This window comes from Bacillus sp. 2D03, assembly GCF_003946765.1.
In the GTDB taxonomy this organism is placed as follows: domain Bacteria; phylum Bacillota; class Bacilli; order Bacillales; family Bacillaceae_G; genus Bacillus_A; species Bacillus_A cereus.
This window is the reverse complement of record NZ_RPSJ01000012.1, coordinates 57,672-115,342: the sequence shown is the minus strand read 5'-3', so window position 1 is coordinate 115,342 and position 57,671 is coordinate 57,672. Positions and strand designations below refer to the sequence as shown.

Here is a 57,671-nt window from a genome sequence, read left to right as displayed (position 1 = left end):
ATTACTTTTTATATTATGTACTAGTTGCCTCCTTTCTGGCTGTTGGGATCAAGAACCATTAAGAGAAGCTAGATTAGCTTATAGCATTGGATATGATGTTACGGAAGAGAATAAGCTTCAGCAAACGCTTGAACTCGTAAAGAGTTCAAGTGGAGAGCAATCTTCATTCGAAAATGAAATACATTCAGCAACCGGGCATAACATAAGGGATACAAGCGATGCCCTAAAAAAAAATGTGACTGGGAATATTCGCTATTTTAAATATGGTGTTCAATTACTAGGAACCAAAATTCTAAAAAAAGGTATACTACCTTATTTAGATGTTAGCTTTCGAGATCCAACAAACCCAACTGCTTTAGTAAAACTTATTGCAGTAGATGGTGAAACATCGGAGATACTCGAAAAAAAGAAAATAGGAAATTTACTAATTGGAGATTTTCTACAGAAAAAAGTGAAAAGTTTAGAAGATATGAGTGTATTTCCAAAAGAAACTTTAGAAACAGCCGCTACAAAAATGTTAGATCCCGGTAAAGACTTTACACTCCCTTCTATAAAAATAAAAGGAAAAGAATTAATTACAAATGGGTTAGCTTTATTTAACAATGATAAATTGACTGGACATTTACCTTTGAAACAATCTGTTTTATTCGTATTATTAACCGGAAAAATGGGAACAAGTGCCCGTATAACCCAAAAACTTACTAGTGATGAATCTGAGAAGACATCTGATTATTTAACAATGGAAATTAGCAATCGAAAGTTAAAACGAGATTTAAAAATAACAACGGATAAAAAAGGAAATGTTTATGCTCACATTAAGCTCCAACTAAAAGTAATAGCACTTGAAGCCCCAAGAGATAATATTTATAAAATGGAAGCCAGAAAAAAACTAAATAAGGAATTATCAAAGCAACTTACGAAAGAAGCGAAAAAAATAACAAATAAACTACAAAAAGCAAATTGTGATGCTTTTGGAATTGGTAGACATCTCATCGCTTATCACCCTGATTTATGGAAGAAAAAAAATTGGAATAAAGATTATGCAAAAGTAAAATTCAAACCTGAAGTAGACGTAAATATTTTGTATAGTGGTGTCTTAAAATAAAAAGGTTGTATGCCGCTCGGGCATACAACCTTTTTATTTCGTATATCGATACACAATTGATTCATATGGTCTTAATTTAAGTTTTGTAATATCCTTGCTGGAATCTTTATAATTCGACAGTAGTACCTCTTGTTTCATTCCATCTAATTGAACGTGCGCCGGTACAGAGTACGTTATTTCTTCTCCATAGAAGTTATTTATAACAAGTAGTACTTCACTTTCTGTAGTACGAGTATATGCCCAAATTTTAGGATCATTTTTATCCAAAATAGCATATTCTCCTTCTGTAATTACATCATACGTTTTTCTAAGCTCTATTAACTTTTTATAATGATAAAATACGGACTCTTTATCTGCTAATGCCTTCTCTACGTTTATTTCTTTAAAATTTTCAGCCACTGAAATCCAAGGTGTACTTGTTGTAAAACCACTGTTCACCTCTTCATTCCACTGCATCGGAGTACGAGAGTTGTCACGAGATTTTTGCTTTAAAACCCCTATAATCTCTTCTTGTGATAGCCCTTCTTTTAGCTTTATATCGTATATATTTAACGATTCCACATCACGATATTGCTCGATGGACTTAAATTTAGGATTTGTCATACCGATTTCTTCCCCTTGATAAATATAAGGCGTTCCTTGCAGCATGTGCATAGCTGTCGCTAACATTTTTGCAGATTCGTTTCGGTACTTTCCATCATCACCAAAGCGTGACACGATGCGAGGCTGGTCATGATTACACCAAAATAACGCATTCCATCCTCCGCCCTTTTGCATTTCAATTTGCCAATTAGACATAATTTCTTTTAATTTAATGAAATCAAAATTCGCTTTTGTCCACTTATCTCCATTGGGATAATCTACTTTTAAATGATGAAAACTAAACGTCATACTTAATTCATTACGCTTAGGATTTGAATATTTAATACAATTATCAATTGTCGTAGAAGACATTTCTCCAACTGTAATTACATCTTTTTCTGCAAAAACATTGCGATTCATCTCTTGTAAATATTCATGAACACGCGGGCCATCTGTATAATACTTGCGTCCATCACTTGTCGCAGTATTACCTTCATCATTTAAGAAGCATTGGTCTTTTGAAATTAAATTAATGACATCTAATCGGAATCCCGTTACCCCTTTATCCAGCCAAAAGCGCATCATATCATATACTTCTTCACGAAGTTTTTCATTTTCCCAATTTAAATCAGCTTGTGTTTCATCAAATAGATGTAAATAATATTGCTCCGTCTTCTCATCATATTTCCAAGCAGATCCACCAAACTTAGACTGCCAATTATTTTTTTCATCACGCCAAATATAGTAATTACGATATGGACTATTTTTATCTTCCTTCGCTTCTTTAAACCACTTATGTTCAGTCGAACTATGATTTACAACAATATCAAGCATAATTTCAATGTTACGTACTTTCGCTTCTGCTAAAAGTTCTTCAAACTCTTCCATCGTTCCGTAAGATGGATCAATGCTGTAATAATCACTTACATCATATCCATTATCATTTTGTGGTGATTGGTATATCGGTGTTAACCAAATATAATCCACTCCGAGTTCTTTTAAATAATCTAGTTTCTCTGTAACCCCTTTTATATCACCGGTTTCTCTATTGTAATAACTATTAAAGCTCTTCGGATAAATTTGATAGACTACACTTTTATGCCAATCCTTCATGTTTAACTTCCTCCTACTTCTGTTTGACTCTTTTTGCAAATAACCATGTTAAAGTAAATGGGATTACAACTGCAATAATCATTCCGACAATAAACATTGGAATCGATTTCGGAATGATAGAAATAAATGCTGGCAATCCCCCAATTCCGATAGCAGGTGCTAATATACCGTTTAATGTAATGAATATCGCTGCCACAGCAGACCCTATAATCGCTGCATAGAACGGGAACTTATTTCGTAAATTCACACCAAACATCGCTGGTTCTGTAATACCGAAGTATGCTGAAATGGCTGATGTTGATGCCATACTTTTATCATTTTGATTTTTAGAAATCCAGAACATCGCAAGTGCCGCACTACCTTGCGCAATGTTAGAAAGAGCAATCATCGGCCAAATAAATGTACCGCCATGTTGTGCAATCAATTGTAAATCAATTGCAATAAACATATGATGCATACCTGTAATTACAAGCGGTGCATATAACGCTCCAAATAGTACTGCTCCAACTACTGGTACTGTTTCATATACACCTACCAATCCTACTGTTAATAAATCTCCAATATGACGTGTAACCGGACCGATAATTCCTAATGCTAACACACCTGTCACAACGATTGTTGTAATTGGTACAACTAATAATTGAATTGCATTTGGTACATGTTTCTTTAAGAAAATTTCCACTTTACTTAATACAAATGCTGCTACTAAAACAGGTAAAATTTGTCCTTGATATCCTACCTTCTCAATTTGGAACAGTCCTAAAATATTGAAGTACTCAATCTTTTGTCCGTCTAAACCAGTCGCTGCTTTTCCGTAGTCCCAAGCGTTTAATAAGGCCGGGTGCACAAGCATTAATCCCATAACAATCCCTAGTATTGGACTACCACCAAAACGCTTCGTTGCTGACCAACCGACAAGTGCTGGTAAGAATACGAATGCTGTATTGGCCATCATATTAATTAAATCCCAAAGCCCGCCTAAGTTCGGATAAACATCTAATAAATTTTTCCCATCAAAAAATAAGTCTTTTGCGCCTAATAGATTGTTAATACCCATTAGTAAACCAGCTGTTACGATCGCTGGTAATATCGGCATAAATACATCCGAAAATATTTTTACAAACTTTTGAGCTGGATTTAACTTCTGATTTCCAGAGTCTTTTACGTCCGCTACAGTCGATTCTTTCATACCTGCAAGCGTTATCAATTCAGCGTAAACACGATCTACATCCCCTGGACCAATTACAACTTGAAATATACCAGCGTTATGAAACGCTCCTTTCACTAATGAAACAGACTGTAATTTATCATTATCTATTTTACTTTCATCTTTTAAAGCGATACGGAGCCTCGTCACACAATGTGCAGCTTGTTCAATATTGTCTTTCCCACCAATATACTGCAACACTTCCTCTGCTGTTTTACGATAGTCTTTCCCCATATTCCCGTCCCTCTTTTCTTTTTTTGATACCGTTTACAATTACATATTAACTCGTATATATAAGTTAGTCAACACTCATATATACGAGTTTGTGTTTTTTTATAAAAAAAAGAGATGAAACAATATTTTGTTCCACCTCTTTACTTCCTGCGTGCCACATCCGAAAAGTGAAAAATATCTAAGCGGTGGCGTGATTCTGTATATTCAAACTGACTTCCATCATACAAATGTGTAAAGTTTTTCACAACGACAACATAGTCTGTTCCATTTAAATCTAAATACTTTCTGTCATCCTCTGTACATGGCTGTACTTCAATTACCCTCTGTGAATAACTAATATGTAGCCCAAGCTCTTTCTCAATGTATTTATAAATCGATGTAGCTGCAATTTCTCTCGTTAGCCCTGGAATATATTCCGATACAAAATGGTTTATATCTAAAATTACTTTTTCTCCATCAATATTTCGTACACGTTTAATATGGTCAATCACTGTTTTTTCTTTCACGTTTAATAACTTTGCTACGTCTTTCGTCGCTTCAATTTTCTCCATTTCTACGACATCTGTAATACAATGACGTCCTAAACGTTCATTTTCTTCTTGGAAACTTACAATACCACCAAAATTAAATTCAATATTTTTTCGCTTTAAAACAAAAACACCTTTTCCATGAATTTTTTGCACATATCCACGCTCTTGCAGTAAATCTACAGCTTTTCTTACCGTTCCTCGGCTTGCCTCATACTGCTTCATTAATTCTGTTTCTGATGGGATTTTGCATCCCTCTTTTAATTGTTTATTATCAATAGATTTACTGATTTCTGTATAAATTTGTTCATACTTACTCATCATCTACAATAGCCCCTTGTCACCTTATAATTCTATATATATTATAACATGCTTCACTCTTCTGCCAATCTCTCACTTATTTTCCATTACAAGAAAAATATAGGTAAATATTTAATCTTTAAAACGTATTTTTATAAAAATTTTTATATTTTTCTTTTCATTCAAAAAAACATGTAGTATACTAACTTCAAAATCAGAGGAGAAAGGGAGCAAAGAACTATGCTTACTTATACAACAACTGTAGTTACATTTGCACAAAAACATCATCATCATACGTAACCCTTGAAACCTAGCGGAAAAATTACGCGTAGGTACAAGGGTTATTCCCGTTGTACCTACGCTTTGGCGAAAGAGCCATGTAGGTATTTTTTTATCTACATGGCTCTTTTTTTATTGTCAAAAAGCTAGTAAAAAATGATGTTTAAGCAAAACTTACTACAAAGGAGTTAACAAAAATGGAAACGAAAAAATGGGGATTATGGGTTTTAACAGCATTTGTTATCGGGAATATGGTTGGCGGTGGCGTATTTATGCTTCCAGCAAATTTAGCACAAGTATCAGGTCCAATGGGTTCTACACTCGCATGGAGTATTACAGGCCTTGGCGTATTTATGATTGCACTTGTATTTGGAAATTTAGCGATTCGTAAACCAGAATTAAAAGCTGGACCACAAAGCTATGCTCAAGCGATGTTTCCTTCAAAAAAAGCTGGTAAAGTTGCAGGATATAGTATGGCATGGGGATATTGGGCTGCTAACTGGGCTGCAACAGCATCTGTTATTATTTCCTTTGCTGGATATTTATCAACATTCTTTCCAGTTTTACAAAGTAAGCAAATTCTTTTTTCAATAAACGGATTTTCACTAGAACTCGGAAAAGGGTTAACTTTCCTTGTATGTAGCCTTATGCTATGGGGAATTCAATATATTCTTTCTCAAAATATTGATCGAGCTGGAAATATGAATCTACTTGCTACTATTGCAAAAATTATCGGATTTACAATGTTTATTGTAATTACATTATTCATTTTCAATGCTTCTAATTTCGGAGACGGTCAAACCTTTATGAATGAAGCAGGACAATCTATCTCGTTAGGTGGCCAAATCAATTCAGCTGCTATTGCAACACTTTGGGCGTTTATCGGTATTGAATCAGCGGTTATGCTTTCTAACCGTGCAAAATCACAGCGCGATGTAAAAAAAGCTACGATTTTCGGATTAATTATCGCTCTTCTTATTTACATGTCAATTACTTTACTTACAATGGGAGCTCTTCCGCAAGATGCTTTAAAGGAGTCTCAAAAACCGTTAGTAGATGCATTAAATTTAGCAATTGGAAATAAAGGCGCGTATATAATGGCCTTACTCGCTCTTATATCTTTATTTGGATCTACAGTTGGCTGGATCGTTGTTAGTTCAGAAGTACCTTACCAGGCAGCAAAGAATGGACTTTTTCCTAAGTTTTTCGGGAAAACAAATAAAAAAGGTAGTCCTTCAAAATCATTATTGATTACAAATGTAATGACGCAAATTTTCTTATTTTCAACGATTTCTGGTACTGTTTCAGAAGCATATAGTTTCGCTATCGTCGTAGCAACATTAGCCTATTTAATTCCATACCTTGTTTCTACCTTGTACCAATTAAAATTAGTTATTACAGGAGAAACGTATGATATACTACCAGGATCTCGAGTAAAAGATGGAATTATCACTACATTGGCATTGGTATACTCCATTTGGGTTATCAAAACGGGAACTGCTGATTTAAAAACGTTCTTCTTAGGAATTGGATTGTTTATATTAGGTCTTGTTCTTTATCCAGTACTAATGAAAGACTCACAAAAAACGGATTAAATAAAGAGAAGCTGCTGGCTTCTCTTTTTTATTAAAAATCTGTAATTAACTTTTCTTTTAGCTCTCCTACAGATAAAGGTTTCGCATAATAAAATCCCTGTACATAATCACAGCTCATTGATTGTAACAAACTCTCTTGCTCTACTGTTTCTACTCCTTCAGCAACTACTGCTAAATTTAAACTATGAGCAATTTCAATAACGGATTTTACAATCGTTCGTTCTGGTTGTGCGTGATCATAATGAAATTCACGAATAAAATTACGATCAATTTTTACAATATCCAGTGGTAGTTGTTTTAAATAATATAAGGAAGAATAGCCAGTTCCGAAATCATCCAAAGCAATTAACACACCCATATTTCTTAATTCTTGTAATGTAGCAATAATATAATCAAAATGGCGGACTGCTATGCTTTCCGTTATTTCTAATATTAAACGGTTCGGAGGAAAACCCGTTCTCTTTAAAATGCTACGTACAGAGAAAATAAAACGTTTCTGCATTAATTGTTGTATAGATAAATTCACTGATAACTTTAGTCCTTCTTGATAATTTGGCAATGTTTTAAACAATCGGCACGATTTTTCTAATACCCAGTCTCCTAGCTTTATAATAAGTCCAGACTCTTCAGCTACCGGGATAAATTCGTTTGGTGAAATAGGTCCGTCTTCTGTCATACAGCGTACTAGAGCTTCTATACCAGAATATCTCTTCGTTTTCAAATCAATAATAGGCTGCAATACTACATCTAACTCTTCATCACGAATTGCCTTTTGCAAAGCAAACTCAACTTTCATTCTACGATTTATTTTCGCGCGTAGCTCATCCGTAAAGAAACATGCAGCATTTCTCCCCTGTTCTTTTGCACTATACATAGCTAAGTCGGAGTTTTTCAATAATGTTTCCACGTCTTGTCCGTCTTGTGGATAAGAACAAAGTCCTAGACTAGCTGAAATATATACTTCATGGCCTTCAAGAATAAATGGTGCCTGGAAACATGACAACACAGATGTCGCTAACTGCCTCATATCATCTTGTCTATGATTTTTTGTTAACAGCACAAATTCGTCGCCACCTAGCCTAGCCAGAACATCTTTCTCTCCTAGTACATAATGCAACCTTGAAGCGACTTCGCTTAAAAGTAAGTCCCCTATCATATGACCTAACGTATCATTTACTAATTTAAAACGGTCCAAATCAAAGTAAATCATACCAAATTCTTTTTTATCTGCAATCAATTTATTAACGGTCGTTATTAATTGCAAACGGTTCGGCAAACTCGTTAAAGCATCATGATAGGCAAGTTCCCTATAACGACTTTCACTTAGCCGCAACCTCTGTTCCGCTTCTTTTCTACTACTAATATCATTTCGTATTGCGATAAACTGGTATGGCTCTCCTTTTTCATTTAAAAATGGAACAATTGTTGTTTTGACCCAATAATATGTACCATCTTTCGCTCGATTCCGAATCTCACCTGTCCATACTTTCCCATTCAAAATACGTTTCCATAAGTTTTGAAAAAAGGTTTTCGGATGATGACCTGAATTTAAAATACGGTGATCTTTTCCAATTAATTCTTCCCTTTTGTATTTAGAGATTTCACAAAATTTATCATTTACATATGTAATAAGACCTTCTCGGTCTGTAATTGCAACAATTGAAGACTCATCTAATGCTAACTTTAAATCTCGCAACGAAGAGTCATATAATGCATGACCTCTCTGTTCTAGCATGCGCATCTCTCCTTGCTTCTATCTGACTAAAACACAACCTGTTTCTCTTCATAGAAATAGAGATATTTCATTTTCTAATACTAGCCCTTTACATAAATTATCTTTTTAAATAAACCGATTAAAATAACATAATATTATTTGTAATAAAAAGCAATATTATACCGTTTCAATTATAACTGGTAGCTTCCCATATCTCTAATTACTTCGCGCCTTATTATACCGCAATCCTTTTAAGTAGCTCTATGCAAGCCTTGTTTCCAACTAATACCACTCATATCTGATCTCTTTGTTTTTAATAACGAAATAGAAATTAGATCATACTACATAACTATTCACGAATAATAATATGAAAATCTACATTAATGTGTATGTTTTTGAATTACAATAACAAAATATTAACATATTTCTACCTTAACTTTGGAATTATTTTATAAATAAATACTGTATTAAACTAAAAAAGAGGATAGCCTCTTTTTTTATTTAATACGAATATGGTATTTGCTGATAACCTGGGTATGGCATTGGATACGTTACAGGGTATGGCGATGGATAAGCTACTGGATATGGAGCTGGATAATATCCTCCACTTGTTGCACCTGTTAATGCACCAGCTGTCAGTCCGCCTAACACTCCTCCTGCAAAGCTTCCAGGGAAAAATCCACCTCCCCATGAACTACCACCACCCCAGCCCCATCCGCCTCCGTGATGATGATGGTGATCATAGTGATTGTGTCCTCCATGGTGATGATGTCCACCGTTATGATTGTGCCCACCATGATTGTGTCCTCCATGATGATGATTCCGATAGTACAATCCATTGTTTTCTATATAATTCATGTTTCTCCGCTCCTTTTCGATTTTTTCATTTTCATATGCGTTAAGAGTGAGATAAAAAATGGGATAGTACACTGTATGTAGGACAAATGCGGAAAGTATAGGTGATATGTCTATATTTTGTAAAAAAAGCAAAACACCTTATAATAAAGATGTCATATTACATCTTCTATTTAAGAAGTCTATATTGAAAAAAGATTAGGGGAATTATATAGAAATGAAAAAGCCTATCGTTCAATTACTATTAATATTTACAATCGTATCTATCGTTCTGTTCCTATTAAATACATCGTATATTTCGTTATATACATTTGTCGGTGCTCTATGGTCCATCACAATCGTCGGAATTTCATTCGTTATTTTTATAGAAAATAGATCTCCACAAAGTACGTTAGCATGGTTTTTAGTATTAGCACTTCTTCCTATTATAGGTGTGCTTTTATACGCTATTTTCGGACGCAGCCGCTGGAGAAGAAAAAAACATCTCCATCGTTCAGAAGAACAAAGAAAATTATTCCGTGAAATATTAGAAGGAAGAAGACTAGAGTTATTACTCACAGTCCCACTAAATGAACGTTCCATACATTTAACAGAAGTCATACAAAAATTTGGAGGTGGTCCTGCCGCAGATAAAACAACTACAAAACTTTTAACAAACGGAGATCAAACATTTTCAGAAATTTTGCGAGCTATAGAGCAGGCAAAGCATCATATACATATTCAATACTACATTTATAAATCTGATGAAATTGGTACAAAAGTTCGAGATGCTTTAATACAAAAAGCAAAAGATGGTGTTATTGTACGCTTCCTTTATGATGGCCTTGGAAGTAATACGTTAAGAAGACGATTTTTGCAACCTATGAAAGAAGCTGGGATTGAAATTGTAGAATTTGACCCTATTTTTTCAGCTTGGTTACTTGAAACTGTCAATTATCGTAACCATCGAAAAATCGTTATTGTAGATGGAGAAATTGGTTTTACCGGAGGACTCAACGTCGGTGATGAATATCTTGGCCGTTCAAAGAAATTTCCCGTTTGGCGTGATAGTCATTTAAAAATAGAAGGAAAAGCATTATATAAATTACAAGCAATCTTTCTAGAAGACTGGCTCTATGCCTCTAGTGGTTTAAATACCTATTCCTGGGATCAATTCATGAATAGACAATACTTCCCAGGTAAAGAAATTTCAAATGCAGAAGGTGCTGTTCAAATCGTAGCAAGCGGACCAAGCTCCGATGATAAAAGTATTCGTAATACATTATTAGCTGTTATGGGCTCTGCAAAAAAATCCATTTGGATCGCTACCCCTTACTTTATTCCAGATCAAGAAACTTTAACATTATTACGCTTAAGTGCAATTGCCGGAATAGATGTACGGATTTTATATCCAGGTAAAAGTGATAGCATCATTAGCGATCAAGCATCTCAATCCTATTTCACTCCGCTTTTAAAAGCTGGTGCTTCTATTTACAGTTATAAAGATGGTTTTATGCATGCAAAAATTGTACTCGTTGATGATACAATTGCAACTATCGGAACAGCGAACATGGATGTACGTAGCTTTGAATTGAATTACGAAATTATTAGCGTACTTTATGAATCAAAAACAGTTCACGATATTAAATGTGATTTCGAAGAAGATTTTAAACATTCAACTGAAATTAAATGGAACTCTTTCCAAAAAAGAAGTATAAAAAAACGCATATTGGAGTCTTTCATGAGGCTCATTTCTCCTTTACTGTAGGCAATCAACTTTATCTTGATTGCTTTTTCTTTTCCCTTTATCCTCCTTCCTTTTCTTTGCATACCATATTAAAACAAGTTATCATAAGATGTATTACTTTATGAAAATAATGTTAGGTGGGAAATACATGTTAGAACAATTTCATATACATGCTGATTTAAAACAACAGCTTTCTACGATTCATGAAAAGAATAAACAAGAAGCTGGTGAAAATGCACATTTAATCGGAACGAAAATATATAAAGCGTCTGATAATAGCATTATTGAAGATGCGATTACAGCACTTCTTCTTGGCAAGAACATTCTATTAAAAGGACCGACTGGTAGTGGTAAAACAGTACTAGCGGAAACTCTTTCTTCTTTATTCCAAAAACCAATGCATAGCATTAACTGCTCTGTCGACTTAGATGTAGAGGGTATCTTAGGATACAACACACTACAAACGAAAGATGGTGCATCTGAAGTTTCATTCGTTAACGGTCCTCTTATGAAAGCAATGAAGAACGGTCACTTCCTATATATTGACGAAATCAATATGGCAAAACCTGAAACTTTACCGCTACTTCACGGCGCATTAGATTACCGTAAAATGATCACAAACCCATTTACACAAGAGGTTGTATACGGTGATGACGAATACCGTGTAATTGCTGCGATTAACGAAGGTTACGTTGGAACAAGTGAACTAAATGAAGCGTTAAAAAACCGTTTCGTTATTATTGAAGTTCCTTACATTCAAGGTGACACATTAAAAGAACTATTATTAGCAGAATCAAAATTAAATGATGTTGCAACAATTGAAAAGTTTGTTGCATTTGCAAGCGACCTTATGCCTTTAGCTCGCGATGGACGTGTAAGTGAAGAAGCAGCAAGTATTCGTGGTATTATCGACGCATGTGATTTAGGTGTATATATTCCTATTATGCGAGCGATTGAACGAAGCATAATTGCAAAACTTAATGATGAAACAGAACAAATGACTGTCCGTGAATTAGCAGAAAGTTATTTCTTTGAGGGATAATTTATGAGACAAATTTTTAGTGACAAAAAAATTGATGCGTCGCTGTTTCTACAAATGGAAAACTTAATGTATGCCCTTCTAAAAGAAGACGATGCCTATCTTGAATATGGCTATAAAGCATACTACGACGAAATTGAAAAGAAAGTTGTCATTAGTCACTTTTGGGATGATCGAAAAGAAGAAGATACAGTAATCGGATTAAAAAGCGAAGTGTTCTTAAAAGCACTTGGTAATAAACATTACTCGGACATGACTTTAATTCGTTCTTATGCGATTGAATTGCAAGAATCGCCCCTAAAAAAGTTTTTAACACAATTATTTGTTCTATTAGAAGATTTACGCGTTGAGGAAATCGTAAAGAACTTACGTCCTGGCACGAAGCATGTTTTTAAACGTCGAAAAGAAATGTACCGCAACTATTTCGGCTCTCAAAATGAAATAAACCGCGTTCGTAATTATCACGGTGATCGTCTATTTTGCCTATGCTATCTTTCATTAACGAGCGATAAATACGAAATGTTTAATAATGAATATTTTGAGCAAATTGAAGCGATTTTACATGAAACATTCCAAGCACGTAATACAGAAGATATTATGTATATCGTTGAGAAAATTCGCTATCGCTTAGAGGCGCTTCTTGAAAGTGATATGCTTAACAACTATTTCGGACATGCTCCACTTTACTTATCTGTCCTTGCAGACGAAAAGAACTGTCGCGTCGAAGATTTAGCAAATGATGATACGCAGCTTATAGATGACGATGAAAATAAAAACAAAATGGATGAAAGTTTCTCCACATGGCATCGTGAAAATAAAAATAACGAAAACGAGAACTTTTTACGCTTTGAATTAGAAAGCGGAACAAAAACAAACATGATGGGCGATACTGCTCGCGAATCAGAAGATGGCGACCAAGCACTTGGTTCTGTACAAGGTACTTCTCAAAAAAGTACACAATCCAACTTTGATGGCGCTGATACAGAAGAAGCAAGGGCTTCACACGCTTCTAGCCAGCACGACGGTGCATACGGTAAGTATAATGTAGGTGCTTCTCATACATTTAAAGAAGCTCGCAAAGCAAACTCAGATGAGAAAAAAGATTACCAAGCTATCAAATCAGTCGTCAATAAAGATGTAAAAGAATTAAAGAAAATTATCGAAAAAACGATTGAAAATAAAACGAATGCGAATAGTGATAAATATTACGGAAGACTTCGTAAGAAATTCCTTCGTATTTATACCGAAAAACAACCACGTATGTTTTATAAAAAAGGACAAGAGTCACAAGAACTCGATGTTGCATTCCAACTGTTAGTTGACTGTTCTGGTTCTATGTATAACAAAATGGAAGAAACGAAGAAGAGTGTTGTACTATTCCATGAAGCTTTAAAGTCTTTAAAAATCCCGCACGCTATTAGCGGATTTTGGGAAGATGCCTCTAGCGCTAAACCTGAAGATAAGCCGAACGTTATTCATGAAGTTGTAAATTATAAAAACTCAACGTTACCAAACGTTGGTCCAGAAATTATGCAACTTCGTGAAGAAGAAGATAACCGCGACGGATATATTATTCGTATCGTTTCTGAAAAACTTGCCAAAAGACCTGAGAAACATAAATTCTTACTAGTCTTCACAGACGGTGAGCCTTCTGCGCTAGACTATCAACAAGACGGAATTTTAGATACGCATGAAGCTGTTAAACTCGCGCGTAAAAGTGGTATGGAAGTAATCGGTATCTTCATCGAAGAAGGCGAAGCGAAAGAAGCAACTTATCAATTGATGAAAAACATTTATAACCATCACTTCTTAGTTGCAAATCATGCTGAAGATTTACGATTGAAGATTAAACCATTGCTGAAAAAACTATTACTGAAGACGATTGAATAGAAAACAGGAGCCTTGTGGCTCCTGTTTTCTCGTTCAATTACTTTGTTTCTGGTTGAAACTTGTATGGAATGGCTACTTCTAATAAAGATTCAAATCCTCCGTCATAGTATGGGAAGCGCTCATTCGCAATTGTTCGATCTACCCACTCTATTGCAGAAATTTCACCTTCATCTTCCGCAATAAGTTCCCCTTTTACTACATTCGCTCGGAATGTAAAAAACAGTGCATGATTCCCTGATTCTTCAAAGAATTTTTCATTGATCGCAACAAGTCCACCTAACGTAGCAGTTAAACCTGTCTCTTCTTTCACTTCTCTTATTAGTGCTTCCTCTAATATTTCACCTTTTTCCACAGCCCCACCTGGCAATGACCAAACGTTTTGTTCTGTATTATGTACCATTAATATTTTATCTATTTCCTCGTCATGTATTAGTGCGTATACGACATCAACTCTTTGCATAAGACTTCTCTCCTCCCAAAAATAATGAAGAGCCGATTCCTAAGAATCGACTCTTCCTATTAATTCATCACTAACTCAGCTGCGAGCTTTTTTTTTAACTTAGCCAGCATGTCAGTTGTCATTTTGTCTAAATCGTATTCTGCTTTAAAGCCCCACTCTTTCATTGCTGCAGTTGCGTCAATAGAGTTTGGCCAGCTATCAGCGATTGTTTGACGAGCTGAATCTACTGCGTAATCCATTGTAAACGTCGGAATGTGTTTACGAATTGACGCTGCAATTTCCTCTGGCTCGAAGCTCATTGCTGTAATGTTAAATGCATTTCTATGCACTAGCTTACTTGGATCAGCTTCCATTAATGAAATGATCGCTTGTAAAGCATCAGGCATATACATCATGTCCATGTACGTTCCTTCAGCAATGTATGAGGTGTATGCACCTTTTTTAATCGCCTCATAATAAATTTCAACTGCATAATCAGTTGTTCCGCCTCCTGGAGGAGCTACGTAAGAAATTAAACCTGGGAAACGGACACCGCGCGTATCTACACCAAATTTTTGATGATAATAATCACATAGTAATTCTCCTGCCACTTTGTTTACCCCGTACATCGTAGTAGGACGCTGAATTGTATCTTGCGGTGTATTATCTTTTGGCGTCGATGGACCGAATGCGCCGATAGAACTTGGCGTGAAGAATTTACAGTTTAATTCACGAGCTGCTTCTAATGCATTTACAAGTCCGCCCATATTTAAGTTCCATGCAAATAACGGATTTTTTTCTGCTGTTGCTGAAAGTAAAGCTGCTAAATGAATAATTGTATCTACTTCATTACGCTTTGTGATATCATATAGTTTTTGTCCATCTGTTACATCTAACGTTTCAAATGGACCAGACGTTACTACTTCACTATCTGTTTCACGAATATCTGTTGCAATAACATTTGATGCGCCGTATACATCACGAAGTTTCATTACTAGTTCAGAACCAATTTGCCCTAAAGAACCGGTTACTAGAATTTTTTTCATTTTCCCCACTCCTCATTTGCAAGCTATTCAAAAGATGTCGTTACTTAAATGATGCCCATTTCTTTTCCTACTTTTTCATACTTAAGAATTGCTTCATCTAACATTTCTTTCGTATGAGCTGCTGTAGGCATATTACGAACGCGCCCTGTTCCTTTTGCTACAGTTGGGAACACGATAGATTTTGCGTATACACCTTCTTCATTTAGACGTTTACTAAATTCTTGTGTTAATACCTCATCCCCAATGATACAAGGTGTAATTGGCGTTTCACTTTCCCCAATGTTAAAGCCAAGTTCTTTTAATCCTTGTTTTAAGTAGCGACCATTTTCCCATAAGCGATCGTGTAACTCTGTGCTTTCCATTAAGATTTCAATTGATCTCATGCAAGCTGCTGCATCAGCTGGTGTTAATGCTGTAGAGAATAAGAATGGACGTGAACGAACTTTTAACCAGTCAATTAAATTTTGTTTCCCTGCTACATATCCACCAATTACCCCAATTGCTTTTGATAATGTACCAATTTGGAAATCAACTTTATCAGAAAGACCGAAGTGCTTTACAGTTCCTGCACCTTTTCCAAGTACACCTGAACCGTGTGCATCATCTACGTATGTCATTAAATCTAACTCTTCTGCAATCTCAACAATTTCTGGTAGTTTTGCAACATCTCCATCCATTGAAAAGACACCGTCTGTAATTACCATTAATTTATTGTAAAGACCTGATTCTTTCGCCGCAATTGCTTTTTGGCGTAAATCTTCCATATCCGAATGTTTATAAACAATAATTTTTGCTTTTGATAGACGACTACCATCAATAATAGAAGCATGGTTTAATTCGTCTGAAAGAATTGCATCATTTTTATCCATAACAGCTGAAATCGCTGCCATATTACAGTTAAATCCTGATTGATAAGCAATTGCTGCTTCTGTATGTTTAAACTTTGCAATTGTTTCTTCTAACTTAATATGCAAATCTAAAGTACCGTTAATTGTACGAACAGCCCCTGCTCCAACACCGTACTTATGAATAGCACCAATTGCTGCTTCTTGCAAACGGCTATCTGTTGCTAATCCAAGATAGTTGTTTGAAGATAAGTTAATATATTCTTTTCCGCCAATTGTAATGATCGGTCCATTTGAACTCTCAAGCGGATCAATTACGTTATAAAGCCCCTTTGATTTTAAATCCTCTAAATTTTCTTCTAAAAATTTCGCAAGTGTTTTACTAGACATCGTGAAGCCTCCCATCGTTCATGTAAGCGGATTATTGTCTTAATAGTTCTAATAATCCCTCTACTAGCTTAACACGTTTTCAGAATTTATTATAGAAAAATAGTTTAAAGTAACCGCTTACATTTTTAGATTATATATGATTCATTACAATAAATCTATCATTTACTTTTCATATTTGATAGAATTAAAAAAATATTTCGGGAGGTTTCAAACATGGCATTTACAGAATCTGATGTATACAATAACACAGCATTTTTCGAACAATATATGAAACGAAGATACCGAGAAAATAGCCCAAATGAATCCATTGAAAAACCAGTATTCTTTCAGCTCATTGGTCATGTACGAGGAAAACAAATTCTCGATTTAGGCTGTGGTGATGCTAAGTTTGGCGCGGAATTATTAGAAAAGGGATGCTACTCTTACACCGGCATTGAAGGCTCCGAACTTATGTATGAAAAAGCTAAAAAACAACTAGAAAATAAAAATGGATCTGTTCATTTTTTAAACCTCAAAGATTATACCTACCCCTCTTCCACTTTTGATTTAGTAACATCTAGACTCGCCTTACATTATATTGAACATCTTGATACCATTTTTCAAAATGTATTTCAAACTTTAAAAACAAATGGCACCTTTACCTTTAGCGTTCAACATCCCGTTATTACTTCTTCGTTTGAAAGCTTACAAACAAGTGGTAAAAGAACGAGTTGGCTCGTCGATGATTACTTTAAACTAGGCAAACGGGTTGAACCATGGATTGACCAAGAAGTTATTAAATATCATCGTACAACGGAAGATTATTTCACATTATTACAGCAAGCCGGATTTACCATTACATCATTAAAAGAAGCTACACCAAATCCAACCTATTTTCAAAATGAAGCAGATTATAAACGTCGCTTACGTATTCCTCTCTTCCTCTTATTTTCTTGTACCAAATAAAAAAAACGATGAATCACTCATCGTTTTTTTATCTCATTGCCTGAGCAACTTCTTTAACTACACGTCTTCCTCTTCCGTGAGGTATACAAAGCGGTGTTCCAAACAACGGATCCGTACTAATTTGACACTCCATTCGGAATACATCACGTACTAGTTTCTCATCTACCACTTCTTCAGGTTTACCTTGTGCATATATTTGTTTATCTTGAATGGCTACAATGTTATCTGCATAGCGACATGCTAAATTTAAATCGTGTAATACCATAACAATTGTTCTTTGTTCTGTTTCATTTAATTCGAATAATAAATCTAGCACTTCAATTTGGTGAGTCATATCTAAATATGTAGTAGGCTCATCCAGTAAAATAATATCTGTATCTTGTGCAAGCGTCATTGCAATCCAAGCACGCTGTCGTTGTCCACCTGAAAGAGCATGCACATCACGCTCAGCAAATTCTGTCATACCTGTTGCTGCAAGTGCCTTCTGTACCATTTCCTCATCTTTTTCTGACCACTGTTTCAGCCATGTTTGATATGGATAGCGTCCTTGTTTTACAAGTTGCAATACTGTAAGCCCTTCAGGTGCTTGCGGTCCTTGCGGTAAAATTGCCATTTGACGAGCAATTTGCTTCGTTTGCATACTTTGAATAGCTTGATTATCTAACAAAATGTCACCAGTTGTTGGCTTTAATAATCTAGCTAGTGAACGTAATAAAGTTGATTTCCCGCAACCGTTGGAACCGATAAAGATTGTAATTTCACCTTTTGGAATTTCTAAATTCAACTCATCAATAATAATTGTTTCACCATAAGACAACGTCAAACATTTCGTCTCCAATGCTTTTTGCATATTCATCTCCCTTTATGAATTCCGACTTTTATAAAGTAAATAAATAAAATAAGGTGCACCAATTGCTGATGTAAATACCCCTGCTGGAATTTCAAGTGGTGTGAAAACTGTACGCCCAATTAAATCTGCAGCAAGTACTAGAATTGCACCGACAATAGCTGCAACTGGGAGTAATGCACCGTATAAAGAACCAACTAGCCTTCGTGAAATATGAGGTGCCATTAAACCGACAAATCCAATTCCTCCGGCGAAGGCAACTGCTCCCCCAATTAAAGCCGTACTAAGTAATAACATGAATACGCGTGACTTCGTTAAAGGAACACCAAGTCCTACCGCAATATCATCCCCTAGCTCTTGCGCATTTAAATGTCTAGCAGCTATAAATGATATTACCGTTAAAATGAGAACCCACGGTGCAAGCACCATAACGTTTTGCCATGAAGAACCATAAACAGTACCTGTAATCCATACATTCGCTTGACTCGCTTGATAAATTGGTGCTAACAACATAAACAAAGTCGTTGCCGCTTTCGTTAATGCCCAAAACCCCACACCAATTAAAACAAGACTAATCGGCGATAACCCGTCATTTCTCCATGCAAATAAATATACAAAAAGCGCCACAATCGTTGCCCCAACAAAGGCTGCTAACGGCATATAATGAATGCTTACAGTTAGCGCATTATTTTTATCACTAAATATAGCTAAAAACAATACAACTGCAACACTTGCCCCACCCGTAATCCCGATGATATCCGGAGAAGCAAGTGGATTTCGAACGAGACCTTGTAAAATACATCCTGCTACAGCAAGCGCAATTCCTACAAGGATGGCAATTAAAATACGCGGCATACGAAACTTATTTACAACCATGTTAGACATCGCATCGCCATTTCCAGTGATCGCTTGCCATACATCATAAGGAGCAATTTTCATGTCTCCCATACCTGCACTCGCAAAAAATAATCCTATTAAAACAACTAATAAACTAAATAAGACGAGACAAGCTCGTTTATACATTAAAAACGAGGGCCCGCCTTTCCCTATACGAAATGGAATATACTTCTTCATTTGCTAAGCCCTCTCTTACGTGCAATATAAATAAAGAATGGAGCTCCAATAAATGCTGTCATAACTCCTACTGGTACTTCTTGTGGCATAATGACATATCTTGCTGCTATATCAGCTAAGATTAATAGTATTGCACCTAATAAACCGCTATACGGTACTCTCCACCTATGATCTACTCCAACTAGAAATCTGGCAAAATGCGGGGTAACAATACCAATAAATCCAATTGGACCTGCGACCGCAACTGAACCACCAGACAACAGGACAATAATAAGTAGTACGAATGATTTCATTAAAATCGTTCGTTGTCCAAGTCCTTTTGCAACGTCTTCCCCCATCATTAATGTATTTACTTTCCCTGCCATCATAAGAGATGCAATCCATCCTATTAATAAATATGGGAATACAGATTGTAAAATTTCTAACTTTCTCCCTTGCACAGATCCAGCAAGCCAAAATAATACCTCTTCAAGTGCTTTTTCATTTAACACAAGTAATCCTTGTGTTAATGATGAAAATAATGCACTAATTGCGACCCCTGCTAACGTTAACTTAAGAGGAGTAGTCCCTTCTTTTCCTAAAGAACTAGAAGCAAATACAAGTACAGCTGCAACCGCCGCTCCTAAAAAGGCAATCCATGTGAAAGCTGATAATGATGTTACTGAAAAGATTACAATTGCTACAACTATAAAGAACGCAGCACCTGAATTTAATCCAATAAAATCTGGAGAAGCAAGTGGATTCTTAGTTAAAGTTTGCATAAGACAACCAGCAATGGCTAAACTAGCACCAACACTAGCTGCAATTAACGCCCTAGGCAGACGTACATTTTGAATAATAATATGTTCATTGGAACCGTTAAAATGGAAAAAAGCATCCAATGCTAGTTTCCAACTCGTATTTGTATATCCGAAAATAATACTTCCCCAAATACAAATAACGACTGCAATGATTCCAACAAATAATCCAATCCATTTTGCTCGATTTGTTTTTAATAACATGCAGCGTTTCCCCTTCAATGTATAATGATACGTTGTTAGTGTATTTCAACTTAATTCTCATTGTCAACGGAAATGAGAATTATTTTCACCCATATGTATTGACAATCAAAAGATAAAGGCTTAATATCATGCTTGCTATTGAAAAATATTCTCAACATGTAGGGGGTACATAATGAATTTCATGCGGAAGAAATCGTTTACAGTATTTGTATTTTTACTAGCATTTTCAATGCTTTTAAGCGCTTGTGGAAAATCAAATAACAAAGAAGAATCTACAAAAGAAGATAATAAAAAAGAAGTGGTTACTGTAGAACATGCAATGGGTAAAACAGAAGTTCCTGCTAATCCAAAACGTGTAGTTATCTTAACAAATGAAGGAACTGAAGCTTTACTTGAATTAGGTGTGAAACCAGTTGGTGCTGTAAAGTCTTGGACTGGTGACCCATGGTATCCACATATTAAGGATAAAATGAAAAATGTAAAAGTTGTTGGTGATGAAGGACAAGTTAACGTTGAAACAATTGCTTCTTTAAAACCAGACTTAATTATCGGTAATAAAATGCGCCACGAAAAAGTGTACGAACAACTAAAAGCAATTGCACCTACTGTGTTCTCAGAAACATTACGTGGTGAATGGAAAGATAACTTCAAATTTTATGCAAAAGCATTAAATAAAGAAAAAGAAGGTCAAAAAGTTGTAGCTGATTACGAATCACGTATAAAAGATTTAAAAGGCAAACTTGGCGATAAAGTAAACCAAGAAATCTCTATGGTTCGTTTCATGCCTGGTGATGTTCGTATTTATCATGGCGATACATTCTCTGGTGTTATTTTAAAAGAACTTGGATTTAAACGTCCTGGAGATCAAAATAAAGATGATTTTGCAGAGCGTAACGTATCTAAAGAGCGTATTTCTGCTATGGATGGTGACGTATTATTCTACTTCACATTCGATAAAGGAAATGAGAAAAAAGGGTCTGAACTAGAAAAAGAGTATATAAACGATCCTCTATTTAAAAATTTAAATGCAGTAAAAAATGGTAAAGCATACAAAGTTGATGACGTTATTTGGAATACAGCTGGTGGCGTAATGGCCGCTAACCTACTATTAGATGACATCGAAAAACGCTTTGTTAAATAATATTTCCTTAACCAGCTCCCTTCTGTGGAGCTGGTTATTTTTCAATTCACTTAAATGTCACATTATTTCGTTTTGTATTTTTATTCCCAATATGTTATATTGAGAAAGTAAATAGAATATATTTTCTTTATATCAGAATAAATGTTTTAATCTAAATTTTCTGATTAATCACTATTTTATTTTCTTTTAGAATTCAATTATTACATTTGAAAACGCTTATCATCTCGTTTTCAGGGCAAAATACAGTAACGGTCGAAGAAAAATAGAACTTTTTTAGAAATTTTCTTTCTATTTCCATATAATTCTATTGACTTCTAAATATTTTGTAAATTAAAATGATTACATAAATATCCGTTATACAGGATTAGGGGGAAACAAAAATGGATGCAGCTTTAAAATTAGACAAAGCTGGAGAGCAACAATCACCAAAAAAACATCCACCAGGGTTATACTTGTTGTTCTTTACAGAGGCGTGGGAAAGATTTAGTTATTACGGAATGCGTGGCTTATTAGTTCTTTATTTAACAACGAGCTTAGTAAGCGGCGGTTTAGGATTTGATAAAGCAGTTGCAGTTCAAATTTACGGTATTTTCACAATGTTAGTATACTTCACACCTATTATTGGTGGTTGGTTAACTGACCATTTCATTACGAAGCGACATGCCATTACTATTGGTGGTATCATCATGGCAATTGGTAACTTTGTATTATTCTCAATGAACACAAAAACTGGACTTTTCTTAGGATTAGGATTATTAGTTATTGGTAACGGATTCTTCAAACCAAATATTTCGACTTTATTAGGTCAATTATATAGCGAAAACGATTCTCGTCGTGATAGTGCCTTCACTATCTTCTACATGGGGATTAACTTAGGAGCTCTTATCGCTCCATTCATTTGCGGTTACTTCGCAGATTATAGATACGGTTTCTTAACAGCTTGTATCGGTATGATTATTGGGCAGCTTGCCTTTAATTTCTTAGCACCTCGTTACTTAGGGTCTATCGGAACAACTGTTGTAGGTAAACAATCTAAAGAAAAAAATGCAAAAGCAATTGAGAAAAAACCTTTAACAACACAAGAGAAAAAACGTACTGCTGCAATTTTAATTTTAACTTGTTTCGTAGTATTCTTCTGGGCAGGATTTGAGCAAGCTGGTAGTTCTTTAACACTTTACACAGATAAGTTCGTAGATCGTACAATTGGTGGATTTACAATTCCAACACCTTGGTTCCAATCTGTAAACCCACTATTCATTATCTTACTAGCATTACCTGTTTCTGCGTTATGGATTAAGCTTTCAAAAACAAAAAATGGCGATTTGAAAATCCCAACAAAAATGGCATTAGGCATGATTTTACTAGGGATTGGATATTTAGTTCTAACTTTAGCTGTTTTAAAAACTGGTAGCGATGAAGGTAACATTACAATGAAAGCAAACTTACTATTCATTGTATTCACTTACATGTTCCACACAATCGGTGAGTTATTCTTATCACCAATCGGATTATCTATGGTAAGTGCAATTGCTCCTGTTAAATTAGCATCATTATTAATGGGTGTATGGTTAGCTGGTACTGGCTTCGCAAACTTATTAGCAGGACAATTAGCCGCTTTCACTCAATCTTTAGGATATTTAGAAGTATTCGCAAGCATCGGTATTATCGTAATTGTACTGGGATTAGTACTTCTTATGTTCTCTAAGAAAATTGCACATATGATGGAATAACAAAAAGACGCTTCTAAAATTAGAAGCGTCTTTTTTATTACTTCTCCTCTAAAGCTGTCACGTCCACATGAACGCTCTCACCAGGATTAGATACATCATACACTTGAGCACTCCCCTTCTGCTCATCACAGCTCTCAATCCATACTGGTACGCCCTCATATGTAACGTCAATTCTACTTGAAGAAGATAAGATTTGTTTCACACGTTTCACATCCATACTACTATCCCTCCTTTTGCTTACTATACTCCTTTTTATTTTTTCTTTTCCTTTTAGAATATATTCCGTAAGGCAGCATATTGATTGATAGTCATTTCTTCCTAACATGCTAATATTTACTCTCTCGCTACCTTTCTGACAAATAAAAAAAGACGTATATTCTACACGTCTTTTTCCATAATATTCAAATTTTAAGAAAATAATGTTTTTACTACTGCACTTACTTTATCATTATGGATTTGATAATACACTTCTAATCCTCGTCTTTCAAAGCGTACTACTTTATTTTGCTTTAACTTCGTTAAATGTTGTGAAACAGTTGATTGTGGAATTTCTAATACTTCCTGTAGCTGTGTTACATTACATGTTCCTCTTTGCATAAGTTCCATTACTAGACGTAGACGAAGTGGGTGAGCTAACGCTCTTAACATTTGTACATCTTCTTCTGAAATACGACATTCGAATTGATTTTGGCTCATAAAGTTCCCCTCATTTTCGTTTTTATTTGCGTTTTTATGTTCTTTTTATTTATTTATATATCTGTTCTTATATTTCCTGTTACGACATAACTTTATCAACCTATAAAGCCGAAAAATTTTTCCATCTTTATCAGCAAAAATTCAGGAAAAAATCCTTGCTGATTTTGAATATTATACTATATGATATAACGAAAAAGCAAAATAATGGCCTACGAATACTTTGCTTGCAAACGTTGTTTTATCAGGCTTTTTGTTATATTTTCACCTCATTGAAATGCACAGTAACGGTATTGTAAAATACCGTCTATAATTGATAACCTATCGTAATGTAGTTGAACTATAATTAACCTCTTTGTTACGCTAAAAGGAATTTTCAGTAAAAAGAGATGATGTGATATTAAAAATTTGTTTCTTATTTTTTATTCGTATTGCAAGCGGTTGGATTGTTGTGCAAAACTTCCTATTAAATCCACTCACCGTTCCCCCCACTAGATCAAACAGGACAGATAATTGCATATATCAAACTTTATACTTAATATAAAAGACTTCATCTAATATACGCCTATAAGGAACATGCCATCTGAATAAGCAAAATAATATGCACATAGTTTATACAGCGCACTTAAATTCATTTGAGTGTGTTTTTTGTCTACTTTATGAACAAAGCTTTTCTTTTAACACTATTATGGAATAATTATACTTTTTTACGTTGACAATAGTGTTGAAGGAGAATATACTAAGCATGTAAGTTGATTGTGAATTATTTCACAAATAATGTGAATTTCTTCACATATAATAGATAGGAGTTGTCATTATTATGAGTACTTGGACACAAATTTATGACCCGTTAAACAATATTTGGTTATCTGCACTAATCGCAGCACTTCCAATCTTTTGTTTCATCATTTGTTTAATGGGATTCAAAATGAAAAGTTACATGGCTGGTCTTTATAGTGTGATTGTCGCTATTATCCTTGCAATATTTGTTTATAAAATGCCAGCAACAGTAGCTGTAGCATCTGCCGGATTCGGTGTTTTATCTGGATTTTATCCAATTTGTACTATCGTTATCGCTGCAATTTTCCTTTACAAATTAACTGTTAAAACAGAGCAATTCAATATTATTCGCGATAGTATTTCAAGCATTACAAATGATCAACGTTTACAAGTATTATTAATCGCTTATTCTTTCGGTGCTTTCTTAGAAGGCGCAGCTGGTCTAGGGGTTCCAGTTGCTATTACAGCCGCACTACTTGTAGGTATGGGCTTTAATCCATTAAAAGCAGCAGGTATTTGTTTAGTAGCTAATATTGCTGGTGGTGCTATGGGTGCTATGGGTATTCCAGTTACAGTACCAGCACAATTAACTCAACTTGACGCATTAACTATTGGTCGTCAAACTGTTCTTATTTTACCTTTCATTAGTGTTATCTTACCTTTCTTACTTGTTTCAATGGTCGATGGAATTAAAGGTATTAAAGAAACTTGGCAAGGTATTCTTGTAAGTGGTGTTTCTTTCGCTATTACTCAATTCGCTGTAACTTACTTCTTAGGCGCAGAACTTACTAATATTTTCGCAGCCGTTGTAAGTATGATTGCTCTTGCATTATTCTTACGTGTTTGGCAACCAAAATCTTCTACTAAAGAAGAAAAACAAGAAACTAAAGTATCACATACATTCAATCAAATTTTATATGCTTGGTCTCCATTCGTATTCTTAACTGCATTTGTAACAATCTTTAACTTAAAACCGATTAAAGCTTTATTTGCTCCAGATGGTGCGTTAGCAAACTTAGTATTTAACATTCAGTTCCCTGGTCTTCATAATGCTGTTATGAAAACTACACCAATTACAAAAGCTGATACACCTTTCGCAGCTGTTTTCAAATTTGATGTATTCTCTTCTACAACTACTGCGATTGTACTAGCAATTATCGTTTCACTTATCGTTTACCGCGTAAAAGGTAAAATGGTTAAGGAATTAATGATTGAAACAATGAAAGAATTAAAAGCTCCAGTATATACAATTTGTAGCGTTATCGCTTTAGCTTACGTAGAGAACTACTCTGGTATGTCATCTACACTTGGACTTGCATTCTCTTCTACTGGTAATGCATTCCCAGTTCTTTCTCCAATCTTAGGATGGATTGGCGTATTCATTACAGGTTCAGTAGTTTCAAGTGGTTCTTTATTCGCACCACTTCAAGCAGTAACAGCAGACCAGTTAAACATCGTTCCTTCTACACTCGTTGCCTTAAACGTAGTAGGTGGTACAATGGCAAAAATGGTTTCACCACAATCTGTAGCAGTTGCTTGTGCCGCAGTTGGACTAGTTGGTAAAGAATCTGCTCTATTTAAAACAGCAATGAAATACAGTTTAATCTTCTTAGCTGTTATTAGCTTACTTCAATTAAACGCTGTATTTAATATCTTTTAAAAATAAAACACCGATCCAAATGGATCGGTGTTTTTCACATTACATTTCTTTATTTTTTAATAAAGAAGCTCCAGCAATTTCAGGGTGAGTCATTTCGAATGGATCTAAAATAATATCCAATTCCTCTTCTGTCAGTACACCATGCTCTAAACATAACTCCCTAACAGATTTTCCTGTTTCAATCGCTTCACGTGCAATACGAGATGCTGCTTCATAACCAATATGAGGATTAACTGCTGTAATAATTCCAACACTTTTCTCAACATATTGCTTCAGCAATTCTTCATTTGCTGTAATTCCTTCAATACAATATTCACGGAATACACGGAATCCATTATTCATAATACTTATAGATTGAATTAAATTAAATACAAGCACAGGCTCCATTACGTTTAACTCTAATTGTCCTGCTTCTGATGCTAAGCAAATTGTATGATCGTTTCCGATTACTTGGAATGCGACTTGGTTAATCACTTCTGCCATAACTGGATTCACTTTACCTGGCATAATCGATGAACCCGGCTGACGTGCTGGCAATTGAATTTCAGCCAACCCAACACGTGGCCCAGACGCCATAATACGAAGATCGTTTGCAATTTTAGACATGTTCATCATACATACTTTAAGTGCTGCAGATACTTCTGTGTATGCATCTGTATTTTGCGTTGCATCAACTAAATGCTCTGCACCAACAAGTGGGAACCCACTAAACGTTCTTAAATGTTTTACCACCTGTTCAATATACGTAGGATTTGCATTTAATCCTGTACCAACAGCTGTCGCCCCCATATTCACTTCATATAAATGTTGACGAGACTGTTTAATTCTTTTTATATCACGCGCAAGCACTCGGCTATACGCTTCAAATTCTTGTCCAAGGCGAATTGGAACTGCATCTTGTAAATGTGTGCGTCCCATTTTAATAACGTGATCAAACTCTTTTGCTTTTTTACGAAAAGCAGAATGAAGTTCTTCCATTGTAATAAGAAGCTTTTCTAACATCATAAGAGTTGCAATATGAATTCCTGTCGGAAACGCATCGTTCGTTGATTGGGCCATGTTCACATGAGTGTTTGGGCTAATTTTCGCATACGCCCCTTTTTCATATCCCATACGTTCTAACGCTCTATTCGCAATTACTTCATTTGTATTCATATTAATAGAAGTTCCGGCTCCGCCTTGAATAGGATCCACGATAAATTGATCATGAAACTTTCCATCAACAATTTCTTGCGCTGCTTCTGCAATTTCATGTCCAATGTCTTTAGCTAAGTAACCAGTATCTATATTCGCAAGCGCCGCCGCTTTTTTCACAATTGCCATTGCTGTAATGAGTGATGGATGAATGCGATATCCTGTAATTGGGAAGTTTTCTACGGCACGTAATGTTTGTACACCATAATAAGCTGCACTTGGTACTTCTTTTTCACCTAAAAAATCTTTTTCTATACGTATATCCTTCGTTGCTATCATTTTTATCACCTATACTTTTTCATTCTAAATCCTTATCCAAAAAATCCGCCCTCTAAAAACACGAGTATCATTCAGAAGAATTTTTCAGTATCCACCTTCACTATATAGTACCTTTTTTGAAAGCGCAAACATTTATTTTTCTGCATATCCTTTTTATTAAAGTTTATAGAAAATCATTCTTCTACTTTCCTTATTTCCACTCGTTTAATTTGATGCATATCCTTTTCAAGGACTTTAAAATAAAAACCGTATTTCTCAATAACATCTCCTTCAGCAACGATTTGTTTTTGTACCATAATCCAGCCACCAATTGTATCTACATCATCAGCAATTAAATGTATGCCAAGCAAATCATTTACTTCACTAATAAGCACTTTTCCCTCTACGATTTTATAACCTTCACTTACATGCTCTATAGGTGGATTCTCATCTTCATCGTATTCATCTCGAATTTCTCCAACAATTTCTTCTAAAATATCTTCTAGTGTAACAATCCCTGCTGTACCACCATATTCATCATACAATACAGCTAATGGAATGTGTTTTCTTTGCATTTGTAATAGTAAATCATGAATTGGAATATTTTCTAGCACTTCAATAACTGGCCTTGTATATGGCATAATCGAGCACTCCTCGTCCCGATTACCATCCATATAACGAATAAATAAATCTTTTACATTAACCATCCCAATAATTTCATCTTTATCTTCACCAAATACAGGATATCTCGTGTACTTTTCTTGCGCGATTACTTTAATATGTGTTTCAAATGGTTCGTCCTCATATAAGCCTACAACTTCCGTACGAGGTACCATAATTTCTTTTGCTACTCTATTATCAAATTCAAAAATATTATTTACATATTTAAATTCCCTTTGGTTAATCTCTCCGCTCTCATAGCTCTCAGATAAGATTAACCTTAATTCTTCTTCTGAATGAGCTACTTCATGTTCAGAAGCTGGATTTAATCCAAATAAACCAGTTACAACCCTCGCTGAACCATTCAAAGCCCAAATAAACGGATACATAACTCGGTAAAAATAAATAAGTGGCTTCGATAACAATAAGCTAACTTGTTCTGCTTTTTGTATAGCAAATGTCTTTGGAGCAAGTTCCCCAATGACAACATGTAAAAATGTAATTACTGCAAAGGCAATAATAAATGAAACTGTACTGGAAATTGTAGGTGAGAATTGCAATTTTAAAAACAACGGCTCGAGTAAATGTTTAATGGTTGGTTCCCCTAACCACCCGAGCCCTAAAGCAGTAATTGTAATACCTAGCTGACAGGCCGATAAATATTCATCTAAATTTGTAGTTACCTTTTTAGCGGCCAGTGCACCTCGTCTTTTTTCGCTAACGAGTTGATCAATACGACTGCTACGTACCTTAATAATTGCAAATTCAACAGCCACAAAAAATGCTGTTAACCCAATAAGAATGACTACCATCAATAATTTTAAAATATCCACATATGCTCTTTAGCTTTCTTAGCTAAAGTTACACCTCCTTTTAAAAAGAAGTTTCACTTTAGTTTCTTCAATTATTGGAAAGCAACTCTATATAAAATCCACCAATTTTCAAACCTCATACAATTCTAAAGGTAAACCATCAGGGTCTTGGAAAAAGACGAATTTCTTCCCCGTTATTTCATCAATACGGATCGGTTCGGTCTCAACACCACATTGATTTAAATGCTTCACAGCTTCTTCTATATTTGTAACAGCAAATGCTAAATGTCTAAGACCGGCTGCTTCTGGAAAACTTTTGCGCTCAGGCGGATTTGGAAATGAAAATAATTCGATTTGATACTCTTCTCCTACACATAAATCTAATTTATAAGAATCTCGTTCCTTTCTATATACTTCATTCATTTCTTTAAACCCTAATATTCTAGTATAAAAATACTTTGACGTCTCATAATTCGAACAAATAATTGCAACGTGATGCACTCTACATATATTCATACTCTCTCTATTCCTTTCTTTACCAAAGATGCATATTCTCCCTTGAAATGAAAAACATATATAGCAGAATATCTCTTTTAGGGGGCTTACCATGAAATTCATTACTTTTTTCGTCGGACTAATTGTTGTTTTCTTGCTCGCTTATATTGCTAGCAATAATAAGAAGCATATTAAATTTAAACCAATTTTTATCATGCTTATTATACAGTTAATTTTAACCTATTTACTATTAAATACAGAAATCGGCCTCATACTTATTAGAATCATTTCCAGTTTGTTTACAAAGCTACTCGAGTATGCTGCTAATGGAATAAATTTCGTATTTGGTGGTCTTGCAAATAAAGGTGAAATGCCATTTTTCCTTACTGTATTATTACCAATCGTCTTTATTTCTGTTTTAATTGGTATATTACAACATTTCAAAATACTACCATTTTTCATTCGTTGGATCGGGTACTTTCTTAGTAAAATAAATGGTCTTGGGAAATTAGAATCTTACAACGCTATCGCCTCTGCCATTGTCGGCCAATCAGAAGTTTTTATTACAGTAAAAAAGCAATTAGCTCAAATCCCAAAACACCGTCTTTATACACTTTGTGCCTCCGCTATGTCAACCGTATCTATGTCTATCGTAGGTGCCTATATGACAATGATTGAACCTAAGTATGTAGTAACTGCACTCGTTCTCAATTTATTTAGCGGTTTTATTATCGTACTCATCATTAACCCTTACGACGTTAAAGATGACGAAGATATTTTAGAAATCAAAGGTGAAAAACAAAGCTTTTTTGAAATGCTTGGAGAATACATTCTTGATGGTTTTCGTGTAGCCATTGTTGTCGGCGCTATGCTCATCGGATTTGTTGCCTTAATTAGTTGTATTAATGACTTGTTCCTCATTATATTCGGTATTACGTTCCAACAATTAATTGGCTACGTATTTGCACCTATCGCATTCCTTATCGGTGTACCAAGTTCTGAAATTGTAGCAGCTGGCAGCATTATGGCAACGAAGCTTGTAACGAATGAATTTGTCGCAATGATGGACCTTAGTAAAATTTCTAATAGTCTTTCTCCCCGTACAGTTGGTATTATTTCTGTTTTCCTTGTATCTTTTGCCAATTTTTCTTCCATTGGTATTATTTCAGGTGCGGTAAAAGGACTAAACGAAGAACAAGGAAACGTTGTTGCGAGGTTTGGCCTTAAATTACTATATGGAGCTACTCTCGTTAGTATTTTATCTGCAATTATCGTAAGCATTATGTTGTAATTAGGTAAAATTTTATCATTTTCTTATCCCTATCTTTTGTATACAATAACGAATAGGTGTCTTATAAAGTGAAACTTTAATCAGAGTGGGGCTATCCCCACTCTGATTATTAGCCTTCACCAATCGGGTATTTACGGGCAGTTATCTCCCACCTAACTTCATTGTATTCACTGGACTTTGAGGTGGGCGTTTTACTGCTCGTTAATACGGGATAAATAATCAAGACATCTATTTTTTATACATGTACAATCGCTTTTATTTAGCGTAAAATATTTTTTATGTGTTTGAATACACTTCTAAATGTATACACTTTGATAGTTTTAAAGGAGAAAAAATGATGAAATTCGACACGAACAACAATACGCGAGCCAAAAAAGGACGCTCAAAGAAAAAACGCCTACTTTGGTTCCTTCTTATTCCATTACTAATTGTAGCACTTGGAGCAGGAGGCTACTCCTTCCATATATACAGTAAAGCAAAGTCCGTCTTAAATAATGCTTATGCTGAACTAGGTCGAGGAGATAAGTCCAGTAAACGTGAAAAAGCTGTTAAACCTATGACCGACAATATTTCCGTACTAATTATGGGTGTTGATGAAAGTGATATTAGGGAAAAAGGTTATGGAAAAGCAACTCGAACAGATGCGTTATTACTTGCAACAATTAATAAAAACGATAAATCCGTTAAACTTGTAAGCATTCCACGTGACTCACGCGTCTACATTAAATCACGTGATAAATACGATAAAATCACACATGCGCACGTATTCGGTGGTGTAGACAGCACAATTGATACGGTAGAGAACTTTTTAGATGTTCCAGTTGATTATTATGTAAAATTCAATTTTAAATCCTTTATTAAAATTGTTGATTCTCTTGGTGGCATTACTGTGGACGTTCCAGTTGAATTCACAGAGCAAAACAGTAAAGATGAAGCAGATGCAATTCATCTAAAAAAAGGACGTCAACATTTAAATGGAGAAGAGGCACTGGCACTAGCTAGAACTCGTCACATCGATAGTGATTATATGCGTGGCCAACGACAACAGCTTGTATTAGAGGCCATTGCTGAAAAGGCACTATCTCTTAATTCCATTAATAAAATCGGTGGCCTACTAGACGCTGTCGATAAAGACTTAAAAACCAATTTAACTTTTGATGATATGATGACAATTACAAAAAATTCAATGGATTCAAATTTAAAGATGGAAAAAATGCAAGTAGAAGGTACAGATAAATATATAGGTGGTATTTATTATTACGTTCCAAATGAAAAAAGCGTCGATACTATTTCAACTACCCTTCAAAAACATCTCGGTGTTACGAATAAAAATGAACATAAAAAATTATAATAAAAAGGCTGCTAGATCTTTCTAGACAGCCTTTTTATTATATTTTTCAACATATTTTTCATACACATTGTGACAAGAAGTGACAATTATTACAGCAATGTAACATTTTTTATGAAAACATTACACACGCAGTGAAAATAATAGTATACTAGTACGTACATAATGTTATTTTCATCATTTTTATACAAAAAATGTAATACATATATTTATACATAAATTTCTGGGGGGAAATAAATGAAGCTAAGTAAAATACTGATTGGTTCTGCAATTGCTGGGGGCATATTACTTTGTGTAGGCGGTGTTGGGGGATATCAATATGTATCCAAATTAAATAATCAATTAGATACTACTGCATTACCAAATACTACATTTGAAGGTATTTCTCTCGATGGAAAAAATAAGAAAGATATTCAAGCAATTATTAATCAAAGGGTAACTGAATTAGATCAAAAATCCCTTACCTACATATTCCAAAACGATAAACAAACTTACACATGGAAAGATTTAGGAGTAAATTATAAAGAGAAAGATATTATTGACAAAATCTTTAAAGAACAAGAAGGAAACGTAATGAATCGTTACAAAATGCGTAAGCAAGCTGAAAACGGTGAATTAAAACGTGACTATAAATTAACACCACAATTAAATGCAACAGCTTATGAAACCTTTATAAAAGATAAATATAATGAAACATTAAAAAATCCTGTTAATGCAGAATTAAGCATTGAAGGCTCAACAGTAAATGTTAGTCAAAGCCAAAACGGAGAAAAAATTGATAAAGGAAAACTAAACAGTTTAACAAACGAAGCTATTACTACTGGTAAATCAGATGTTACATTACCAGTTACATTCATAAAACCAGAACGCTCTACAGAAGATATACAGAAAATGGGTATTAAAGAAGTCATTGCTGAATATTCTACTCCAATGGCTGGCCGTAACGGAAATCAATCATTTAACGTAAATAAGTCAGCTAATACTTTAAGTGGGGTTATTGTGGCACCTGATGAAACATTTAGTTTTAACGGCCGCGTTGGCGTAACTGATGCTGCACATGGTTACAAATCTGCAGCAGTATATTCACAAGGTAAAGTAATACAAAGTGCAGGCGGAGGAGTTTGCCAAGTCAGTAGTACTTTATACAGCGCAGCTTTAAGGGCTGATTTAGGAATTGTTTCTCGAAGCAATCATTCTATGCCAGTAAATTATTTACCACTTGGGCAAGATGCAGCAGTAGCAGATTATGGTCCAGATTTAAAATTTAAAAATAATACAGGCAATCATATTTATATTCAAGCATTTTCAAATGGAGGTAGTATTACTACACGCATTTTCGGTACAAATACTGGTAAAAATGTTGAAGTTTCTTCTCAAGTAATTAGTAGGACTAGTGATAAAATCACAGCGGTTACGTATAAAAAAGTAACACAAAACGGGGAAGTAATATCAAATGGACAAATTTCAAAAAGCGTATATAAAAGCGCTCCAAAAGAATAGATAATATCAACCAAATAGCATAAAGAAAAAGGCGTGAGTAAATCACGCCTTTTTCTTTTGCAGTAATAGTAAAAAAGTTTCAAGATGATCTTTCGTTTCTTCTAAAGACCACATACGGTTTCCTTGCTTCGCAGCTAATACACACGCCTCTTCCCACGCGTTCTTTTTCTTCATATTTATTAATTCATCACGTAATTTCAAAACAATTTCTTCGTCTTCTTGTTCAATAAACTCTTCCATCACGCTTACTATTTCATCCTCATGAATACTTAACGTACAGTACGATTTAAGAAAGTATTGTAATGTCGTATACATAATGTACTCCCCCTTCTTATTTATCAGATGGATAAGAAGTAATAATCTTAAACCCTAATTCCCCTGACTTATCTCTTGCTAAAACAGTAACAGTTTTTACCAACTTGTCTTTTACACTCATATTTTTCTTTATTACCGTTTTTCCAACAGGGAATGAATGAGTTGTATTTATTACGAGACGAGCCTCTTTAGAATTTTTTAACCAATCTTGAATTTCCTTGTCATGTTGCTTCAAGCTATCTTTTACAGCTTTCGTCGCTGTTTCTTTATCATAGTATGTACTTGCGGCTGACACTTTATCTGTCTTCAAGCGATTCTTCAAATCCTCTTCTGACTTGCCTACATGTCTTTCAATCGTATGACCATTTTTAGGTGGTCCTTCCATTTCATCTAAAATATTATCACTAATTTTTTCTACCGATGTAGCTTGATTACCTGTCTGTTTCTCTGTTTTTTGTTCTTTTCCTGCACATCCACTTAAGATCAGCACTAATGCCAATAAACTACTGAAGAAAAGACTGCTTATTCGTTTCATCATATCACCTCTTCCATGATTATTATCGCAACTTCACTAAAAGTCAATTTCACAACGAAAAAATCTATCAGTTTTCATTTTTCCCATCTATTTTTCCATATTTACCCCAGCAATTTCATCAACCCTCTATTTTTCGCCTTTTATAATATATACCCCCTATATTTTATAATTATTTCCCGAATAAAATCACCAATAATATAATTATAAAACTCTTTTACACAAAGGTTTTTATACTGTTTTTCAAAACGATTTAAAATACCCCTATTTTTATATACCTAATACCCATATAAGGTATCAATACCCCTTCTTATCAACGTTTTTCTACATTATGTAAATTTTCCCTTGCCTATACAATCGAAATATGGTGTAATGCAAAAAAAGATAAAGGATTTTAAACAATGGCTGAAACGATTCAAAATTTCTTAACAGAATACTATTCAATCGCAATTCCACTTAGTATCTTAATTAACATCATCATTAGTCTTTTAGGTGTTATTCCTAGCATCTTTTTAACCGCCATTAATATACAGCTCTTCGGTGTAACAAATGGCACAATCATTTCGATCGCAGGTGAGGCCTTAGGGGCTATTATCTCGTTTTATATTTACCGCCTGGGCCTTCAAAAGTTCACTCACGATAAAGTAAATAAGTACCCAAAGGTAGAGCGTCTTCTTTATGTAGAAGGTAGAGAGGCCTTTCTACTCGTTCTATCGTTTCGATTGATACCTTTCATCCCATCAAGTATCGTGACTTTATTTGCAGCTCTAGGGAAAATGTCATTACTCTCCTTCAGTATTGCCAGTACAATAGGTAAAATACCGGCCTTATTGATTGAAGTATATTCGGCATACCAAGTCATGAACGGAACAAATGAAGCGAAGTGGGTTGTAACAATCGCAGGCGTTATTGGATTGTTTTATTTGTGGAAAAAATGGAGAAAAAAATAAAGAAGGAGCCTATGCTCCTTCTTTATTTTTGAGGTATTTTATTAATAACTATCTCTTAAAGTCTTAGTTTACACCAACAGCACTATATGATTGCTTAACTGCTGCTACTTCTGCAGAGCTAGCACCATATAAATCCGCTGCAGCTTGTACTAATCCAGCACGTGCTTGACTAAAAGTAGTAGATTGAGTGAAATATTGCGTATTTGCACGGTAATAGATCGCTCCTACTTTATCTTTACCAATTCCATTCACAGTAACACCGTAATGCGTACCACCATTCGCTAATAAATAAGCTGCTTTGTTAATAATACCGCTGTTTGTATGAACGCCACCATTGTCACTAGTACCAGTATAACGCTTAGAGTAGTGGTCTGGATCACCATATTTCGTTGGATCACTCATAGAGCGAAGCGCATCTCCAGCTTTACCAGGCGTATAAATATCTTCACCAATTTCCCAATCTGGGTTACGGTTATCATAATACTCTACTAATGTACCAAAAACATCTGAAATAGCTTCATTTAATGCCCCTGATTCATTTTGATAAATTAAATCTGAGCTATACTCTGTAACAGCATGCGTTAATTCGTGGCCAATTACATCAATTCCACCAGATAATGAAGTGAACGTTATACCATCACCATCTCCGTATACCATTTGTGAGCCGTTCCAGAATGCATTGTTATACTTACTTCCGTAATGAACTGTTGATTTTAATGGTGCTCCTGCATCATTAATAGAGTTTCTATTAAATGTAGCTTTATAGTAATCATATGTTTTACCTGCATAGTAATGAGCATCTACTGCCGCTGCATCATACGCTGCATTGAAAACATTATCTGCATCTACCCATAAAGTTCCTGGTAATGTAGTACGATTTTTCGCATCATATGTGAAAATCGTTGCTCCGCGCGTATTATCTTGTAAGTAGTAAGAAGATGCAGATAACGTTGTATTAAGTGACTTCGTATCTCCTAATACACCTTTACCAGTACCCACTGCATTTGTCCCTGTTACAGGCTTTACAGCCGGTTTCGCTTCTTGTTTAGGTGCCTCTTGCTTAACCGGTGATTTATCTTCATTTGTTACATGATCCAATTTATTATATTTATTTAACACTTTACCGCTGTCTGCTTCAATGAAATAGTAATAGTTTCCTGGACTTGGATCTAAGAAGTTTAGATTTACAACGTATGCATATGTTGTTTCTTCACCATTTTGATATACATATAAGTCCGCTTTTGGTTCTACCTCATATTTCGGTGTTACCCCTAAATCTTGCTGCGCAATTTCAATTGCTTTTGCGCCTTCAATCTTATTTTTATTTTTCAACTTTTCCTTTTTGTCTAAATCAGGTGCAACTGTTCCAGACAATACTTTTAAAGAGCCATCTTTACTTACGTGAGCTACTTGAGTAGAACCCCATACAGGCACTCCTTCGTAAACTTGTTGCATACGTACTACTGTTGCATCAGTTACAGCATCTTTCTTCACTTGTTTCACTTTGAAAGAATCTTGCGCACTCTTTTCCCCTAGCTTGTAATCACCTTTTGCTGCGTTTAAGTAATCAAACACAACAGATTCTGCTTTCTTACCAGTCGCTCCAGTTAGATCACCAGAAATAAACTCAGGTGACTGTACTGTCTCATTGTACTTCTTCGTAGAGAGTACATTTTTAGAATCCGCAAATGCAGAGCCTGTCCCTCCAAACGTTGTAACTGCCATTCCTGTCGCTAACACTAACGCTAAACTTTTCTTTTTCATGAACCTTCCCCCTAATAAATTTTTTTTGAAAAAGAGTAGTTTTATATTAGCATTATGTTTTCACTATTAATATACTAAAAATTCAATTAATTTATTTCTCAAGTTTTGTAGAATTTTGAGGAACAAATATTGAAAAACCCCTTTCCTGTTGGAAAGGGGGGGAGATTATAAATTAACTTGTTCAACAGTTTTAGCTTGTTGACCAACAATATCAGGTTTACTGCTATATTGATGTATTCCTCCAGCAACTGTAAGAGTCACTATAAACGCCAATACTCCAAATACCATCTTTTTCATTTTTATTCCTCCTTATTATCATTCATTAAATCAATAACTAACCTATAGTATCGATTACTTTCTTCAAATCTCGATAAACTGGAAAAATGTTCTGCTAGTTCAACGTATACTTTCTTTAATTCTATTTTATTTCCTGCAGATTTATACAACGGGATAGCCTCATTTTCCAAAAATGCTTTATAATCTTTTGCTTCTTCAAAATATTTATATCTAAGCATTAAAAGCAAATATAATTTTGCATTAAATCTCTCTTCCTGTTTTGCTGCATCAATTCCCTTATCAATTAATGTCCTTGCCTCTTCCAACTCTTCTAATTTAATGCATACTAATGCCATTTCGTATATTGTATCTAAATAGTTTAAATCTATTTGTTTTTGAAGTTGTAGACTATCTAAATAATATTTTTTCGCTTGCTGATATTTGCCTTTTTTATAATAGATACTTCCCATATTACTTAAAGTAATAGCTAATAGTACATCCTTATCAGCAAAAGATGTGGCCTCTCTCAATATACTCTCATACATTTTTAAAGCTTCTTCATACTGACCTTTTTCTGTATAACTTACCGCAATAAGGATTTGGCAATTAATTATGTTTCTAAACTTATATTCACTACGAAATCCTTCTAATGCCATATTTACAAAATGAATTGCAAGATGATGAATATCTAAATGAGTATATGCAAGCGCTATATTATAATACAAGCCTGTTTCATGATACCCCTGTTCTTTGGCCATTACTTCTGTTTTTAATAAGTAATCTAGCCCATCCTTCCATCTATACTGTAAACAGCACAATAATCCTCTACTGTACATATATAACAACTTCTGAAATGGAGAATATTTTTTATATACCTTCTTCAACTTATCTAATTCTTCTTCGAGCGCAGAAATATCCCTTTTCATAATTAAATAACGTGTATACAGCAGTTTATAATAATTTATAATTTCAAAATCCAACACATGCTTCATTTCACCTTGCAACTCTTCATATATACGTTCTACTTGTTGCTTGTCCAAATGAACTAGTGCATTCAACCATTCATCCAGCTTCCCCTTTACATCTTCTTCTACATCTCTCAAATCCGTCACAGCAATTTCTAGTCTTGTGCAGAGCAATTGTAGAATTTCTTCTGATGCTTCAATCTTTCCATTTTCAATCTTACTTAAGTATGAGACAGAACAAATGCCCTGACATAATTCTTCTTGTGTCATTTTTTGCTGTAGCCGTTTATAAAAGACTTGTTTGCCTATTTTTTCTAATGTGTGTTGCATTGTCCTCCTCCATTCTCATTACCCCCATTACTCTAATAATACATAAAATCTGGAGAAATATAAATTGATAAATATAAATTTTCTAAAAAATATGCATAATTTCATTTTTTTCTCTCTTGACTTCACATCAATATCTCTTCTTTGCTACGAATGGTGAAAAATTGGTATACTATAACCAAATTATGGAGGTGTTCTCGCGATGACTCATTATAAAGACGATAGTTATGCCTTACATACAGACCTATATCAAATCAACATGGCTTATACATATTGGAAAGATGGTATTCATAATCGCCGTTCTGTTTTTGATTTATATTTTCGAAAGCTTCCATTTGAGAACGGTTACGCTGTTTTTGCTGGCCTTGAGAAAATTGTAGAGTACATAGAAAATTTCAGTTTTACTGAAAGCGATATAGCTTATTTAGCAGAATTACAATTTGAAGAAGAATTCCTTCATTATTTACAAAATATGAAATTCACTGGGACGATTCGCAGTATGCAAGAAGGTGAAGTTGTATTTAATAACGAGCCTTTATTACGTGTTGATGCACCACTTGGTGAAGCACAAATTATTGAGACTGCCCTCTTAAATATTGTGAATTACCAAACATTAATTGCAACAAAAGCAGCACGTATGAAACACGCTGCAAGTAATGATGAGCTTTTAGAGTTCGGCACAAGACGTGCCCATGAGTTCGATGCTGCCCTTTGGGGGACACGTGCTGCCTTTATTGGTGGTTTCTCCTCTACAAGCAACGTTCGTGCTGGGAAACGCTTTGGGATCCCTGTAGCTGGCACACACGCTCACTCTTTCGTTCAAGCATATCGCGATGAATACGTCGCGTTTAAAAAATACGCTGAAACTCATAAAAAGTGCGTCTTTCTCGTTGATACATATGACACATTGAAATCTGGTGTTCCAAATGCGATTCGTGTTGCAAAAGAATTTGGGAATCGTATTGATTTCTATGGCATACGTCTTGATAGTGGTGATATGGCTTATTTATCAAAAAAGGCACGAAAACTATTAGATGAAGCAGGGTTTACAAATACAAAAATTATCGCTTCTAGCGATTTAGATGAATACACAATTATGCACCTTAAATCTCAAGGAGCAAAAATTGACGTATGGGGTGTTGGGACGAAATTAATTACGTCCTTTGAGCAACCTGCATTGGGGGCTGTTTACAAACTAGTTGCGATTGAAGATACTGACGGAAAATTAAATGATACGATTAAAATTTCATCTAACCCTGAAAAAATTACCACTCCAGGACTGAAACGAATTTATCGTATTATCAATCGGGTAAACGATCATGCAGAAGGCGATTATATTGCGTTAGATTCTGAAGAACCTGGAAAAGAAGAGCGCTTAAAAATGTTCCATCCAGTTCACACATATATAAGTAAATTCGTAACAAACTTTGAAGCCCGTGAACTGCATAAAGACATTTTCGTTAACGGTGAAAGAACATATGAACTACCAAGTATATTAGATATTCAAAAATATAATGAACAGAGTCTCTCTCTATTTTGGGAAGAATATATGCGAACTTTAAACCCTGAAGAATACCCTGTCGATTTAAGCCAAGAGTGCTGGGATCATAAAATGAATTACATTCAAACAGTTCGAGAACAAGTTGAAAAAAACATACAAAAGTAAACAGAGAAGTTTCCCCTTCTCTGTTTTTTCAATACTATATGGATATTTGTAAAAAATATATTAAAATAATAAGACGAATGTATTTTATTTTTAAATTTTAATATCACGCTATTTAAAAGTAAAATAATATTTGGTATTATTTTATTGAGTCAATTTCAACAAAATCACCAATAAAAAAAAGGACGCGGGTCGCGTCCTCTTTTTTATAAATCTTTCACTCTTAATACACGCATTGCATTTAACACTGCAAGTAGTGTCACACCAACATCTGAGAAAACAGCTTCCCACATTGTTGCAATACCAAAAGCACCAAGTAATAACACGATCCCTTTTACACCTAGAGCAAAGATGATATTTTGCCACACTATACTTCTTGTACGTTTTGCAATTTTTACAGCTGTCGCAATTTTTGAAGGCTCATCAGTCATAATAACAATGTCTGCCGCTTCAATTGCTGCATCTGATCCTAAACCACCCATCGCAATACCAACGTCTGCACGGGCTAATACTGGTGTATCGTTAATACCGTCACCAACGAAGGCAATTTTTTCTTTTCCGTGCTTCGCTGCATCAATTTTTTCAATCTCTTCTACTTTTTGTTGCGGTAGTAATTCCGCATGAACTTCATCTAAGCCTAATTCTTTACCGACAGCTTCACCAACTGGTTTTGCATCACCAGTTAACATTACTGTCTTTTTAATACCTAGTTCTTTTAACTTTTGAATCGCTTGTTTCGAATCCTCTTTTACCTCATCAGAGATAACAATATAACCTGCATATCTTCCATCTACAGCAACGTGAACTAATGTACCTACTGTTTCTGGTTGCTTAAATTCAATATTTTCTTTTCTCATTAATTTTGCATTACCTGCAAAAATTTCTTTTCCTTGTACTTTTACGACTGTACCGTGACCAGAAATTTCGTTATAATCATCGATTATTTTTTCATCAATTGATTTTCCATATGCCTTTCGAATAGATTGGGCAATTGGATGGTTAGAATATACTTCAGCAAATGCCGCATACTCTAATAACTCTTCACTTGTAGTACCTTCACTCGGTTCCATTTTTGTAACTTTGAAAACACCTTTTGTTAATGTTCCTGTTTTGTCAAAAACAATATATTTTACATCATTTAAAGCTTCTAAATAGTTACTACCTTTTACTAACACACCACTTTTAGATGCACCACCGATACCTCCAAAGAATCCAAGAGGAATGGATACAACTAACGCACATGGACAAGAGATTACTAAGAACACTAAAGCTCTATAAATCCACTCAGAGAATGTAGCTCCTTCTAAAATAAGTGGTGGAATAAACGCCATGATCGCCGCTGTAATAACTACAACTGGAGTGTAGTAACGTGCAAACTTCGTAATAAAGTTTTCCGTTGGTGCTTTTTTACTGCTTGCATTTTGAACTAAATCTAAAATTTTTGATACAGTGGATTCACCGAATTCTTTTGTAACTTCAATTGTCAACACACCATTTTGGTTCACAAAGCCACTTAATACATCATTTCCAACTTCTACTTCACGTGGTACAGATTCACCTGTTAATGCTGAAGTATCTACCATTGATGTTCCTTCAATTACTTTTCCGTCTAACGGCACTTTCTCACCTGGCTTAACGATAATATAATCGCCAATTTTTACATCTTCTGGTGATACTTGCTTCGTTTCATTTCCAACCTTTACATTCGCATAATCAGGACGAATATCCATTAATGAAGTAATTGATTTTCGGGAGCGGTTTACCGCAATACTTTGGAATAGTTCTCCTACTTGATAAAATAGCATTACTGCTACAGCTTCAGAATATTGTTGAATTGCAAAAGCTCCTACAGTTGCAATTGCCATTAAGAAGTTTTCATCAAATACTTGGCCACGAGTTATGTTTCTTATCGCTCTCCAAACGATATCTCCACCTATTAATAAATAAGCAAGGACAAATAACGGAATTGTTACCATTTGTGGTAAGCCCGCTAATGCAGCAATTGCTGTCAAAATTCCGCCGACCACTAATCTCCCTACCATCTTTTTCACATTTGCTTCACCATGATCGTGACTATGTCCGTGGTCATGACCGTTCTTCTCTTCACGAACAACTTTCACATCTGGTTCTAACTTTTGAACGACATTTGTTATATTTGCTACAGTCGCTTCTAGTTCTCTTTTATTCGCAACTTCTACTCGTAATTTCTTCGATACGAAATCAACAGTTGCTTCTGAGACAGCTGGCATTTCCTTCACTTTATTTTCAATTTTCATTGCACAGTTCGCGCAATCTAAACCTTCTAATATAAATACTTCTTTAGCAATTTTATTTTTTTGTTCTTCTTGAACTTTAATATGCGGTTCTAATTTTGTAACGAGTTGTTTTGCTTCCGTAACAACTTCGTTTTCTTTATTTTGTGCTGTTTCTAAGATCATTGTCTTTGTTGCGAAGTTTACAGAACAAGAATTTACCCCTTCTATATTCCCAACACCTTTTTCAATTTTCATTGCACAGTTCGCACAATCTAAACCTTCTAACATCAGTTTCTTTTTCACCAATGCTTCAGCCATCGTTCTCCCTCCTCGCGTTCTTTTATTCTTCTTCGTTTACGTGTTCAAACGCTTGCTCGAAGATATGAATTACGTGCTGGTCAGCTAACGAATAATAAACAACCTTTCCTTCTTTACGATTCTTCACAAGTTTCGCTTGCTTTAACACACGAAGCTGATGCGAAATAGATGATTGTGTCATTCCTAATAAATAAGCTAAATCACAAACGCACATTTCAGCTTCAAATAGCGCATGTAATATTCTCGTACGTGTACGGTCACCTAATACTTTAAATAGTTCTGCTACTTTACTTAAACTTTCATCAGTTGGAATTGTTTGTTTTACTTGCTCTACAACTTCTTCATGAATTATCGTTTGAGAACATGTCTCTTGTGGTGTTTCTACTTTATTTCCAGCCATTATAGCTCACCTCTTTAATTGAACATATGAACAATCATTCATATATCTTATACTCTTATTATATGAGCGCCTACTCATATGTGTCAACGAAATCTGAATTTTTTTTATGAACATTCCGTTCACATTTTAATAAGTCGTATACATATTTTCCGCACCCTCTATATTCTCATACAAAAAAAGGATGTACAATTCGCGCACCCCTTTTTACTTACTTTTCATTTTTTACCGCATCCACAATTAAAGAAACAAATCCTAACTGATTATCCCGATTTCTATGGTCAAAACGTTTCGAACGATAAATAAATCCATCTTTCTCATTCCAATCATTATAGTGAAACTTACCATTCTCATCACAGTATTCTAAGAGCATCACTTGAAAACCTGCTGATTCAAACATGGACGTGATTGTTTTATAGTTATGAACAATTTTATGGCTTGCTGCAGGATGATCTAATGGACCAGGTCCACCTACTTGTACCCCTTGCTGATATTCTTCATCTGGAAAAAATGCATCTGGTACTGCACAACGAATATATCCATTCTCTATTAAAAACTCATAACAAATTTTTGCAGCTTCAATTCCTTCTTCATATGATAAATGCTCCCATACATGTTCTGCCAAAATTACTGATAAAGAATTAGGTTGAAATTTATCAAGCCAAGTTTCTCTCCGTAATAAATTTAATTCTTCTTCATTCGTATGTAACCAACCAGGGTTATTATTATAACCCTCTGCTCCAACAACAACTTTTGTTTCTTCCATTTTGCCCCCACCCTTTTTTCATATTCCGACATAAAAATTCAACAAAGTAATATACATCCCCTTTATTTCAACAAAAGAAAAAGCCTTGCGCGCTCCCTAGACGCACAAGGCTTACTATACTTATATCCCTTTTAATTAGCTTGTTCTAAATTATCCTGCGAACTTCCATCGTCTTTTAAATGACTATGTTTTTTCGAATAAACAAAGTATACAACTACTCCAATTGCTAACCAAGCACCGAAGTACATCCATGTTTTTAATGGTAGATTTACCATTAAGAATAGACAACATGCAATCGAAATAATCGGCAAGATCGGTACAAGTGGTACCATAAATCCACGTTGTAATTTTGGATGTGTTTTACGAAGAATAATAACTGACACACCAACCATCGCAAATGTTAACAACGCTCCAATATTCGCTAAATTCGACAATTCTTTTAAATCGATAAATCCAGCAATTAAAGCACTACCAATTCCTGTTAACCAAACTGTAAATGTTGGCGCTTCTGTCTTTTTATTAATTTTCGCGAAAGATTCTGGCAATAAACCGTCACGGCTCATCGCGAAGAATACACGTGTCGTTGCATAAATGTAAGCAAAAATTACTGCCATAATACCAATTACAGCTCCAATTGCGATTATACCAGCTACTTTATCTTGTCCTACAACTTCTAACACATATGCCATAGCTTCTGGTACATCTAATTCTTTATAAGAAACCATCCCCGTCATAACGAGACAAACTACAACATAAATGATTGTACAAATGACTAACGAAGCGATAATACCAATCGGTAGATCACGTTGCGGATTTTTTACCTCTTCAGCAGAAGTTGCTAATGCATCAAATCCTAAGAAAGCAAAGAATACTGCTGCTCCCCCCGCGAAAACTCCACTTAAACCGTACGGTGCAAATGGTATCCAGTTTTCTGGTTTCACGTAGAATACACCAACTGCAATGAATAAAACAACGATACCAATTTTAATTAATACCATTATGTTATTCACGCGTTTACTTTCTTTCGTACCTCTTGATAATAACCAAGTTATAACTAATGTAACGATAACTGCTGGTAAATTCACCATACCACCTTGAGACGGAATCGTTAGCAGTGCTTTTGGAATTTCAAGCCCTAATCCACTCACTAAGTTATGGAAGTAACCAGTCCATCCGCCAGCTACTGCGGCAGTCGTTACAACATATACGGATAGTAATGTCCATCCCATTAAATGAGCTACAAACTCGCCAATTGTTGCATATGAGTATGTGTACACACTACCTGAAACAGGAAGTGTAGAAGCAACCTCTGCGTAACATAATGCTGCAAATCCACAAACGATGGCTGCAATCATGAATGAAAAAATAACTGCTGGACCAGCATCTCTTGCTGCTACTAATCCAGTTAATACTAGAACTCCTGTACCAATTATCGCACCAATCCCTAGCATTGTTAGGTCAAATGCCCCTAGCGTTTTCGTCAAAGTTTTACTTTTACTTTCCCCTAACAATTGCGTAACGGATTTCTTTTTAAATAGGTTGGCCACGATGTATGCCCCCTTTTGCCAAGAAGAGCTAAGAGATCTTCACTCTTAGCTCTTATCATGTTGTTTTATATATTGTTCGATTTTGTTTTGTATAATGCTTCTATTAGCAAGATACTGTTTCTGCTTCTAATAATTCTTTAGCACCTTTGTACTCTACACCGTGAGCTTCTGCAACTGCTTCAAATGTTACATAGCCATCTAATGTGTTAATACCTTTTAATAGTGCAGTGTTGCCTAGGCAAGCTTCTTTGTAGCCTTTGTTAGCAATTTGTACTGCATATGGTACTGTTACGTTTGTTAATGCAAGAGTTGATGTACGTGGAACCGCACCTGGCATGTTTGCAACTGCATAATGAACAACGCCGTGTTTTTCATAAGTTGGGTTATCATGAGTTGTAATACGATCAGTTGTTTCGAAAATACCACCTTGGTCAATCGCGATATCTACAACAACAGAACCTGGTTCCATTGATTTAATCATTTCTTCTGTTACAAGTTTTGGAGCTTTTGCACCTGGGATTAATACTGCACCGATTACAAGATCAGACTCTTTAACAGCTTCTGCAATATTGTAAGGATTAGACATTAAAGTTTTTACTTGGTTTCCGAAAATGTCATCTAATTGACGAAGACGTTCTGCGCTTAAGTCGATGATTGTTACATCCGCACCTAGTCCAACTGCAATTTTAGCAGCATTTGTACCAGCTTGTCCACCACCGATGATTGTTACTTTACCACGTTTAACCCCTGGAACACCTGCAAGTAAGATACCTTTACCGCCTTTGTTTTTCTCAAGGAATTGTGCACCAATTTGTGCAGCCATACGACCAGCTACTTCACTCATAGGTGCAAGTAATGGTAATGAACGATTTTCTAATTGTACTGTTTCATATGCAATAGAAACAACTTTTTTCTCGATTAAAGCTTTTGTTAATTCTGGCTCTGGAGCTAAGTGTAAGTATGTGAATAAGATTAAGCCTTCACTGAAGTGTTTGTATTCGCTTTCAATTGGTTCTTTAACTTTCATAACCATTTCCATGTTCCAAGCTTCTTCAGCTGTATCAACAATTTTTGCTCCCGCTTCAACATACTGAGCGTCTGTGAAACCAGACCCTAAACCTGCACCCTTTTGAATGAATACTTCGTGATTGTTACGAATTAAATGTACAACACCTGCTGGTGTCATTGCCACACGGTTTTCGTTGTTTTTAATTTCTGCTGGTACCCCAATACGCATAATGAAATGCCCCCTTATAATTAACAGAAAAAAGAGATTCTTTTTTCTTTTTGTAATAATTAATAACTTATGTCCTTATTCTAGCATAACTTAAAAGTTATGAAAACGCTAACATACCATTTTTATAAAGTTTATATATTTAGAATAGTGTAAATATATAAAACATTGATTCTATTGGGGGTTTCGTGACATTTCATTATCTATCACTCTATTTTTATTATACCTCTTCAAAATAAACAGCAACCTTTTATTATTTGACAATAATTTAACAATGTAAGAAACCTAAGCGATAACGTATACATATACAGTTATTATTTTACTCAATACTTTAGAGATATATTCTTTTCAAAAAAAAAAACAGCTGCTAACATTTAGCTAGCAGCTGGGTAACTTATAAATAACTTAGAAAATAAATCATCTGTCGTTTCAGTAATTTTATCAAACAGATCACTTTCTTCCGCTTCTTGCTCTTTTAACATCTTAATTGTTTCACGTGCATCTTCAGGGTAATCGGTTATGATACCATCTACGTTCAACTTATAATATGCCTTTAAATTTTCCATATCATTTACTGTCCATACGTAAATTGGTTTGTTTAACTTCCTTGCTTCTTTTACTAACTTCTTATTTAACATATATTCTTCTGCTACGTAAAAGTCAGCCTTCACATTCTTTAAGTTAGCTCTACTTGCATACAATATATACCCTACTTTTATATCTGGATTTGCACGCTTAAACTCTTTAATAAGTGGATAGTGTAACGTTTGAATTACACATTGCTTCTCAAATTCATTATCTTTAATCGTTTTTAAGACTTTGTTTACAAAATCTTTTTCGCCCCCATGAAGCTTCACTTCTATATTAAGTTTGATTTTGCCATTTGCTAGCTTAATGATTTCATCAAGTGTACTTATTTGTCCTGAAAGTCCATCTTGACTAAGGGTAAGCTGCCTTAACTCAGCCATCGTTAAATCTGACACATGCACATTGGCATTTGCGAGACGTTTCAGCTTCAAATCATGTATAACCGCTAGTTCACCGTCTTTCGTTTGTAATACATCTATTTCAGCGTAGTCTGCTTTTGCATCAATAGCACCTTGCACAGCTTCTTTCGTATTTTCTACACCTTTTGATATATACCCGCGGTGCGCCATAATAATCGGTTCTTTATATGAATTTGAAATAAACGTTACAATGAAAGCAACGACCATTCCGGCAGTAATAATTCCTACAATGTATACGCCAATGAATTTCCAACGATGTTTTTGGAAGAAACATTTATCTGCTTTCGTTTTCGAATAATCTAATCCTTCTTCTAATAAAACATCCTCAACCGGTACCTTTTGTAAGTATAATCGCGTAATCGCCATAATATAAAATGGCGTCACGATAAAGCTGAATAAATACAATGTGCTCGTTAAAAATACAGAAATCGTTGATTCAGCTAATAATGCAAATGTTCCTTTCGGGTTTGTAAATTCATAAACACCCCATAGGCACAATAAATATATTCCCAAAAACACGACATATACAATTCCAATTGAAATAAAAAATCCTACTAAAAAGAATAGTACTTTAAAAAAGCTTTCCTTTACTAAAGTTGCACTTTTACGTGCTGCCACGCGAAATGGTTTTTGCTCTAAAACAACAATGGGTAGAACGAAAATCCATCGAAGATTCAAATACGCGACTACAGCAAAGAACGTGTAATAACCAACTTGTCCCATCGTTGTCTTAAACAGTTCTCCTGTAATAAAGTTAGGAATTTGAATTTGCGGGATTAACGCCGTTTCATATCCCATATTTAAAAGAGGCAACAATACGACAGCATATAAAATAAATCCTGGTAAGCAATATGTGAAAAGAGTAGGTAAATACGTTACCGTTTTATATAAAATCGGACGTAATTTCACCTTCTGTCTTTTATGAGCGAAATACGAAATAATAATAAGCACCGCAAATTCTGTAAAGATAAGAAACAGTGCTAACAATGATAAAATTACGATTGCTAAGATGCCATAAGGCGTCTTTAAAAACGCTAATAATTCATCATTTGTCGCATTTGCATAACCAGCAAAATACAATAACTTATTAAAAATGATTCCAAATAGTGGAACAAACACAATCGCTGCTAATAATTTATAAGCAAGTTGAAAAGTTAATACATTCCAAAAAGCAAATTTAACTGTTTGAAAGGAATGTCTCATTACTCCTGGTATAGATAGTTTTTTACGGTGTTGCATATATTCCTCCAAATTCTAAAACGGTATTTGAGATGGATTCCATATTTCAAGTTCTAATCCATCTTTTTAATAATAATATATTCCGCTTAACATGAACACTCTTATACATATAATGAAAAAAGTGATGGCTACTTCCCATCACTTTTTCATTTATTCTATTTTTTCTCTAGGCCTTGTCCAAATGCTTTCAAGAAGCTAAAACCGAATGTAATAGCTCTATTGATATCTGGATCTTTTAATACTTTAAAGAAATCCATTACTTTTGTTTTTTTACCACTATTTAATTCATCTGTTGCAAATTGCAATCCTGTAACTAAACTTGACGTAATTTGCTTCGTTATTTCTGGATCAACTGAAGATAACGCTTCTCCTGCCCCCATCATATTGTTGAGTGCATTTTTAACTGGTTCACGATTTAATTGCTCCACAGCGATTTTTGAAACATCTTCCTTCGCAGCAAGTAAACTAATTGCTGCATCTAATATACCAGCCTTCTGCAACTGTGCTAAAAGCTGCATCGTTTCTTCTACTGCTTCACGATTATTAGATAACTCATTTAGAAGTTCATCTGCTACTTGCTGTTTCTGTTCTTCCTCTGTTACAACTTTCTTTTTAATTACAGTAATTTCTTTCGCCACTATCTCCGCCCCCTAGTCCACAAGTGATACGTATTGTTTTCTTTGCCATTTTTGCTGGATTTCAACACCATTTTGCGGATTACGCTTTTTATCTCTCGGGTTTGAAGATGGTAACGGACGATTCCCTTTTTCACGTAGTACACGCATCTTTACCATCGTTTGTTTATACGCTGGTGTACACGTATAAAGATCTGTCGCCGTTCCAGTTAAAATATTGATTGCCTCTTCATTTACTGTTGCATGCATCGGTAAATATAGCTCTTTCCCCGTTACACGATCTGTAACAAGTGCCTGTACTTTAATTTTCCCAAATGGTGATGCTAATTCTACAAGACCACCATCTTTCACATTGCGCTCTAGGGCAAGTTCCGGGGAGATTTCAACGAACACTTCAGATACTTTAGATAAAATACCAGCCGATTTATTCGTCATATTCCCTTCATGGAAATGTTCTAACATACGTCCATTATTTAAAAGTAAATCATACTCATCTGGCGCTACAACTGGTGGTATCCATTCATCTAATGATAAACGAGCGAGTTTATCTGGGAAGTTAAATCCGTCTACATATAATAGCGGTGTATCGCTACCATCATGACTACCCCAACATAAACTATTCCATCCTTCTAGACGGTCGTACGTTGCTTGAGAGTATAACGGTGCAAGTGACGCGATTTCGTCCATAATTTCACTTGGACTTTCATAATTCCAATCCCCGCCTAGTGCACGAGCAACTTTTTGTAAAATCCACCAGTCTGGTTTTGAATCACCAAGCGGCTTCAATACTTCATATAATCTTTGAATGCGGCGCTCTGTATTTGTAAACGTTCCTTCTTTTTCTAAGCTTGGTGCCGCTGGTAAAATAACATCAGCAAAACGAGCTGTTTTCGATAAGAACATATCTTGAACAACAAGGAAATCTAAATTCGCTAAAATATGTTGTACATGGTTGGCATTCGAATCTACTAAAGCCATTTCTTCACCCATAACATACATACCACGCAGTTTTCCTTCATCTGCCGCAAGTAACATTGCAATATTATTTAAGCCTGGTGCTTTCGGAATTGTAGTACCGTATGCTTTTTCAAATTTCGCACGGAGCGCATCATCTGAAACCGCTTGGTAACCTGGAAGCCAGTTTGGTAATGTTGCCATATCACAAGCGCCTTGTACGTTATTATGTCCGCGTAATGGGTATGCTCCTGCACCAGGACGACGATAGTTACCCGTAACAAGCAATAGATTTGAAATTGCTGCTGAAGTTGTACTTCCTCCAGTATTTTGAGTTACACCCATTCCCCAAAGTACACAAGTACCATCTGCTTCATATACCATACGAGCCATTTCTTTCAGATTTTCTTTCGAAATCCCCGTGATTTCTTCTGTATAATCAAGCGTATACTTTTCTACCATTTTGCTATATTCATCAAAATTCTTCACATTTTCAGCTATGAACTTTTTATCGTGCCAATCTTGATCAATAATATATTTCGTAATACCAGCGAGCCATACGTAATCAGTTCCTTGGCGCGGATGAATGAATAAATCCGCACGCTCTGCCATTTCATGTTTACGAAGGTCTGCCACAATTAATTTTTGGTCATGTAATTTATGTGCACGTTTTACACGCGTTGCAAGTACAGGATGTCCTTCTGTTGGATTTGCTCCAACGATAATGACAAGGCCTGCTTCCGCAATATCTTTCACTGTTCCAGCGTCCCCGCCCATACCGACAGTTTTAAATAAACCGTCTGTTGCTGGAGATTGACAATAACGGGAACAGTTGTCTACATTATTCGTTCCATATATTTGACGGGCTAGTTTTTGCATAAGATAATTTTCTTCATTCGTTACTTTCGAAGAAGAAATAAATCCAAATGCATCACTTCCATATTCTGATTTAATATGCTGCATATTGGATGCAACAACTTCAAGAGCCTCTTCCCATGAAGCTTCAACAAACATATCTCCTTGGCGAATTAATGGCTTCGTAATGCGGTCTTCACTGTTTACAAAATCCCATCCAAATTTGCCTTTTACACATGTGGAAATACCGTTAACCGGCGCATCTGAAACAGGCTGTACTTTCAAAATGTGGCGGTCTTTCGTCCATACTTCAAATGAACAACCTACACCACAAAATGTACAAACTGTTTTTGTTTTATTCACTTTCGTCTTACGCATCGCAGCCTCTACTTCTGAAACTGCTAAAATACTACTATATCCAGGTTCTACATCCTTTACAAAATCAATCATCGGATCTAACACATCCGGTTTCAATCCTGTCATGAATCCAGCTTCACCCAGCATTGTTTTTTCCATTAACGCATTACATGGACATACTGTTACACACTGCCCACAACTTACACAAGATGAGTCATTTATACTTACACCATTGTCCCATATAACACGTGGACGGTCTAAGCTCCAATCAATCGATATAGTTTCATTCACTTGTAAGTTTTGACATACTTCTACACACTGCCCACAAGCAATACATTGATTTGGATCATATCGATAAAATGGATGTGACATATCCACTTCACACGCACTTACTTTCGGCTCATACGGATATTTCTGTTCCTCAATTCCCATCATATGTACTGTATTGTGGACTTTACAGTTACCATTATTGTTATCACAAACAGTACAATACAATAAATGATTCTCTAATATCCGATCCATTGCCTCAGTCTGTGCCTCTTTTGCACGCTGGGACTGTCTTTCAATATGCATACCATTCTCTAATTTCGTTGAACAAGCACGCATTAACTTCCCATTTACTTCTACAATACACGTATCACAAGTTTGAATTGGATCTACTTCTGGTACATGACAAATTTGAGGATGTTCCAAATTACTCTCGTTAAATAATTGTAGTATCGTCTTTTCACCTGATGCAAAAAATTCTTTACCATCGACGGTTACACGGACTGTCTGTTCTGCCATAGTTTCCCCTCTCCTTACAACCAACTGTACAACACAATTATGAATCCGTTTTCAAAATCGCATTACTGTACATATTTTTGAAACGCTCTACCCAAATACTTTCTTATGAAGTCGATTCTAGATGTTATAAGGTATAACTACGAAAGCTTGAAATTATCACTATTCTACAGTTCTATTATATCGTACATATACAATAATAACCAAAATAATCTGTGATCTTCTTGTTAATAGGTGTTTTTATTTTTTCCATTGTTTTATGATAAATGTGGGAGAGAAATACATATAAAAGGGGAATTTAATATGGGGCCTACGCAAGAGACTTATACAATTGTACGCTATCAATCTGGTACATTTTCAAAACAGCTTGATGAGATTGTTACAGAATCTCCTATTACTATTAAGTTGAATGGTGAAGAATATGTAACAGTCGTATGCACACCAAATTATATTGAAGATATGGTAATTGGTTTTTTAATTTCTGAGGGGATTATTTCTTCCTATAAAGATGTTGAAGAACTATGGGTTCAAAAAGATAACGGAATTGTCCATGTAAAATCATCAAAAGTGAATCCGCTCTATCAAACTTTATATAATAAACGATACATCACTTCTTGCTGCGGAAAAGGTAGACAAGGTTTTATTTTCGTAAACGACGCAGCAAAAGCAAAAGACTTACATGATATACATGTAAAAATTACTCCTGAAGAATGCTTTCACTTAATGAATACCTTGCAACAATCTTCTACTACATTTCGCCAAACTGGCGGTGTTCACAATACCGCGCTATGTGATCGAAACAATATCCTCCTATCAAGAATGGATATTGGAAGACATAATGCATTAGATAAAATATATGGTCATTGTTTGCGTAACGATATATCCATTAAAGGAAAAATCATCGCATTTAGCGGACGTATTTCATCCGAAATTTTACTCAAAGTTTCAAAAATCGGATGTGAAATTGTTCTATCTAAATCCGCTCCAACAAAACTGGCATTGCAACTTGCCCATGATTTAGGCATTACAGTCGTAGGGTTTATTAGAAATGAATCTTGTAATATTTACACACATCCAAAACGAATTGATGGCTATCAATCCAATGTTTAAAAAATAACTCCTCAATCGAGGAGTTATTTTAGTTATAAAAATGTAACATATTAAACACTTGAATAGTTAACAAAGTTAATATATAATTTAATTACATAATTAAAACAAAACATTGTAGCATATATCTTTTCATTCTTTTACAAATTAAAAGAGAATACTAACAAAACATATACTCAATCTTATAAAAGTAATGGATTTATTTGAAATCCACCAGGGAGGTTACAACTATGGAAATTCGCTTATTAACAACAGAGGACGCAGAAATATATTTAAAAGTTTGTATGGAAGGTTTAACGAAGAATCCGGAAGCTTTTAGCTCTTCTTATGAAGATGTTCTTAAACATGAAAATCCTGTGGCTGCTATGGCTAAACGATTAAGCAATCCGGATAAGTATACTCTAGGTGTCTTCAAAGATAATGATTTAATTGGTATCGCTACTTTAGAAACAAAACCATTTATTAAACAAGAACATAAAGCAAAAATTGGCTCCGTTTTTGTTTCCCCAAAAGCACGTGGTCTCGGAGCAGGACGAGCTCTAATTAAAGCAATTATTGAAAATGCCGATAAATTACATGTAGAACAACTCATGCTTGATGTTGTAGTTGGTAACGTTGGTGCAAAAAAATTATATGAGTCATTAGGTTTCCAAACTTACGGCGTACAAGAGCGTTCATTAAAACACAATGGTCAATATTGGGACGAGGAACATATGGTTTTGTTCTTAAATGATTAATACTTCAATATAAAGTGAAACTTTACTCAGTGTTTTTTTTCCATTCCCTACTGAGTATTAGTTGAACCAATCGGGCTTTTACGGGCAGTTATCGCCCACCTAACTCCCTCGCATTCGCTGAATTTTAAGGTGGGAGTTACTGCCCACAAATAGCGGGGGAGTTTTCCAAAAACATCTTTCTTAATAAGAAAGATGTTTTTTTGCATTACAACAATGTAATCTTCATGTCACCTTTATCGATCGTACCAATCCTTACCATTCATTATACTAAAAATATAAAGTGAAACTTTACTCAGTGGGGAACTACATCCCACGCTGATCGCATGTACTTGATATGTAGAGGAGAATGTGATATGAAACAAAACAAACGAGCTATGCTTTTAATATTTACTACAGCAATTGTAACTTCTGGGTTAGCAATTTTACCTTGGTTTATCATATAGGAATACTCCCCTAACAATGAAAAAAGCTGATTGCTCCTTAAGAAGCAATCAGCTTTTTTATATTATAAAATCCCCAAAATTTTATTTACGCAACTTATAATAATAATCATAGATACGGCAACACACATGACAACCGTATTACGATCTTGCTTTTCTTTTTTTGAAATTTCTTCTTTTGAATTCATGTGTATGATCTCCTTTAAAAAAAAGTGTGAGATAGGAAATTTTTCTTATCCGATGCGAGGTGAATACGAAAACCCTCTCTATCTCACATACACAATAGAATGGAATTGTCATTTTATAAATAAAATGACATGACGTTATGTCGCAACATAGGGTATTTTGTGTCGCTACGTTTTCTATTATAAAAAATAGTTGTGCAAAACTAGTGCATTTTTTATGTCAATTACTCTGAGCGAAAAATAACTCTTCCACTCAATCACATAAAAAGAGTTTTTTATTATTTTCATGTAAACTATACAAGTAGAATGAACAGTTTGGGGTGCACAAGATTATGGTAAAAATTTTATTAGTAGACGATGAAGAACGTATGTTACGATTATTAGATCTGTTCTTAAGCCCTCGCGGCTATTTTTGCATGAAAGCTACCTCTGGCCTTGAAGCACTAAATTTAATCGAACAAAAAGAATTCGATATTATTTTATTAGATGTTATGATGCCAAATATGGATGGATGGGATACTTGCTATCAAATTCGTCAAATTTCCAATGTTCCTATCATTATGTTAACAGCTCGTAATCAAAACTACGATATGGTGAAAGGCCTCACGATGGGCGCAGATGATTATATTACAAAACCATTTGATGAGCATGTATTAGTCGCACGAATCGAGGCTATATTACGCCGTACAAAAAAAGATGGCTTTGTTAGTTTCAATGGTATTGAGTGGGATAAAACGAAACATACTGTCACAGTTTATGATGAAAAAATCTCATTAACTCCTATCGAATTTTCGTTACTCGGACTATTTTTGCAAAATACAAACCGTGCTTATAGCCGAGATGATTTAATCGAAAAAATTTGGGGCTATGAAACAGATATCGAATATAGAACAATTGATTCACACATTCGTAATATCCGTGATAAACTACGCAAAAAAGGATTTCCAATTGAAGATTACTTAGAAACGGTCTATAAAGTCGGATATAAATGGAAAAGTGAATAATTACTTCGGTCAGTGGGAAATCGTATACCACTGACTCTTTATTATGAATAAGGTATGGTGAAAAAATGAGTAAACTTTCCCTTAAAATTGGGACATACTTTTTAATATTAGCTTTATGTATTGAAACAATTGCTTTCGTATCTTTTTATAAAAGCCTTTCAAAAATGCGTATTGTAGAGGAAACAGATGCTCTTTTAGAGAAAGGTAATCGCTATAGTAAAAAAATAAAAAGCCGCGAGAGACGGGATGAATATTATAAAGAAATGAAACACGCTGAACATAATAAAAGTCCTAAACGCCCTGTGTATCCTGAATTCGATATTACGAATGAGGCTGCACACTTAGTTGAATCGGAATCAATTTCTAACTCCGATATAGCTATCATTATTACTGACCATAACGGCAAAATTATTTCCACCTCAGAACCCGTAACAAAAGATATGCAAAAACAACTTACTTGTAAAACAGAAACTGTCCCAGACGGCGGATTGGTCGTTGAAAGGAACTGGAAAAAATCAAAGTTCATCACAACAGTAAGCCCACTTAACACAACAAAGTTTCAAGGAAAGCTATATATGCTATTAAAAACATCTTTCCTAGAAAATATGTTACTTAAACTCATGAACCAATTTCTTATCATTAGCGTTTTAACAATTATTTTAACAACAATTTCTGTCTTTGTTTTTTCACGCGTTATTACAGAACCACTTGTAAAAATGAAGAGAGCGACAGAAAAAATGTCAA

The 57,671-nt window shown here is 34.9% G+C and carries 48 protein-coding genes (2 of these 48 cut by a window edge); 18 read left to right on the top strand and 30 right to left on the bottom strand.

Going from position 1 to position 57,671, the window contains the following annotated elements:
* Window positions 1-1,105 carry the 3' portion of a spore germination protein GerKC gene (gene gerKC, locus EBQ15_RS23765; RefSeq protein WP_000484123.1) on the top strand. The gene continues 20 nt to the left of window position 1, outside the view, so only the last 1,105 of its 1,125 coding nucleotides appear in the window; the start codon falls outside the window, past its left edge; its stop codon occupies window positions 1,103-1,105.
* A gap of 33 nt (window positions 1,106-1,138) precedes the next feature.
* On the opposite strand, the gene treC is transcribed toward gerKC, so the two are convergent.
* The 3 genes from treC to treR form a co-directional block, all read right to left on the bottom strand.
* Window positions 1,139-2,800: an alpha,alpha-phosphotrehalase gene (gene treC, locus EBQ15_RS23760; protein ID WP_000656137.1), complete on the bottom strand. Its 1,662-nt coding sequence runs from the start codon at window positions 2,798-2,800 to the stop codon at window positions 1,139-1,141.
* A gap of 13 nt (window positions 2,801-2,813) precedes the next feature.
* A complete protein-coding gene (treP, locus tag EBQ15_RS23755) occupies window positions 2,814-4,241 on the bottom strand; it encodes a PTS system trehalose-specific EIIBC component (protein ID WP_000513941.1) in 1,428 nt (475 codons plus the stop codon).
* Between the two features lie 140 nt (window positions 4,242-4,381).
* Window positions 4,382-5,092 (bottom strand): trehalose operon repressor, encoded by a 711-nt coding sequence (gene treR / locus EBQ15_RS23750; protein WP_000987236.1) that lies wholly within the window; start codon window positions 5,090-5,092, stop codon window positions 4,382-4,384.
* Window positions 5,093-5,544: 452 nt separating this feature from the next.
* On the opposite strand from treR, the gene EBQ15_RS23745 reads away from it, so the two are divergent.
* A complete protein-coding gene (locus EBQ15_RS23745) occupies window positions 5,545-6,942 on the top strand; it encodes an amino acid permease (RefSeq protein ID WP_000448448.1) in 1,398 nt (465 codons plus the stop codon).
* Window positions 6,943-6,973: 31 nt separating this feature from the next.
* On the opposite strand, the gene EBQ15_RS23740 is transcribed toward EBQ15_RS23745, so the two are convergent.
* The gene (locus tag EBQ15_RS23740; protein ID WP_000893342.1) at window positions 6,974-8,677 is read right to left on the bottom strand and encodes a putative bifunctional diguanylate cyclase/phosphodiesterase; all 1,704 of its coding nucleotides are present in this window, start codon (window positions 8,675-8,677) and stop codon (window positions 6,974-6,976) included.
* A gap of 480 nt (window positions 8,678-9,157) precedes the next feature.
* Window positions 9,158-9,514 (bottom strand): hypothetical protein, encoded by a 357-nt coding sequence (locus EBQ15_RS23735; protein WP_001106406.1) that lies wholly within the window; start codon window positions 9,512-9,514, stop codon window positions 9,158-9,160.
* Window positions 9,515-9,728: 214 nt separating this feature from the next.
* On the opposite strand from EBQ15_RS23735, the gene EBQ15_RS23730 reads away from it, so the two are divergent.
* From EBQ15_RS23730 to EBQ15_RS23720, 3 genes are all read left to right on the top strand, one after another.
* Window positions 9,729-11,258, top strand: coding sequence for a cardiolipin synthase (locus tag EBQ15_RS23730; RefSeq protein ID WP_000743029.1), 1,530 nt, complete (start codon window positions 9,729-9,731; stop codon window positions 11,256-11,258).
* Window positions 11,259-11,385: 127 nt separating this feature from the next.
* A complete protein-coding gene (locus EBQ15_RS23725) occupies window positions 11,386-12,279 on the top strand; it encodes an ATP-binding protein (protein ID WP_000892972.1) in 894 nt (297 codons plus the stop codon).
* 3 nt (window positions 12,280-12,282) lie between these two features.
* Entirely contained in the window at window positions 12,283-14,166 is a 1,884-nt protein-coding gene (locus tag EBQ15_RS23720; RefSeq protein ID WP_001248850.1) for a vWA domain-containing protein, read from the top strand.
* A 37-nt stretch (window positions 14,167-14,203) separates the two neighbouring features.
* Here the strand turns inward: EBQ15_RS23720 and EBQ15_RS23715 are convergent, their stop codons facing one another.
* The 3 genes from EBQ15_RS23715 to EBQ15_RS23705 are packed head-to-tail and all read right to left on the bottom strand — an operon-like array spanning window position 14,204 to window position 16,886.
* On the bottom strand, window positions 14,204-14,626 hold the full coding sequence (locus tag EBQ15_RS23715; RefSeq protein ID WP_001189928.1) for an NUDIX hydrolase: 423 nt from the start codon (window positions 14,624-14,626) through the stop codon (window positions 14,204-14,206).
* A 59-nt stretch (window positions 14,627-14,685) separates the two neighbouring features.
* Complete coding sequence (locus tag EBQ15_RS23710) at window positions 14,686-15,651, bottom strand: L-threonine 3-dehydrogenase (RefSeq protein WP_000723155.1); 966 nt, start codon at window positions 15,649-15,651, stop codon at window positions 14,686-14,688.
* A gap of 44 nt (window positions 15,652-15,695) precedes the next feature.
* Complete coding sequence (locus tag EBQ15_RS23705; RefSeq protein ID WP_000095905.1) at window positions 15,696-16,886, bottom strand: glycine C-acetyltransferase; 1,191 nt, start codon at window positions 16,884-16,886, stop codon at window positions 15,696-15,698.
* A 213-nt stretch (window positions 16,887-17,099) separates the two neighbouring features.
* Between EBQ15_RS23705 and EBQ15_RS23700 the strand changes: the two genes are divergently transcribed.
* On the top strand, window positions 17,100-17,831 hold the full coding sequence (locus tag EBQ15_RS23700; protein WP_000885977.1) for a class I SAM-dependent DNA methyltransferase: 732 nt from the start codon (window positions 17,100-17,102) through the stop codon (window positions 17,829-17,831).
* A 28-nt stretch (window positions 17,832-17,859) separates the two neighbouring features.
* Here EBQ15_RS23700 and EBQ15_RS23695 read toward each other — a convergent pair whose 3' ends face one another.
* Genes EBQ15_RS23695 through EBQ15_RS23685 form a run of 3 tightly spaced genes read right to left on the bottom strand, consistent with a single transcriptional unit; the run spans window position 17,860 to window position 20,753 of the window.
* Window positions 17,860-18,681, bottom strand: coding sequence for an ABC transporter ATP-binding protein (locus EBQ15_RS23695; RefSeq protein WP_001167943.1), 822 nt, complete (start codon window positions 18,679-18,681; stop codon window positions 17,860-17,862).
* A 12-nt stretch (window positions 18,682-18,693) separates the two neighbouring features.
* Complete coding sequence (locus tag EBQ15_RS23690) at window positions 18,694-19,752, bottom strand: FecCD family ABC transporter permease (RefSeq protein WP_000760070.1); 1,059 nt, start codon at window positions 19,750-19,752, stop codon at window positions 18,694-18,696.
* A complete protein-coding gene (locus tag EBQ15_RS23685) occupies window positions 19,749-20,753 on the bottom strand; it encodes a FecCD family ABC transporter permease (protein WP_000925233.1) in 1,005 nt (334 codons plus the stop codon). Before EBQ15_RS23685 ends, EBQ15_RS23690 begins: the two co-directional genes overlap by 4 nt.
* 172 nt (window positions 20,754-20,925) lie before the next feature.
* Between EBQ15_RS23685 and EBQ15_RS23680 the strand changes: the two genes are divergently transcribed.
* Together EBQ15_RS23680 and EBQ15_RS23675 are read left to right on the top strand one after the other, a co-directional pair.
* Window positions 20,926-21,894: an ABC transporter substrate-binding protein gene (locus tag EBQ15_RS23680; protein ID WP_001010279.1), complete on the top strand. Its 969-nt coding sequence runs from the start codon at window positions 20,926-20,928 to the stop codon at window positions 21,892-21,894.
* Between the two features lie 380 nt (window positions 21,895-22,274).
* Entirely contained in the window at window positions 22,275-23,624 is a 1,350-nt protein-coding gene (locus EBQ15_RS23675; RefSeq protein WP_000338314.1) for a peptide MFS transporter, read from the top strand.
* Window positions 23,625-23,661: 37 nt separating this feature from the next.
* Here the strand turns inward: EBQ15_RS23675 and EBQ15_RS23670 are convergent, their stop codons facing one another.
* Complete coding sequence (locus EBQ15_RS23670; RefSeq protein WP_000382679.1) at window positions 23,662-23,841, bottom strand: acid-soluble spore protein H; 180 nt, start codon at window positions 23,839-23,841, stop codon at window positions 23,662-23,664.
* Between the two features lie 191 nt (window positions 23,842-24,032).
* Window positions 24,033-24,320: an ArsR/SmtB family transcription factor gene (locus EBQ15_RS23665; RefSeq protein WP_000081428.1), complete on the bottom strand. Its 288-nt coding sequence runs from the start codon at window positions 24,318-24,320 to the stop codon at window positions 24,033-24,035.
* A gap of 817 nt (window positions 24,321-25,137) precedes the next feature.
* On the opposite strand from EBQ15_RS23665, the gene EBQ15_RS23660 reads away from it, so the two are divergent.
* Window positions 25,138-26,757: an L-lactate permease gene (locus EBQ15_RS23660; protein WP_000109101.1), complete on the top strand. Its 1,620-nt coding sequence runs from the start codon at window positions 25,138-25,140 to the stop codon at window positions 26,755-26,757.
* A 39-nt stretch (window positions 26,758-26,796) separates the two neighbouring features.
* Here the strand turns inward: EBQ15_RS23660 and aspA are convergent, their stop codons facing one another.
* The 3 genes from aspA to gloA2 all read right to left on the bottom strand — a co-directional run bounded on the left by aspA (window position 26,797) and on the right by gloA2 (window position 30,197).
* Window positions 26,797-28,230, bottom strand: coding sequence for an aspartate ammonia-lyase (gene aspA / locus EBQ15_RS23655; protein WP_000562129.1), 1,434 nt, complete (start codon window positions 28,228-28,230; stop codon window positions 26,797-26,799).
* A 173-nt stretch (window positions 28,231-28,403) separates the two neighbouring features.
* Window positions 28,404-29,702 (bottom strand): hemolysin family protein, encoded by a 1,299-nt coding sequence (locus tag EBQ15_RS23650; protein ID WP_000353325.1) that lies wholly within the window; start codon window positions 29,700-29,702, stop codon window positions 28,404-28,406.
* A gap of 108 nt (window positions 29,703-29,810) precedes the next feature.
* Complete coding sequence (gene gloA2, locus EBQ15_RS23645) at window positions 29,811-30,197, bottom strand: SMU1112c/YaeR family gloxylase I-like metalloprotein (RefSeq protein WP_001017685.1); 387 nt, start codon at window positions 30,195-30,197, stop codon at window positions 29,811-29,813.
* A 91-nt stretch (window positions 30,198-30,288) separates the two neighbouring features.
* Between gloA2 and EBQ15_RS23640 the strand changes: the two genes are divergently transcribed.
* The 3 genes from EBQ15_RS23640 (at window position 30,289) to EBQ15_RS23625 (ending at window position 34,315) form a co-directional block, all read left to right on the top strand.
* Window positions 30,289-31,467 (top strand): NupC/NupG family nucleoside CNT transporter, encoded by a 1,179-nt coding sequence (locus EBQ15_RS23640; RefSeq protein WP_000668870.1) that lies wholly within the window; start codon window positions 30,289-30,291, stop codon window positions 31,465-31,467.
* Between the two features lie 334 nt (window positions 31,468-31,801).
* Entirely contained in the window at window positions 31,802-32,818 is a 1,017-nt protein-coding gene (locus EBQ15_RS23630) for an LCP family protein (RefSeq protein WP_033682764.1), read from the top strand.
* A gap of 234 nt (window positions 32,819-33,052) precedes the next feature.
* Complete coding sequence (locus EBQ15_RS23625; protein ID WP_000777362.1) at window positions 33,053-34,315, top strand: VanW family protein; 1,263 nt, start codon at window positions 33,053-33,055, stop codon at window positions 34,313-34,315.
* Between the two features lie 42 nt (window positions 34,316-34,357).
* Here EBQ15_RS23625 and EBQ15_RS23620 read toward each other — a convergent pair whose 3' ends face one another.
* On the bottom strand, window positions 34,358-34,630 hold the full coding sequence (locus tag EBQ15_RS23620) for a hypothetical protein (protein WP_000288803.1): 273 nt from the start codon (window positions 34,628-34,630) through the stop codon (window positions 34,358-34,360).
* A gap of 16 nt (window positions 34,631-34,646) precedes the next feature.
* The gene (locus EBQ15_RS23615) at window positions 34,647-35,165 is read right to left on the bottom strand and encodes an RNase A-like domain-containing lipoprotein (RefSeq protein ID WP_000822699.1); all 519 of its coding nucleotides are present in this window, start codon (window positions 35,163-35,165) and stop codon (window positions 34,647-34,649) included.
* Between the two features lie 398 nt (window positions 35,166-35,563).
* Here EBQ15_RS23615 and EBQ15_RS23610 point away from each other — a divergent pair, with 398 nt between their 5' ends.
* The gene (locus EBQ15_RS23610) at window positions 35,564-36,112 is read left to right on the top strand and encodes a TVP38/TMEM64 family protein (RefSeq protein ID WP_000852232.1); all 549 of its coding nucleotides are present in this window, start codon (window positions 35,564-35,566) and stop codon (window positions 36,110-36,112) included.
* A gap of 63 nt (window positions 36,113-36,175) precedes the next feature.
* Here EBQ15_RS23610 and EBQ15_RS23605 read toward each other — a convergent pair whose 3' ends face one another.
* The 3 genes from EBQ15_RS23605 to EBQ15_RS23600 all read right to left on the bottom strand — a co-directional run bounded on the left by EBQ15_RS23605 (window position 36,176) and on the right by EBQ15_RS23600 (window position 39,447).
* Complete coding sequence (locus EBQ15_RS23605) at window positions 36,176-37,876, bottom strand: M4 family metallopeptidase (RefSeq protein ID WP_000730370.1); 1,701 nt, start codon at window positions 37,874-37,876, stop codon at window positions 36,176-36,178.
* 165 nt (window positions 37,877-38,041) lie between these two features.
* Window positions 38,042-38,173, bottom strand: a complete 132-nt coding sequence (nprX, locus tag EBQ15_RS31290) for a quorum-signaling peptide NprX (protein WP_016112135.1) — start codon at window positions 38,171-38,173, stop codon at window positions 38,042-38,044.
* A 2-nt stretch (window positions 38,174-38,175) separates the two neighbouring features.
* Window positions 38,176-39,447, bottom strand: a complete 1,272-nt coding sequence (locus EBQ15_RS23600; RefSeq protein ID WP_001164881.1) for a tetratricopeptide repeat protein — start codon at window positions 39,445-39,447, stop codon at window positions 38,176-38,178.
* 199 nt (window positions 39,448-39,646) lie between these two features.
* Here EBQ15_RS23600 and EBQ15_RS23595 point away from each other — a divergent pair, with 199 nt between their 5' ends.
* Window positions 39,647-41,110 (top strand): nicotinate phosphoribosyltransferase, encoded by a 1,464-nt coding sequence (locus EBQ15_RS23595; RefSeq protein ID WP_000150192.1) that lies wholly within the window; start codon window positions 39,647-39,649, stop codon window positions 41,108-41,110.
* 203 nt (window positions 41,111-41,313) lie between these two features.
* Here EBQ15_RS23595 and EBQ15_RS23590 read toward each other — a convergent pair whose 3' ends face one another.
* The 8 genes from EBQ15_RS23590 to fdhF all read right to left on the bottom strand — a co-directional run bounded on the left by EBQ15_RS23590 (window position 41,314) and on the right by fdhF (window position 53,457).
* Window positions 41,314-43,680 (bottom strand): heavy metal translocating P-type ATPase, encoded by a 2,367-nt coding sequence (locus tag EBQ15_RS23590; protein ID WP_000796559.1) that lies wholly within the window; start codon window positions 43,678-43,680, stop codon window positions 41,314-41,316.
* A gap of 22 nt (window positions 43,681-43,702) precedes the next feature.
* Window positions 43,703-44,080, bottom strand: a complete 378-nt coding sequence (locus EBQ15_RS23585; RefSeq protein WP_000918378.1) for an ArsR/SmtB family transcription factor — start codon at window positions 44,078-44,080, stop codon at window positions 43,703-43,705.
* A 208-nt stretch (window positions 44,081-44,288) separates the two neighbouring features.
* Window positions 44,289-44,843: a class I SAM-dependent methyltransferase gene (locus EBQ15_RS23580; RefSeq protein WP_000393176.1), complete on the bottom strand. Its 555-nt coding sequence runs from the start codon at window positions 44,841-44,843 to the stop codon at window positions 44,289-44,291.
* A 131-nt stretch (window positions 44,844-44,974) separates the two neighbouring features.
* On the bottom strand, window positions 44,975-46,390 hold the full coding sequence (locus tag EBQ15_RS23575) for an amino acid permease (RefSeq protein WP_001284890.1): 1,416 nt from the start codon (window positions 46,388-46,390) through the stop codon (window positions 44,975-44,977).
* Window positions 46,391-46,493: 103 nt separating this feature from the next.
* Window positions 46,494-47,627 (bottom strand): alanine dehydrogenase, encoded by a 1,134-nt coding sequence (gene ald / locus EBQ15_RS23570; protein WP_001219744.1) that lies wholly within the window; start codon window positions 47,625-47,627, stop codon window positions 46,494-46,496.
* Between the two features lie 371 nt (window positions 47,628-47,998).
* Window positions 47,999-49,870, bottom strand: a complete 1,872-nt coding sequence (locus tag EBQ15_RS23565; protein WP_001164705.1) for a glycerophosphodiester phosphodiesterase — start codon at window positions 49,868-49,870, stop codon at window positions 47,999-48,001.
* 155 nt (window positions 49,871-50,025) lie between these two features.
* A complete protein-coding gene (locus tag EBQ15_RS23560; RefSeq protein ID WP_001040540.1) occupies window positions 50,026-50,508 on the bottom strand; it encodes a helical membrane plugin domain-containing protein in 483 nt (160 codons plus the stop codon).
* A 12-nt stretch (window positions 50,509-50,520) separates the two neighbouring features.
* Complete coding sequence (gene fdhF / locus EBQ15_RS23555) at window positions 50,521-53,457, bottom strand: formate dehydrogenase subunit alpha (RefSeq protein ID WP_000840636.1); 2,937 nt, start codon at window positions 53,455-53,457, stop codon at window positions 50,521-50,523.
* 300 nt (window positions 53,458-53,757) lie between these two features.
* Between fdhF and fdhD the strand changes: the two genes are divergently transcribed.
* Both fdhD and EBQ15_RS23545 read left to right on the top strand, forming a co-directional pair.
* A complete protein-coding gene (gene fdhD, locus EBQ15_RS23550; protein WP_000529230.1) occupies window positions 53,758-54,564 on the top strand; it encodes a formate dehydrogenase accessory sulfurtransferase FdhD in 807 nt (268 codons plus the stop codon).
* Window positions 54,565-54,791: 227 nt separating this feature from the next.
* On the top strand, window positions 54,792-55,298 hold the full coding sequence (locus EBQ15_RS23545; RefSeq protein WP_000405884.1) for a GNAT family N-acetyltransferase: 507 nt from the start codon (window positions 54,792-54,794) through the stop codon (window positions 55,296-55,298).
* 505 nt (window positions 55,299-55,803) lie between these two features.
* On the opposite strand, the gene EBQ15_RS31815 is transcribed toward EBQ15_RS23545, so the two are convergent.
* Entirely contained in the window at window positions 55,804-55,926 is a 123-nt protein-coding gene (locus EBQ15_RS31815; protein WP_001085005.1) for a hypothetical protein, read from the bottom strand.
* A gap of 329 nt (window positions 55,927-56,255) precedes the next feature.
* Here EBQ15_RS31815 and EBQ15_RS23540 point away from each other — a divergent pair, with 329 nt between their 5' ends.
* Window positions 56,256-56,927 carry a response regulator transcription factor gene (locus tag EBQ15_RS23540; protein WP_000238959.1) on the top strand — a complete coding sequence of 224 codons (672 nt, stop codon included), beginning with the start codon at window positions 56,256-56,258 and terminating at the stop codon, window positions 56,925-56,927.
* A 65-nt stretch (window positions 56,928-56,992) separates the two neighbouring features.
* Window positions 56,993-57,671, top strand: partial view of a HAMP domain-containing sensor histidine kinase gene (locus EBQ15_RS23535; RefSeq protein WP_000041026.1) — the 5' portion only. It continues 776 nt past the right edge of the window; only the first 679 of its 1,455 coding nucleotides appear in the window; it begins with the start codon at window positions 56,993-56,995; the stop codon falls past the right edge of the window.

What these genes read in the sequence shown, in the direction of transcription:
- EBQ15_RS23695 (WP_001167943.1), bottom strand. Translation starts at nt 18,681, where the DNA reads ATGCAAAAAGCATTGGAGACGAAATGTTTGACGTTGTCTTATGGTGAA.
- EBQ15_RS23625 (WP_000777362.1), top strand. Translation starts at nt 33,053, where the DNA reads ATGAAGCTAAGTAAAATACTGATTGGTTCTGCAATTGCTGGGGGCATA.
- EBQ15_RS23605 (WP_000730370.1), bottom strand. Translation starts at nt 37,876, where the DNA reads ATGAAAAAGAAAAGTTTAGCGTTAGTGTTAGCGACAGGAATGGCAGTT.
- EBQ15_RS23565 (WP_001164705.1), bottom strand. Translation starts at nt 49,870, where the DNA reads ATGCAACACCGTAAAAAACTATCTATACCAGGAGTAATGAGACATTCC.
- EBQ15_RS23735 (WP_001106406.1), bottom strand. Translation starts at nt 9,514, where the DNA reads ATGAATTATATAGAAAACAATGGATTGTACTATCGGAATCATCATCAT.
- EBQ15_RS23675 (WP_000338314.1), top strand. Translation starts at nt 22,275, where the DNA reads ATGGATGCAGCTTTAAAATTAGACAAAGCTGGAGAGCAACAATCACCA.
- EBQ15_RS23705 (WP_000095905.1), bottom strand. Translation starts at nt 16,886, where the DNA reads ATGTCTAGTAAAACACTTGCGAAATTTTTAGAAGAAAATTTAGAGGAT.
- EBQ15_RS23730 (WP_000743029.1), top strand. Translation starts at nt 9,729, where the DNA reads ATGAAAAAGCCTATCGTTCAATTACTATTAATATTTACAATCGTATCT.
- EBQ15_RS23700 (WP_000885977.1), top strand. Translation starts at nt 17,100, where the DNA reads ATGGCATTTACAGAATCTGATGTATACAATAACACAGCATTTTTCGAA.
- EBQ15_RS23620 (WP_000288803.1), bottom strand. Translation starts at nt 34,630, where the DNA reads ATGTATACGACATTACAATACTTTCTTAAATCGTACTGTACGTTAAGT.
- EBQ15_RS23685 (WP_000925233.1), bottom strand. Translation starts at nt 20,753, where the DNA reads ATGTTATTAAAAACAAATCGAGCAAAATGGATTGGATTATTTGTTGGA.
- EBQ15_RS23725 (WP_000892972.1), top strand. Translation starts at nt 11,386, where the DNA reads ATGTTAGAACAATTTCATATACATGCTGATTTAAAACAACAGCTTTCT.
- EBQ15_RS23610 (WP_000852232.1), top strand. Translation starts at nt 35,564, where the DNA reads ATGGCTGAAACGATTCAAAATTTCTTAACAGAATACTATTCAATCGCA.
- fdhD (WP_000529230.1), top strand. Translation starts at nt 53,758, where the DNA reads ATGGGGCCTACGCAAGAGACTTATACAATTGTACGCTATCAATCTGGT.
- treR (WP_000987236.1), bottom strand. Translation starts at nt 5,092, where the DNA reads ATGATGAGTAAGTATGAACAAATTTATACAGAAATCAGTAAATCTATT.
- EBQ15_RS23640 (WP_000668870.1), top strand. Translation starts at nt 30,289, where the DNA reads ATGAAATTCATTACTTTTTTCGTCGGACTAATTGTTGTTTTCTTGCTC.
- EBQ15_RS23545 (WP_000405884.1), top strand. Translation starts at nt 54,792, where the DNA reads ATGGAAATTCGCTTATTAACAACAGAGGACGCAGAAATATATTTAAAA.
- EBQ15_RS23660 (WP_000109101.1), top strand. Translation starts at nt 25,138, where the DNA reads ATGAGTACTTGGACACAAATTTATGACCCGTTAAACAATATTTGGTTA.
- gloA2 (WP_001017685.1), bottom strand. Translation starts at nt 30,197, where the DNA reads ATGAATATATGTAGAGTGCATCACGTTGCAATTATTTGTTCGAATTAT.
- EBQ15_RS23615 (WP_000822699.1), bottom strand. Translation starts at nt 35,165, where the DNA reads ATGAAACGAATAAGCAGTCTTTTCTTCAGTAGTTTATTGGCATTAGTG.
- EBQ15_RS23600 (WP_001164881.1), bottom strand. Translation starts at nt 39,447, where the DNA reads ATGCAACACACATTAGAAAAAATAGGCAAACAAGTCTTTTATAAACGG.
- EBQ15_RS23740 (WP_000893342.1), bottom strand. Translation starts at nt 8,677, where the DNA reads ATGCTAGAACAGAGAGGTCATGCATTATATGACTCTTCGTTGCGAGAT.
- EBQ15_RS23710 (WP_000723155.1), bottom strand. Translation starts at nt 15,651, where the DNA reads ATGAAAAAAATTCTAGTAACCGGTTCTTTAGGGCAAATTGGTTCTGAA.
- ald (WP_001219744.1), bottom strand. Translation starts at nt 47,627, where the DNA reads ATGCGTATTGGGGTACCAGCAGAAATTAAAAACAACGAAAACCGTGTG.
- EBQ15_RS23720 (WP_001248850.1), top strand. Translation starts at nt 12,283, where the DNA reads ATGAGACAAATTTTTAGTGACAAAAAAATTGATGCGTCGCTGTTTCTA.
- EBQ15_RS23595 (WP_000150192.1), top strand. Translation starts at nt 39,647, where the DNA reads ATGACTCATTATAAAGACGATAGTTATGCCTTACATACAGACCTATAT.
- EBQ15_RS23580 (WP_000393176.1), bottom strand. Translation starts at nt 44,843, where the DNA reads ATGGAAGAAACAAAAGTTGTTGTTGGAGCAGAGGGTTATAATAATAAC.
- treP (WP_000513941.1), bottom strand. Translation starts at nt 4,241, where the DNA reads ATGGGGAAAGACTATCGTAAAACAGCAGAGGAAGTGTTGCAGTATATT.
- fdhF (WP_000840636.1), bottom strand. Translation starts at nt 53,457, where the DNA reads ATGGCAGAACAGACAGTCCGTGTAACCGTCGATGGTAAAGAATTTTTT.
- EBQ15_RS23670 (WP_000382679.1), bottom strand. Translation starts at nt 23,841, where the DNA reads ATGGATGTGAAACGTGTGAAACAAATCTTATCTTCTTCAAGTAGAATT.
- EBQ15_RS23540 (WP_000238959.1), top strand. Translation starts at nt 56,256, where the DNA reads ATGGTAAAAATTTTATTAGTAGACGATGAAGAACGTATGTTACGATTA.
- EBQ15_RS23665 (WP_000081428.1), bottom strand. Translation starts at nt 24,320, where the DNA reads ATGAGCCAAAATCAATTCGAATGTCGTATTTCAGAAGAAGATGTACAA.
- EBQ15_RS23590 (WP_000796559.1), bottom strand. Translation starts at nt 43,680, where the DNA reads ATGGCTGAAGCATTGGTGAAAAAGAAACTGATGTTAGAAGGTTTAGAT.
- treC (WP_000656137.1), bottom strand. Translation starts at nt 2,800, where the DNA reads ATGAAGGATTGGCATAAAAGTGTAGTCTATCAAATTTATCCGAAGAGC.
- EBQ15_RS23585 (WP_000918378.1), bottom strand. Translation starts at nt 44,080, where the DNA reads ATGGCTGGAAATAAAGTAGAAACACCACAAGAGACATGTTCTCAAACG.
- aspA (WP_000562129.1), bottom strand. Translation starts at nt 28,230, where the DNA reads ATGATAGCAACGAAGGATATACGTATAGAAAAAGATTTTTTAGGTGAA.
- EBQ15_RS23690 (WP_000760070.1), bottom strand. Translation starts at nt 19,752, where the DNA reads ATGAAGAAGTATATTCCATTTCGTATAGGGAAAGGCGGGCCCTCGTTT.
- EBQ15_RS23715 (WP_001189928.1), bottom strand. Translation starts at nt 14,626, where the DNA reads ATGCAAAGAGTTGATGTCGTATACGCACTAATACATGACGAGGAAATA.
- EBQ15_RS23630 (WP_033682764.1), top strand. Translation starts at nt 31,802, where the DNA reads ATGATGAAATTCGACACGAACAACAATACGCGAGCCAAAAAAGGACGC.
- EBQ15_RS31815 (WP_001085005.1), bottom strand. Translation starts at nt 55,926, where the DNA reads ATGAATTCAAAAGAAGAAATTTCAAAAAAAGAAAAGCAAGATCGTAAT.
- EBQ15_RS23745 (WP_000448448.1), top strand. Translation starts at nt 5,545, where the DNA reads ATGGAAACGAAAAAATGGGGATTATGGGTTTTAACAGCATTTGTTATC.
- EBQ15_RS23680 (WP_001010279.1), top strand. Translation starts at nt 20,926, where the DNA reads ATGAATTTCATGCGGAAGAAATCGTTTACAGTATTTGTATTTTTACTA.
- nprX (WP_016112135.1), bottom strand. Translation starts at nt 38,173, where the DNA reads ATGAAAAAGATGGTATTTGGAGTATTGGCGTTTATAGTGACTCTTACA.